Source organism: Pseudomonas migulae (assembly GCF_043225285.1).
GTDB lineage: Bacteria > Pseudomonadota > Gammaproteobacteria > Pseudomonadales > Pseudomonadaceae > Aquipseudomonas > Aquipseudomonas migulae_C.
The window spans coordinates 5463073-5515390 of sequence record NZ_CP171224.1; the positions used below are offsets into that span (position 1 = coordinate 5463073).

63 protein-coding genes and 2 tRNA genes (2 of these 65 running past the window's edge) are annotated in these 52318 nt (G+C 59.8%); 34 read left to right on the forward strand and 31 right to left on the reverse strand.

The window, feature by feature from the left end:
- The 6 genes in view from ACF6ZU_RS25115 to ACF6ZU_RS25140 are tightly spaced (at most 34 nt apart) and all read left to right on the forward strand, a layout consistent with a single transcriptional unit that may run on beyond the window.
- Positions 1-623 carry the 3' portion of an ABC transporter ATP-binding protein gene (locus tag ACF6ZU_RS25115; RefSeq protein ID WP_392888008.1) on the forward strand. It extends 154 nt beyond the left edge of the window, so the window shows 623 of its 777 coding nt (coding positions 155-777); the start codon falls outside the window, past its left edge; its stop codon occupies positions 621-623.
- Positions 623-1504 carry a branched-chain amino acid ABC transporter permease gene (locus ACF6ZU_RS25120; RefSeq protein ID WP_253427184.1) on the forward strand — a complete coding sequence of 294 codons (882 nt, stop codon included), beginning with the start codon at positions 623-625 and terminating at the stop codon, positions 1502-1504. The genes ACF6ZU_RS25115 and ACF6ZU_RS25120 overlap by 1 nt, the downstream gene beginning before the upstream one ends.
- Positions 1505-1508: 4 nt before the next feature.
- A complete protein-coding gene (locus ACF6ZU_RS25125) occupies positions 1509-2558 on the forward strand; it encodes a branched-chain amino acid ABC transporter permease (protein WP_392888011.1) in 1050 nt (349 codons plus the stop codon).
- 34 nt (positions 2559-2592) lie between these two features.
- Positions 2593-3933 (forward strand): ABC transporter substrate-binding protein, encoded by a 1341-nt coding sequence (locus tag ACF6ZU_RS25130; RefSeq protein WP_392888013.1) that lies wholly within the window; start codon positions 2593-2595, stop codon positions 3931-3933.
- Positions 3934-3936: 3 nt separating this feature from the next.
- Complete coding sequence (locus ACF6ZU_RS25135) at positions 3937-4704, forward strand: ABC transporter ATP-binding protein (RefSeq protein WP_392888015.1); 768 nt, start codon at positions 3937-3939, stop codon at positions 4702-4704.
- Between the two features lie 14 nt (positions 4705-4718).
- Positions 4719-6146: an FAD/NAD(P)-binding protein gene (locus tag ACF6ZU_RS25140; RefSeq protein ID WP_392888018.1), complete on the forward strand. Its 1428-nt coding sequence runs from the start codon at positions 4719-4721 to the stop codon at positions 6144-6146.
- Positions 6147-7655: 1509 nt separating this feature from the next.
- On the opposite strand, the gene ACF6ZU_RS25145 is transcribed toward ACF6ZU_RS25140, so the two are convergent.
- The 3 genes from ACF6ZU_RS25145 to ppnN form a co-directional block, all read right to left on the reverse strand.
- Positions 7656-7880 carry a hypothetical protein gene (locus ACF6ZU_RS25145; RefSeq protein ID WP_392888020.1) on the reverse strand — a complete coding sequence of 75 codons (225 nt, stop codon included), beginning with the start codon at positions 7878-7880 and terminating at the stop codon, positions 7656-7658.
- Between the two features lie 183 nt (positions 7881-8063).
- A complete protein-coding gene (locus tag ACF6ZU_RS25150) occupies positions 8064-8804 on the reverse strand; it encodes a response regulator (protein WP_392888022.1) in 741 nt (246 codons plus the stop codon).
- Between the two features lie 305 nt (positions 8805-9109).
- On the reverse strand, positions 9110-10483 hold the full coding sequence (ppnN, locus tag ACF6ZU_RS25155; protein WP_392888024.1) for a nucleotide 5'-monophosphate nucleosidase PpnN: 1374 nt from the start codon (positions 10481-10483) through the stop codon (positions 9110-9112).
- A gap of 211 nt (positions 10484-10694) precedes the next feature.
- Here ppnN and ACF6ZU_RS25160 point away from each other — a divergent pair, with 211 nt between their 5' ends.
- Together ACF6ZU_RS25160 and ACF6ZU_RS25165 are read left to right on the forward strand one after the other, a co-directional pair.
- Complete coding sequence (locus ACF6ZU_RS25160) at positions 10695-11222, forward strand: DUF3087 family protein (protein ID WP_392893921.1); 528 nt, start codon at positions 10695-10697, stop codon at positions 11220-11222.
- A gap of 56 nt (positions 11223-11278) precedes the next feature.
- Entirely contained in the window at positions 11279-12856 is a 1578-nt protein-coding gene (locus ACF6ZU_RS25165; protein ID WP_392888025.1) for a sensor domain-containing diguanylate cyclase, read from the forward strand.
- A gap of 10 nt (positions 12857-12866) precedes the next feature.
- Here ACF6ZU_RS25165 and ACF6ZU_RS25170 read toward each other — a convergent pair whose 3' ends face one another.
- From ACF6ZU_RS25170 to ACF6ZU_RS25180, 3 genes are all read right to left on the reverse strand, one after another.
- A complete protein-coding gene (locus tag ACF6ZU_RS25170; protein ID WP_392888027.1) occupies positions 12867-13784 on the reverse strand; it encodes a LysR family transcriptional regulator in 918 nt (305 codons plus the stop codon).
- A gap of 251 nt (positions 13785-14035) precedes the next feature.
- Positions 14036-14425, reverse strand: a complete 390-nt coding sequence (locus ACF6ZU_RS25175) for a DUF2784 domain-containing protein (protein ID WP_392888029.1) — start codon at positions 14423-14425, stop codon at positions 14036-14038.
- 36 nt (positions 14426-14461) lie between these two features.
- Positions 14462-15394: a diguanylate cyclase domain-containing protein gene (locus ACF6ZU_RS25180; RefSeq protein WP_392888030.1), complete on the reverse strand. Its 933-nt coding sequence runs from the start codon at positions 15392-15394 to the stop codon at positions 14462-14464.
- Between the two features lie 160 nt (positions 15395-15554).
- Between ACF6ZU_RS25180 and ACF6ZU_RS25185 the strand changes: the two genes are divergently transcribed.
- The 3 genes from ACF6ZU_RS25185 (at position 15555) to ACF6ZU_RS25195 (ending at position 16779) form a co-directional block, all read left to right on the forward strand.
- Positions 15555-16253 (forward strand): AzlC family ABC transporter permease, encoded by a 699-nt coding sequence (locus tag ACF6ZU_RS25185; protein WP_095056920.1) that lies wholly within the window; start codon positions 15555-15557, stop codon positions 16251-16253.
- Positions 16253-16564 carry an AzlD domain-containing protein gene (locus ACF6ZU_RS25190; RefSeq protein WP_392893923.1) on the forward strand — a complete coding sequence of 104 codons (312 nt, stop codon included), beginning with the start codon at positions 16253-16255 and terminating at the stop codon, positions 16562-16564. Before ACF6ZU_RS25185 ends, ACF6ZU_RS25190 begins: the two co-directional genes overlap by 1 nt.
- A gap of 65 nt (positions 16565-16629) precedes the next feature.
- Positions 16630-16779 (forward strand): hypothetical protein, encoded by a 150-nt coding sequence (locus ACF6ZU_RS25195; protein ID WP_008043229.1) that lies wholly within the window; start codon positions 16630-16632, stop codon positions 16777-16779.
- Positions 16780-16935: 156 nt separating this feature from the next.
- Here the strand turns inward: ACF6ZU_RS25195 and ACF6ZU_RS25200 are convergent, their stop codons facing one another.
- From ACF6ZU_RS25200 to ACF6ZU_RS25225, 6 genes are all read right to left on the reverse strand, one after another.
- A complete protein-coding gene (locus ACF6ZU_RS25200) occupies positions 16936-17163 on the reverse strand; it encodes a DUF6555 family protein (RefSeq protein ID WP_392888032.1) in 228 nt (75 codons plus the stop codon).
- Between the two features lie 192 nt (positions 17164-17355).
- The gene (locus tag ACF6ZU_RS25205) at positions 17356-17628 is read right to left on the reverse strand and encodes a hypothetical protein (RefSeq protein WP_392888033.1); all 273 of its coding nucleotides are present in this window, start codon (positions 17626-17628) and stop codon (positions 17356-17358) included.
- Positions 17629-17900: 272 nt separating this feature from the next.
- Positions 17901-18581, reverse strand: coding sequence for an SOS response-associated peptidase (locus tag ACF6ZU_RS25210; RefSeq protein ID WP_392888035.1), 681 nt, complete (start codon positions 18579-18581; stop codon positions 17901-17903).
- Between the two features lie 59 nt (positions 18582-18640).
- Entirely contained in the window at positions 18641-19354 is a 714-nt protein-coding gene (locus ACF6ZU_RS25215; protein ID WP_392888037.1) for an ABC transporter ATP-binding protein, read from the reverse strand.
- 3 nt (positions 19355-19357) lie between these two features.
- The gene (locus ACF6ZU_RS25220; protein WP_392888039.1) at positions 19358-20200 is read right to left on the reverse strand and encodes an ABC transporter permease; all 843 of its coding nucleotides are present in this window, start codon (positions 20198-20200) and stop codon (positions 19358-19360) included.
- Positions 20201-20264: 64 nt separating this feature from the next.
- Entirely contained in the window at positions 20265-21251 is a 987-nt protein-coding gene (locus tag ACF6ZU_RS25225; RefSeq protein WP_392888040.1) for an aliphatic sulfonate ABC transporter substrate-binding protein, read from the reverse strand.
- A gap of 295 nt (positions 21252-21546) precedes the next feature.
- On the opposite strand from ACF6ZU_RS25225, the gene ACF6ZU_RS25230 reads away from it, so the two are divergent.
- The 3 genes from ACF6ZU_RS25230 to ACF6ZU_RS25240 all read left to right on the forward strand — a co-directional run bounded on the left by ACF6ZU_RS25230 (position 21547) and on the right by ACF6ZU_RS25240 (position 23855).
- The gene (locus ACF6ZU_RS25230) at positions 21547-22494 is read left to right on the forward strand and encodes an ABC transporter substrate-binding protein (protein WP_392888043.1); all 948 of its coding nucleotides are present in this window, start codon (positions 21547-21549) and stop codon (positions 22492-22494) included.
- Positions 22495-22594: 100 nt separating this feature from the next.
- Positions 22595-23494, forward strand: a complete 900-nt coding sequence (locus ACF6ZU_RS25235) for a polysaccharide deacetylase family protein (RefSeq protein WP_392888045.1) — start codon at positions 22595-22597, stop codon at positions 23492-23494.
- A gap of 118 nt (positions 23495-23612) precedes the next feature.
- Positions 23613-23855 carry a DUF1652 domain-containing protein gene (locus ACF6ZU_RS25240; protein ID WP_392888047.1) on the forward strand — a complete coding sequence of 81 codons (243 nt, stop codon included), beginning with the start codon at positions 23613-23615 and terminating at the stop codon, positions 23853-23855.
- Between the two features lie 284 nt (positions 23856-24139).
- On the opposite strand, the gene ACF6ZU_RS25245 is transcribed toward ACF6ZU_RS25240, so the two are convergent.
- A complete protein-coding gene (locus tag ACF6ZU_RS25245) occupies positions 24140-25030 on the reverse strand; it encodes a LysR family transcriptional regulator (protein ID WP_392888050.1) in 891 nt (296 codons plus the stop codon).
- A 127-nt stretch (positions 25031-25157) separates the two neighbouring features.
- Between ACF6ZU_RS25245 and ACF6ZU_RS25250 the strand changes: the two genes are divergently transcribed.
- From ACF6ZU_RS25250 to ACF6ZU_RS25265, 4 genes are all read left to right on the forward strand, one after another.
- A complete protein-coding gene (locus ACF6ZU_RS25250) occupies positions 25158-26306 on the forward strand; it encodes a muconate cycloisomerase family protein (protein ID WP_392888052.1) in 1149 nt (382 codons plus the stop codon).
- A 10-nt stretch (positions 26307-26316) separates the two neighbouring features.
- Positions 26317-26607 carry a muconolactone Delta-isomerase gene (catC, locus tag ACF6ZU_RS25255; RefSeq protein ID WP_392888055.1) on the forward strand — a complete coding sequence of 97 codons (291 nt, stop codon included), beginning with the start codon at positions 26317-26319 and terminating at the stop codon, positions 26605-26607.
- 54 nt (positions 26608-26661) lie between these two features.
- Positions 26662-27591, forward strand: coding sequence for a catechol 1,2-dioxygenase (catA, locus tag ACF6ZU_RS25260; RefSeq protein ID WP_392888057.1), 930 nt, complete (start codon positions 26662-26664; stop codon positions 27589-27591).
- 214 nt (positions 27592-27805) lie between these two features.
- The gene (locus ACF6ZU_RS25265) at positions 27806-28765 is read left to right on the forward strand and encodes an AraC family transcriptional regulator (protein WP_392893925.1); all 960 of its coding nucleotides are present in this window, start codon (positions 27806-27808) and stop codon (positions 28763-28765) included.
- 32 nt (positions 28766-28797) lie between these two features.
- Here the strand turns inward: ACF6ZU_RS25265 and ACF6ZU_RS25270 are convergent, their stop codons facing one another.
- Genes ACF6ZU_RS25270 through ACF6ZU_RS25285 form a run of 4 tightly spaced genes read right to left on the reverse strand, consistent with a single transcriptional unit; the run spans position 28798 to position 31522 of the window.
- The gene (locus ACF6ZU_RS25270; protein ID WP_392888058.1) at positions 28798-29184 is read right to left on the reverse strand and encodes a hypothetical protein; all 387 of its coding nucleotides are present in this window, start codon (positions 29182-29184) and stop codon (positions 28798-28800) included.
- Positions 29185-29194: 10 nt separating this feature from the next.
- Entirely contained in the window at positions 29195-29578 is a 384-nt protein-coding gene (locus ACF6ZU_RS25275; RefSeq protein WP_392888060.1) for a hypothetical protein, read from the reverse strand.
- Positions 29565-31040: a hypothetical protein gene (locus ACF6ZU_RS25280; RefSeq protein ID WP_392888062.1), complete on the reverse strand. Its 1476-nt coding sequence runs from the start codon at positions 31038-31040 to the stop codon at positions 29565-29567. The genes ACF6ZU_RS25275 and ACF6ZU_RS25280 overlap by 14 nt, the downstream gene beginning before the upstream one ends.
- Positions 31037-31522, reverse strand: coding sequence for an Hcp family type VI secretion system effector (locus ACF6ZU_RS25285; RefSeq protein ID WP_392888064.1), 486 nt, complete (start codon positions 31520-31522; stop codon positions 31037-31039). Before ACF6ZU_RS25285 ends, ACF6ZU_RS25280 begins: the two co-directional genes overlap by 4 nt.
- 181 nt (positions 31523-31703) lie before the next feature.
- Here ACF6ZU_RS25285 and benA point away from each other — a divergent pair, with 181 nt between their 5' ends.
- From benA to ACF6ZU_RS25305, 4 genes are all read left to right on the forward strand, one after another.
- Positions 31704-33068 (forward strand): benzoate 1,2-dioxygenase large subunit, encoded by a 1365-nt coding sequence (gene benA / locus ACF6ZU_RS25290; RefSeq protein ID WP_392888066.1) that lies wholly within the window; start codon positions 31704-31706, stop codon positions 33066-33068.
- On the forward strand, positions 33065-33553 hold the full coding sequence (gene benB, locus ACF6ZU_RS25295) for a benzoate 1,2-dioxygenase small subunit (RefSeq protein WP_392888069.1): 489 nt from the start codon (positions 33065-33067) through the stop codon (positions 33551-33553). The genes benA and benB overlap by 4 nt, the downstream gene beginning before the upstream one ends.
- A gap of 10 nt (positions 33554-33563) precedes the next feature.
- On the forward strand, positions 33564-34577 hold the full coding sequence (benC, locus tag ACF6ZU_RS25300) for a benzoate 1,2-dioxygenase electron transfer component BenC (RefSeq protein WP_392888071.1): 1014 nt from the start codon (positions 33564-33566) through the stop codon (positions 34575-34577).
- Between the two features lie 160 nt (positions 34578-34737).
- Positions 34738-35511, forward strand: a complete 774-nt coding sequence (locus ACF6ZU_RS25305; protein WP_392888072.1) for a 1,6-dihydroxycyclohexa-2,4-diene-1-carboxylate dehydrogenase — start codon at positions 34738-34740, stop codon at positions 35509-35511.
- 13 nt (positions 35512-35524) lie between these two features.
- Here the strand turns inward: ACF6ZU_RS25305 and ACF6ZU_RS25310 are convergent, their stop codons facing one another.
- Entirely contained in the window at positions 35525-35887 is a 363-nt protein-coding gene (locus tag ACF6ZU_RS25310) for an NUDIX hydrolase (protein ID WP_392888073.1), read from the reverse strand.
- A gap of 222 nt (positions 35888-36109) precedes the next feature.
- Between ACF6ZU_RS25310 and ACF6ZU_RS25315 the strand changes: the two genes are divergently transcribed.
- Entirely contained in the window at positions 36110-36295 is a 186-nt protein-coding gene (locus ACF6ZU_RS25315) for an SPOR domain-containing protein (protein WP_392888074.1), read from the forward strand.
- A gap of 44 nt (positions 36296-36339) precedes the next feature.
- On the opposite strand, the gene osmE is transcribed toward ACF6ZU_RS25315, so the two are convergent.
- Positions 36340-36696: an osmotically-inducible lipoprotein OsmE gene (osmE, locus tag ACF6ZU_RS25320; protein WP_392888075.1), complete on the reverse strand. Its 357-nt coding sequence runs from the start codon at positions 36694-36696 to the stop codon at positions 36340-36342.
- A gap of 13 nt (positions 36697-36709) precedes the next feature.
- Positions 36710-36949: a hypothetical protein gene (locus ACF6ZU_RS25325; protein WP_392888077.1), complete on the reverse strand. Its 240-nt coding sequence runs from the start codon at positions 36947-36949 to the stop codon at positions 36710-36712.
- Positions 36950-37120: 171 nt separating this feature from the next.
- On the opposite strand from ACF6ZU_RS25325, the gene ACF6ZU_RS25330 reads away from it, so the two are divergent.
- Positions 37121-37339 carry a hypothetical protein gene (locus ACF6ZU_RS25330; protein ID WP_392888079.1) on the forward strand — a complete coding sequence of 73 codons (219 nt, stop codon included), beginning with the start codon at positions 37121-37123 and terminating at the stop codon, positions 37337-37339.
- Positions 37340-37393: 54 nt separating this feature from the next.
- Positions 37394-37729 (forward strand): hypothetical protein, encoded by a 336-nt coding sequence (locus ACF6ZU_RS25335; RefSeq protein ID WP_392888081.1) that lies wholly within the window; start codon positions 37394-37396, stop codon positions 37727-37729.
- Positions 37730-37732: 3 nt separating this feature from the next.
- Here the strand turns inward: ACF6ZU_RS25335 and ACF6ZU_RS25340 are convergent, their stop codons facing one another.
- Positions 37733-38296 carry an RrF2 family transcriptional regulator gene (locus ACF6ZU_RS25340; protein WP_392888082.1) on the reverse strand — a complete coding sequence of 188 codons (564 nt, stop codon included), beginning with the start codon at positions 38294-38296 and terminating at the stop codon, positions 37733-37735.
- Positions 38297-38558: 262 nt separating this feature from the next.
- On the opposite strand from ACF6ZU_RS25340, the gene ACF6ZU_RS25345 reads away from it, so the two are divergent.
- The 8 genes from ACF6ZU_RS25345 to ACF6ZU_RS25380 all read left to right on the forward strand — a co-directional run bounded on the left by ACF6ZU_RS25345 (position 38559) and on the right by ACF6ZU_RS25380 (position 44840).
- Entirely contained in the window at positions 38559-39761 is a 1203-nt protein-coding gene (locus ACF6ZU_RS25345; protein ID WP_392888084.1) for an NAD(P)/FAD-dependent oxidoreductase, read from the forward strand.
- Positions 39762-39943: 182 nt separating this feature from the next.
- On the forward strand, positions 39944-41233 hold the full coding sequence (locus ACF6ZU_RS25350; RefSeq protein WP_392888085.1) for an NAD(P)/FAD-dependent oxidoreductase: 1290 nt from the start codon (positions 39944-39946) through the stop codon (positions 41231-41233).
- 26 nt (positions 41234-41259) lie between these two features.
- The gene (locus tag ACF6ZU_RS25355) at positions 41260-41814 is read left to right on the forward strand and encodes a helix-turn-helix domain-containing protein (protein ID WP_392888086.1); all 555 of its coding nucleotides are present in this window, start codon (positions 41260-41262) and stop codon (positions 41812-41814) included.
- 23 nt (positions 41815-41837) lie between these two features.
- Positions 41838-43184, forward strand: coding sequence for a glutamine synthetase family protein (locus ACF6ZU_RS25360; RefSeq protein ID WP_392888087.1), 1347 nt, complete (start codon positions 41838-41840; stop codon positions 43182-43184).
- A gap of 417 nt (positions 43185-43601) precedes the next feature.
- Positions 43602-43675 (forward strand) — tRNA-Cys (locus ACF6ZU_RS25365).
- Between the two features lie 193 nt (positions 43676-43868).
- Positions 43869-43955: transfer RNA gene (locus ACF6ZU_RS25370), tRNA-Leu, on the forward strand.
- Positions 43956-44077: 122 nt separating this feature from the next.
- On the forward strand, positions 44078-44392 hold the full coding sequence (locus ACF6ZU_RS25375) for a hypothetical protein (RefSeq protein WP_392888089.1): 315 nt from the start codon (positions 44078-44080) through the stop codon (positions 44390-44392).
- A 43-nt stretch (positions 44393-44435) separates the two neighbouring features.
- Entirely contained in the window at positions 44436-44840 is a 405-nt protein-coding gene (locus ACF6ZU_RS25380; RefSeq protein ID WP_392888091.1) for a hypothetical protein, read from the forward strand.
- Between the two features lie 245 nt (positions 44841-45085).
- Here ACF6ZU_RS25380 and ACF6ZU_RS25385 read toward each other — a convergent pair whose 3' ends face one another.
- On the reverse strand, positions 45086-45289 hold the full coding sequence (locus tag ACF6ZU_RS25385) for a hypothetical protein (protein WP_392888093.1): 204 nt from the start codon (positions 45287-45289) through the stop codon (positions 45086-45088).
- Between the two features lie 102 nt (positions 45290-45391).
- Complete coding sequence (locus ACF6ZU_RS25390; protein WP_392893927.1) at positions 45392-46228, reverse strand: NAD(P)H-binding protein; 837 nt, start codon at positions 46226-46228, stop codon at positions 45392-45394.
- Positions 46229-46382: 154 nt separating this feature from the next.
- Here ACF6ZU_RS25390 and ACF6ZU_RS25395 point away from each other — a divergent pair, with 154 nt between their 5' ends.
- Complete coding sequence (locus tag ACF6ZU_RS25395) at positions 46383-47054, forward strand: TetR/AcrR family transcriptional regulator (RefSeq protein WP_392893928.1); 672 nt, start codon at positions 46383-46385, stop codon at positions 47052-47054.
- On the opposite strand, the gene ACF6ZU_RS25400 is transcribed toward ACF6ZU_RS25395, so the two are convergent.
- The 8 genes from ACF6ZU_RS25400 to ACF6ZU_RS25435 all read right to left on the reverse strand — a co-directional run.
- Entirely contained in the window at positions 47051-47335 is a 285-nt protein-coding gene (locus ACF6ZU_RS25400; protein ID WP_392888095.1) for a hypothetical protein, read from the reverse strand. The two genes, ACF6ZU_RS25395 and ACF6ZU_RS25400, sit on opposite strands and share 4 nt — an antisense overlap.
- A gap of 298 nt (positions 47336-47633) precedes the next feature.
- The gene (locus tag ACF6ZU_RS25405) at positions 47634-47864 is read right to left on the reverse strand and encodes a hypothetical protein (protein WP_140671772.1); all 231 of its coding nucleotides are present in this window, start codon (positions 47862-47864) and stop codon (positions 47634-47636) included.
- 114 nt (positions 47865-47978) lie between these two features.
- Entirely contained in the window at positions 47979-48200 is a 222-nt protein-coding gene (locus tag ACF6ZU_RS25410; protein WP_392888097.1) for a hypothetical protein, read from the reverse strand.
- Positions 48201-48270: 70 nt separating this feature from the next.
- Positions 48271-49311, reverse strand: a complete 1041-nt coding sequence (locus ACF6ZU_RS25415) for a DNA topoisomerase IB (protein ID WP_392888099.1) — start codon at positions 49309-49311, stop codon at positions 48271-48273.
- Between the two features lie 71 nt (positions 49312-49382).
- A complete protein-coding gene (gene modC, locus ACF6ZU_RS25420; protein WP_392888101.1) occupies positions 49383-50462 on the reverse strand; it encodes a molybdenum ABC transporter ATP-binding protein in 1080 nt (359 codons plus the stop codon).
- A 3-nt stretch (positions 50463-50465) separates the two neighbouring features.
- The gene (gene modB / locus ACF6ZU_RS25425) at positions 50466-51146 is read right to left on the reverse strand and encodes a molybdate ABC transporter permease subunit (RefSeq protein WP_392888103.1); all 681 of its coding nucleotides are present in this window, start codon (positions 51144-51146) and stop codon (positions 50466-50468) included.
- Positions 51147-51914, reverse strand: coding sequence for a molybdate ABC transporter substrate-binding protein (gene modA, locus ACF6ZU_RS25430; RefSeq protein ID WP_392888105.1), 768 nt, complete (start codon positions 51912-51914; stop codon positions 51147-51149).
- A gap of 154 nt (positions 51915-52068) precedes the next feature.
- On the reverse strand, positions 52069-52318 hold the final stretch of the coding sequence (locus ACF6ZU_RS25435; RefSeq protein WP_392888107.1) for an NAD(P)H-dependent flavin oxidoreductase. Its footprint extends 815 nt past the window's final position; the window shows 250 of its 1065 coding nt (coding positions 816-1065); the start codon falls outside the window, past its right edge; it ends in the stop codon at positions 52069-52071.

Sequence of the window (52318 nt, forward strand, 5' to 3'; positions counted from 1 at the left end):
TGCTGAACGGCGTGTACCGCTTCGATGCCGGTTCGATCGTCTTCGAACAGCAGCCGTTCAAACGCATCGACCCGTTGACCGCCGCGCGCCGGGGCATTGGCCGGACGTTCCAGAACAACGCGCTGTTCAAGAAGATGAGCGTGATCGACAACATCCTCACCGGCCTGTCGCGGCACCTGCGCAGCAGCTTCATCGAGCAGGCCCTCAACCTGCCGCGCGCCCGTCGCGAGGCCGAGGATTTCCGTCGGCAGGCCCAGGGCATTCTCGAATTCCTTGAACTGCAAGCGCACCGCGATGTGCCGGTGGGCAATCTCTCTTACGGCCTGCAAAAACGCGTGGAGCTGGGCCGCGCCTTGATCGCCGGTCCGCGCCTGTTGCTGCTGGATGAACCGATGGCCGGGATGAACGCGGAAGAGAAACAGGAAATGGCCCGTTTCATCGCCGACATCAACCGCGACCTCGGCACCACGGTGGTGTTGATCGAGCACGACATGAGCGTGGTGATGGGCCTGTCCGACCACGTTGTGGTGCTCGATTACGGGAGGAAGGTCGGCGACGGCACGCCGGCCGAAGTGCAGGCCGATCCCGAAGTGATCGCAGCGTATCTGGGAGTGGTGCACTGATGACGTTCTTCTTCGAAACCCTGCTCGGCGGCTTGCTCGCCGGCACCATGTATTCGCTGGTCGCCATCGGCTTCGTGCTGATCTACAAAGCCAGCGGCGTGTTCAATTTTGCCCAGGGCGCGATGCTGCTGTTCGCCGCGCTGACCTTCGTCAGCCTGCACGATCAGGGCGTGCCGTTTGCCCTGGCGCTGTTGCTGACGGTGGTGGTGATGATCATCGGCGCGCTGCTGATCGAACGGCTGGTGCTGCGGCCGCTGGTCAACCGCTCGCAGATCACCCTGTTCATGGCGACACTCGGGCTGTCGTTCATCATCGAAGGCCTGGCCCAGGGCCTGATGGGCTCGCAGGTGCGGGCGCTGGACTTAGGGATAGACGACGTGCCGGTGTTCATCGGCGGGATGATGGTCAGCCAGTTCGACCTGATTGCCGCCGCTGCCGCCATCGTCCTGGTGACGGTATTGGCGCTGCTGTTCAACAAGACCCGCATCGGCGTGTCGTTGCGCGCCGTGGCGGATGACACCACGGCGGCGCTGTCGATCGGCATCAACCTCAACCGCATCTGGCAGATCGTCTGGGCCGTGGCGGGCATTGTCGGCTTGGTCGCCGGGTTGCTCTGGGGCGCGCGCCAAGGGGTGCAATTTTCCTTGTCGCTGGTGGTGCTCAAGGCCTTGCCGGTATTGATCATCGGCGGTTTCACCTCGATTGGCGGGGCCATCGTCGGCGGCTTGATTGTCGGCGCGGCGGAGAACCTCGCCGAGGTCTACATCGGTCCGCTGATCGGTGGCGGCATCACACCGTGGTTCGCTTACGTCCTGGCCCTGGCCTTCCTGTACATCCGTCCCGCCGGCCTGTTCGGCGAGCGCGCCATCGAGCGAGTCTGAACCCATGTCGATTTCCCTTGCCCGCGAAACCGCGCCGTCGGTGTTGATCCAGCGTCGCGTACCGTTTGGATTGCTCGCCTTGTTGTTGATCGCTTTCGTAGTCGTGCCGCTGACCGGTAATGACTATTGGCTGAACGCGATCCTGATCCCGTTCCTGGTGCTGTCCCTGGCCGGGCTCGGCCTGAACCTGCTTACCGGTTACACCGGCCAGACCTCGGTTGGCGCGGCCGGTTTCATGGCAGTCGGCGCGTTTGCCACCTACGGATTTTTGCTGCGTTTGCCTGAGCTGGGCTTGCCGGTCGCGTTGCTCGGCGGCGGCCTGATCAGTGCGGTGGTGGGCTTTGTTTTCGGGCTGCCGAGTTCGCGGATCAAAGGCTTTTACCTGATGGTCACCACGCTGGCCGCGCAATTTTTCCTGGAGTGGTTGTTCGTCAAATTTCCCTGGTTCTACAACTACGGATCGTCCGGGACCATTTCCGCGCCGAAACTGGCGCTGTTCGGCCACGACCTGAACACGCCGCTGGGCCGTTACCTGCTGACCCTGACCACCGTGCTGCTGTTGACCTGGGTCGCGGTGAACCTGGTGAAAAGCCAGATCGGCCGCAACTGGATGGCAATCCGCGACATGGACACCGCGGCGGCCGTGATTGGCATTCCGGTGGTGCGCTACAAACACCTGGCGTTTGCCGTCAGCTCGTTCTACCTGGGCATCGCCGGCGCCCTGTGGGCCTTCGCCTACCTGGGCACCGCCAGCGCCAGCAGTTTCGATATCAACCGGTCGTTCCAGATCCTGTTCATCATCATTATCGGCGGCATGGGCAGCATCGCCGGCAACTTCGTCGGCGCGGCGTTCATCAGCCTGTTGCCGATCCTGCTCAGCCACGCCGGGCAAGCCTTGTTCGGCGGTTCGGTGGATGCCGGGCAATTGCAGAACCTGCAAAAAATCATCTTCGGCGTGCTGATCATCCTGTTCCTGATCAAGGAACCGGAAGGCTTGATCCGTCTGCTGGGCAACCTTCGTGAACGGCTGAGTCACTGGCCGCTGCGCTTCTGAATCCTTCCCCTTCCTAGAGAGTTAGAGAGACAACATGCGTGCATCCTTGAAACGTTCGTTGGTCGGCGCCGCGTTGACGCTGGCTGTTTTCAGCAGTGCGGTGCCGCTGGTCCAGGCCTCGGCGGACCAGCAGTTTTTCCCGTTGGCAACCTACCGCGTCGGCGCCTACGCCTCCAGCGGCGTGCAAGTCTGGGCCGGCATGCTCGATTACCTGAACTACATCAACGAGGTGGAGGGCGGGATCAACGGCGTCAAACTGGTCTGGCAGGAATGCGAAACCGAGTGGACGGCGGAGAAGGGCATCGAGTGCTACGAGCGCTTCAAGAAAGGTCTGGATGGCGCGCCGGTGGCGATCTATTCGCCCAACGGCGCACCGGCGGCGTATGCCCTGAGCGAGCGCGCGGAAGTCGACAAGATCCCGCTGATCACCCTCGGCTACGGGCGCACCGAAGCCACCGACGGCACGGTGTTCCCTTACAACTTCCCGGTGATGCTGACCTTCTACAGCGAGGCGTCGAGCCTGATCAATTACATCGCCCAGCGCGAGGGCGGTTTCGACAAACTCAAGGGCAAGAAAATCGCCACGGTCTACCACGACTCCGCGTATGGCCGGGAAACCCTGGGCCCGCTGAAACTGTTGGCGGAGAAGTACGGTTTCGAGAACATCCAGATTCCCGTCGCCGATCCGGGCAACGAACAGTCGGCGCAGTGGCGGCAGATTCGCCAGGTCAATCCGGACTGGGTGTTCCTGCGCACCTGGGGTGTGTCGACGCCGGTCGCGGTGAAGACCGCCGCACGCTTCGGCTTCCCGGTGGACCACATCGTCGGCGACATCTGGGCCAGTTCCAGCGAAGACGTATTGCCGGCCGGCGCAGCAGCCAAAGGTTATCTGGCGCTGACGCCTTACCCGGCGGGCGCTGATTTCGAGATCCACAAACGCCTCAAGCAATACATCCTCGACAAGGGCAAGAGCGACCTCAAGGACCTGAAGAATTTCGGCAGCGTCTATTACAACTCCGGGCTGGTGAACGCCGCGGTGATGGTGGAAGCGATCCGCACCGCACAAGGCAAATTCGGCAAGCGTCCGCTGAACGGCGAAGAAGGCCGTTGGGGCCTGGAACACCTGAACATCGACGACGCGCGGCTCAAGGACATGGGCTACTTCGGCCTGATGCAGAATCTCAAACTGTCGTGCAAGGATCACGAGGGCGGCGGTTCGGCGCGGGTGCAGCAGTGGGACGGCGCCAACTGGACGCTGATCAGCGACTGGATCGCCGCCGACCGTGCCTTGTTGCGGCCGTTGATCGATGAAAAATCCGCCGCGTTCGCCAAGGAAAAAGGCCTGACGCCACGCACCTGCACCGGGGACGAATAAGCCATGAGCCAAGCCGCCAGCGACATTGCCGCCAACGACCTGTTGCGAGTCAACGATATCGAGGTGATCTACGACGGCGCGATCCTGGCCGTGGCCGGGGTGTCGCTGACGGTGCCCAAGGGCGGCATCGTTGCGCTGCTCGGGGCCAACGGTGCCGGCAAAAGCACCACGCTCAAGGCAATTTCCGGGCTGGTGCGGGCCGAGCGGGCGGAGGTCAGTCGCGGCCGTATCGAGTTTCTTGGCCGTGATACGGCGGGTGTCGATCCCAGTGTGCGGGTGCGCCAGGGCATGGTGCATGTGCTGGAAGGCCGGCACGTGTTCCCGCAACTGACGGTCGAGGACAACCTGCGCAGCGGCGGTTTCGTGCGCGGCTTGAGCCGCCAGGACATGGCCCGCGATCTGGAGCGGATCTACGCCTGGTTCCCGCGCCTGAAAACCAAGCGCAAGACCCAGGCCGGGCTGACGTCCGGTGGCGAGCAGCAGATGGTCGCCATCGGCCGGGCGTTGATGACACGTCCTACTTTGGTACTGCTTGATGAACCTTCCATGGGTTTGGCGCCTATCATCGTCCAGGAGATTTTCGAGATCGTCGCCCAGCTCAATCGCGACGAGCAGGTGAGCTTCCTGATTGCCGAGCAAAACATTAATGTGGCGCTCAAATACGCCTCACAGGCCTACATCCTCGACACGGGCCGGGTGGTGTTGTCCGGCAGCAGCGAGACGTTGCTGGCGCGGGGCGATCTGCATGATTTTTATCTAGGTAAACACTGACCAGTGAGAATGGCATGAGCGAAATCCAAGGCGGACAGGCGACCGACGCCATCCGCGAAGCAGACATCCTGATCGTCGGCGGTGGCCTCAGCGGCACGATGCTGGCGGTGCAGTTGCTGCGTTTGCCGGGCAAGCGCTCGTTGCTGGTGGTCGAACCGCGCGCGGAGCTTGGCCGGGGCGAGGCCTACAGCGCGGTCGAGCTGGGCCATACGTTGAACGGTAACGCGGCGCGCATGAGCGTCGACCCGGACAACGCCGACGACCTGACCCAGTGGCTGACCGACTACATCGCCGCCGGTGGCTGGCCAGAGTCCGATGAACAGCATGTGCCGGTCAGCGAACTGTTTCCGCCACGGGGAATTTTCGGTTTGTACGTGCAGCAGCGTCTGGCTGAGGCGCAGGCGATTGGTGCGTTGAATGGCTCGACGGTCGAGCATGTGCGGGCCGAAGTGACAGACCTGGAAACCCTGGGTGATTCGGTGCGCTTGAGCTTGAGTGACGGGCAGCGGTTGCAGGGCGCTTATGCGGTGCTGGCGACCGGGATGTTCCCGGCGGCGCGCACGCCACAGACCGAGTCCAGCGGCTTGAACGCAGCGGCGCTGGATCCGTGGGATGTCGCGGCTATGCGTCAGCTCGATCCGCAATCGACGGTGTTGATCATCGGTTCCGGGCTGACCATGGTCGATGCCGTGGTGTCGCTGGAACAGGCCGGGCATCGCGGGCCGATCGAGGTCTTTTCCCGTCACGGGCTGTTGCCGCATGTCCGTCGGCAGCCGCCGGCCTGGGCGGATTTTCTCGCCGAGGATCACGGCATTCGTACGCCGCGACAGCTGGTGCGCGAACTGCGTCGGCATTGTCGGGAGGCCATTGCGCAAGGCATCGACTGGCAGGCCCCGCTGGACACGGTGCGAGCGCATATCGGACGGTTGTGGAGTCAGGCGACAGACGTGCAGCGTCGGCAGTTTGTGCGGCATGTGCGGCCGTGGTGGGAAAGCCATCACCATCGTTCGCCGCCGTTGAGCGCCGAGTTGGTGGCGCGGTTGCACGGGGAAGGGCGGTTGCGGATTCAGGCGGCTTCGTTCAAGGGGCTGGCGTCTGTTTCGGGCGGTGTCAGTATTCGCATTCGTCGGCGGGGGGAGGCTGACACGGTGGTGGTCAGTGGTGCGGCGTTGATCAATTCCAGTGGCATCGAATATGACTGGCGGCGCGTGGCGCGACCGTTACCGCAGCAGTTGCTGGCTCGCGGGTTGGTGCGGCCGGGGCCGTTGGCGTTGGGGATTGCGGCGGCTGGGGATGGCGCGGTGTTGGGGGGCGATGGGCAGGTGGCTGACAGGTTGTTTGCCATGGGGCCGCCGTTGCGGGGGATGTGGTGGGAGAGTACGGCGGTGACGGATGTGGCCAGTCAGGCCAAGGCCTTGGCTTTGCGCTTGGTTGGGGTTTGATTTTGATGGGGGGCATATCCGTTTTTTCGGTGATGGCGACTATTGGTTTCGCCCTTACGGCGAGTTACTTGCAAACACGGAACGCCGCCCGGCGGCAAGTAACCAAGCGCTTTTGCCCCTTTCGTTCGGTGCCTCGCTCCGGTCCTGCTCCGTGGGCCCGCCGCGATCGGCCATCCCTGGCCGTGCGCGGCTAACCCGGCATCCATGCCGGGTTGCCCACTGCGCAGAACCTCCACTCGGCCTCTCGAGGGGGCGACCACCGCCACCAGCCGCCGAGGCGGCCTTAAAGCCGACCTGGCTCTTTGGTGTCCGTGTTCACTCATTCCGGATCTGTACACCAATCCCCTGTAGGAGCCGGCTTGCTGGCGATGGACGTTAACGATGACGCGGGTTGTCTGGATGAGCGCGGTGTCCGGGCGTTTTTCGCGAGCAGGCTCGCTCCTACAGGGGATTGGGTTCACACGTTTTGAAATTGTAGGAGCCAGCTTGCTGGCGATGGACGTTAACGATGACGCGGGTTGTCTGGATGAGCGCGGTGTCCGGGCGTTTTTCGCGAGCAGGCTCGCTCCTACAGGGATTGGGTTCACACGGTCAAAATGTAGGAGCCGGCTTGCTGGCGATGGACGTTAACGATGACGCGGGCTGTCTGGATAAACGCGGTGTCCCGGCGTTTTTCGCGAGCAGGCTCGCTCCTACAGGGATTGGGTTCACACGGCCAAAATTGTAGGAGCCGGCTTGCTGGCGATGGACGTCAACGATGACGTGGGCGGTCTGGATGAACGCGTTGTCCGGGCGTTTTTCGCGAGCAGGCTCGCTCCTACAGGGATTGGGTTCACACGGTCAAAATTGTAGGAGCCGGCTTGCTGGCGATGGACGTCAACGATGACGTGGGCGGTCTGGATGAACGCGTTGTCCGGGCGTTTTTCGCGAGCAGGCTCGCTCCTACAGGGATTGGGTTCACACGGCCAAAATTGTAGGAGCCGGCTTGCTGGCGATGGACGTCAACGATGACGTGGGCGGTCTGGATGAACGCGTTGTCCGGGCGTTTTTCGCGAGCAGGCTCGCTCCTACAGGGATTGGGTTCACACGGTCAAAACTGTAGGAGCCAGCTTGCTGGCGATGGACGTTAACGATGACACAGGTTGTCTGGATAAGCGCGGTGGCTGGGCATTTTTCGCCAGCAAGCCGGCTCCTACAGAGAATCGCGTACGCTTTTGACCTTCACCACTCATCAGGCCGAGCGTTAGCTCGCCTTTCGCTTTTGATCTTGCGGTGCACGCCCCCTCGAGAGGCCCACGGAGCAGGACCGGAGCGAGGCACCGAACGAAAGGGGCAAAAGCGTTTGGTTACTTGGCGCCGGGCGGCGTTCCGTTTCTCCAAATAACTCGCCGTAAGGGCGAAACCGCCAGCTGCCATCACCTAAATAACGGATATGCCCCCAAACAAAGAAACCCCGGAAAGACCAAGTCTTCCCGGGGTTCCCCGTACACAGCCACACAATCCGGCAAATCAATAACGCTGATATTTCGAACCAAACTCAGGACGGTTATCAGCGACGTAGAGCTTGCTCGCCTGGGTGTCTTTTTGATCAACACCCACAGTGTTCACATTCAGGGTAGCCGGCTGGCTGACCTTCGCTGCAGCGACCACAGGCAAAGTAGCGTGAGGCGCAGCGATGGCCGATGTAGCGCCAAGAACCGAAAGGGCGAAACCAAGACCGATGATGCTTTTCATGATGTTGCTCCAGAAGAGTGGGGAGAAGATGGGTCCACTCTAGTGCCGGAGCTTCACGATGAGAAAACACCCTGAGGCATAGTCGTTATCGAGAACGTTGATCCTACGTCAGCACAGCGTACGGTCCACCCGTCAGCGCTGCTGATTACCCACAGGAGAAAAAATAGTTCTTCCCGGGAGCATCTATGAATTCGCGTCCAGCATCTCCACCGGGTAAGAGAACACATAGCCCTCGCTGCGCACGGTCTTGATGTAAGTCGAATCCCGGGAGTCGTCCATCAGACGCTGGCGCAGGCGGCTGACCAGCAAGTCGATGGAGCGGTCGAACAGGTCGGCGTCGCGGCCCTGGGTGAGGTTGAGCAACTGGTCACGGCTGAGCACCCGTTGAGGGTGATCGAGGAACACGCGCAACAGTCGGTATTCGGCGCCGCTAAGGGCGACCATGGTGCCGTCCTCGTCGAGCAGATGGCGGGCGGTGGTGTCCAGGCGCCAGCGACCGAACGCCAGCAAACGGCCGCTTTCGGTGATCAGCAAATTCGGCGGCAGCATCCGTGTACGCCGCAGCACGGCGTTGATGCGTGCCAGCAGTTCGCGGGCGGCGAAAGGTTTGGTCAGGTAGTCGTCGGCCCCCATTTCCAGGCCGAGGATGCGGTCGGTTTCGTCGTTGCGGGCGGTGAGCATGAGGATCGGCGTGGCTTTGTGCTTGCCCGAGCGCAATTCGCGGCACAGCAACAGGCCGTCATCGCCGGGCATCATGATGTCCAGCACGATCAGGTCGACGGTGTTGGCTTCCAGAAAGCTGCGCATCTGCCGGCCATCGGCAACCACGGTGGTGCGCAAGCCGTTTTTCTTCAGGTAATTGCCGACCAGCTCGCGGATCTCGCGGTCATCGTCGACGATCAGGATGTGGTTCACGTGTTCCATTGCTCAACCCTCTTGTTATTCGCTTGTTGCGCATTGTCGAGCGGGATCGCCCATGCACCACCGCGGGTCCTCCAAACGCACCATAACCATGTAGGAGCCGGCTTGCCGGCGATAGCGTCCGAGAGATCAATGCATGACTCAAGGACGAATCGCCAGCAAGCTGGCTCCTACACATATTGCGGCAGTCTTAGACCTTCAAACGCCCCATATCCCTGTAGGAGCCGGCTTGCTGGCGATGGCGTCCGAGAGTTCAATGCACGACTTCAGGACGAATCGCCGACAAGCCGGCTCCTACAGATTGGGGGTCAGGCCACCACGCGGTAGCACGGCACATACGCCGCGCCGCCCGGCAATTTCATCCGGTGTTGGGCAACGAACGCCTTGAGCAGTTGATCCAGTGGCTGCATCACCGCCGCATCGCCACGGATCTGGTATGGCCCGTGTTCTTCGATCAGGCGGATGCCCTTGTCCTTGACGTTGCCGGCGACGATGCCGGAGAACGCCCGACGCAGGTTGGCCGCCAGTTCGTGGGCCGGCAGGCTGCGGCTCAGTTGCAGGTTGGCCATGTTTTCGTGGGTCGGATCGAACGGACGCTGGAAACCTTCGTCGATCTTCAGCAGCCAGTTGAAATGGAACGCATCGTTGCGCTCGCGGCGGAACTGTTTCACCGCCTTTAGACCGGCTGTCATCTGCCGCGCGACCTGTGCCGGGTCGTCGATGATGATCTCGTAATGTTGCTTCGCCTCATCACCCAAAGTGGCGCCGACGAACGCGTCCAGTTGCTCGAGGTAGGGCGCGGCATGCTTCGGCCCGGTGAGAATGACGGGGAAGGGCAGGCCCTTGTTGTCCGGGTGCATCAGGATGCCGAGCAGGTACAGGAACTCTTCGGCCGTGCCCGCGCCGCCGGGGAAAATGATGATGCCGTGGCCGACGCGGACGAAGGCTTCCAGGCGTTTCTCGATGTCCGGCAGGATGACCAGCTCGTTGACGATCGGGTTCGGCGCTTCGGCGGCGATGATGCCGGGTTCGGTCAGGCCGAGGTAACGACCGCCGTGGATGCGCTGTTTGGCGTGGGCAATGGTCGCGCCTTTCATCGGGCCTTTCATCACGCCGGGGCCGCAGCCGGTGCAGATGTCGAGGCTGCGCAGGCCCAGTTCGTGGCCGACTTTCTTGGTGTATTTGTATTCTTCAGTGTTGATCGAATGGCCGCCCCAGCAGACCACGATCTTCGGCTCGACGCCGGGGCGCAGGGTGCGGGCGTTGCGCAGCAGGTGGAACACGTAGTCGCTGATGCCCTGGGAATTGCTCAGGTCGATGCGCTGGCTGTCGAGTTCGTTTTCGGTGTAGACGATGTCGCGCAGGGCGCTGAACAGCATTTCCCGGGTGCTGGCGATCATTTCGCCGTCGACGAAGGCGTCGGCCGGGGCGTTCAACAGCTCCAGGCGCACGCCGCGGTCCTGCTGGTGGATGCGGATTTCGAAGTCCTTGTAGGCTTCGAGAATGGTCTTGGCGTTATCGACATGGGCGCCGGTGTTGAGGATGGCCAGGGCGCACTGGCGGAAGAGGGTGTAGGTGCTGCCGGATCCGGCTTCGCTCAGTTGTTGCACTTCACGTTGAGAGAGAGTTTCCAGGCTGCCTTTCGGGCTGACCGAGGCGTTGATTACTTGACGTTGGGACATTCAATGATCCTTAAAACGATGTCACCCGCCGAGGACGCATGACATCCGAATAGTATGTATCCACGAAAGAAGATGGCACGAACTGCGCTGTCTCGCCACGTTCCCCTTTGACGATGAAAAGATGAAAAGGAGCCCCAGCATAGCTAAATCCTCCCCAGAGGCGATAATGCCCCGCAGTCTTTTTGCCCATGCCCCGAGGAAACCCGTCGCGATGTTCGAAATCCAGCCGCAGAACCCCGAGCTTTATCGAAGCCAGACGCGCCGCAGCACGATCATCATTGCCCTGATTTTCCTGGCCCTGGCGATGGTCTTGTCGACGGCGGCGGTGGCGATGTTCGGCGAGCCCGGTGGGGACAATCTACGCTTCAACGTCGGGGGCGTGTTTGTCGCGGTGCTGTTGATGGCGGCACTGATGCGCGGCACGTTCTGGAACCAGGCCTGGATGGCCTCCGCCGTCTACGGCTGGCAGCTCAAGCGCAGCCTGATGAGCATCACCAACGTCATGCATCAGGTGACGGCGGCGGTGGAAAAAGAGGATCCGGGCGCCATGAAGCTGCTGCGCTTCTATCATCTGGGGTTGAGCCAGATGCACCAACTGGACGGTAACTCCAGTGATCACGGGCAATTGATTCGGGAAATGGAGGCGCATAAAGAACGAATGGAAGCGTTGGGCATCGAAACCGAACAGACGCAATTGAATCCCGCCTGGCTTGAGGCGGTGAAGCACACAGCGCAGTAACCGTTACTCAAAGGCGATCGGGATCAATCGCCACCCAAGAACAATAAGGGAACCTCATGGGACACCCGTCCATCAAAGATCGCATCGAGACATCCCGGCACGCCGCGTCCTTTACCGCGGAGCATCCCGTGGCGAAGCTCAAGGTGCGCCATGTCGTGTCGCTGCTCGTTGCGGTGTGCCTGTCCATGACGGCCATCGTGGCCGGGGAGGCCTGGAACTCGCGCCAGTACCATCTGCATGACAAGGAAGTGGCGATGTCCAACCTTGCGCAGACCCTGGCTTCGCAGGCGCAGGCGTCGATCAAGCAGGCCGATACGCTGCTGCTGACCCTGGTCGACCGTCTCGAAAACGACGGTGTCGCGCAGGAACGCCTGCCACGATTGCAGCGTCTGCTCGCCACCCAGCGCGGTGAACTCAAGCAATTGCATGGCTTGTTCGTGTATGACGAGCACGGGCAGTGGGTCGCCAATTCCAATGGCGCCGACGTGCCCAACGCCAACAACGCCGACCGCGAATATTTCATCTTTCATCGCGATCATCCCGACCGCGGGCCGCACATCGGTCCGTCGATCAAGAGCCGTTCGAGCGGCGAGTGGATCATGACCGTGTCGCGGCGGGTCAATCATCCGGACGGCAGTTTTGCCGGGGTGGCGCTGGCGACGATTTACCTCAACCATTTCCTGTCCCTGTACGACAGCATCGACATGGGCAACAACGGCGTGATCAACCTGATTGCCGACGATGCCACCATCGTCGTGCGCCGACCGTTCAAGGACGCTGAAATCGGCACCAGCATTGCCAATGGCCCGCTGTTCTCCCAGTTGCTGCCCAAAGGCGACTCGGGCACGGCCACGGTCAAGTCAGTGATGGACGGGGTTGAACGGGTGGTCGGTTTTCGTCGGGTCGACGGTTATCCGCTGATCATCTTTGCCGCCCTGAACAAGGATGAAGTCCTGTCGGGCTGGCGGCAGGAGTCGGCGTTGAGTGCCGGTATCGTCGCCTTGCTGCTGGCGTTTCTGGGGGTGCTCGGGTATCGCCTGATCCGCCTGATGCGCCAGCAGAATCAGATTCAGACGGTGTTGCTAGACGCTCAGGACAAGCTCATCGAGGTCAACCGCGGCCTTGAGTTGCTGGCGCTGGAGGATGCGCTGACCGGGCTTTCCAACCGGCGTCAGTTCGACCTGTTCATCCTCGCGGAAATGGGCCGTGCCCGGCGTACCCAGACTCATCTTGCGCTGCTGATGATCGATGTCGATCACTTCAAGCGTTTCAACGACCTTTATGGCCATGTGGCGGGCGACGTGTGCTTGCGCAAGATCAGCGCGATCATCCACGACAACATCAAGCGTCCCGGCGACCTGGCTGCCCGCTACGGTGGTGAGGAGTTCACCGTGGTGCTGCCCGGCACCGATTATGTGGGGGCATTTCTGGTCGCGGAAAATATCCGCCGTGCGGTTCAGCAGGCCGATATCCGGCACAGCGAGGGGGTTGAGGGGGCGGTGACCGTCAGCGTGGGCGTTTGCGCGTACAACATCGCCTCACAGGACAGCCCCGATGATCTGGTCAGCGCGGCGGACAAGGCGCTGTACGTGGCCAAGGCCAGCGGTCGGAACATGAGCGTCATTGCCAACTGACCGCGCCGGTTCAGACGAACCGGTCACTGCCCTGGACCAGTTGGGTGGCCAGGTACGATTGCTTGAGCTTCTCCAGCCACCAGCCGAGGGCGCGACCGTCGTGGTCGCCCCGCCAGCCGACGTACAGGATGTTCGGCTCCCGCGGGTCGGCCATCTGTTTCTCGACCAGCGTGCCGTTTTTCAGTAGCGAGCCAACCCGATGCCGGGGCAGCCAGCCCACGCCCAGGCCATCACACTGCGCGAGGATTTTGGCGCGCATGGTCGGCACTGCGAGCACCGCTTGTCCGCCGGAGACACCGTAGGTGCTGCCTTCGGTGACTCTCGATGAGTCGGCCACCACAATCGCCCGGTGCTGGGTCACGGTTGCCCGTGATATCGGTTCTTTGACTTTGGCCAGCGGATGCTTCGGCGAGACCGCAAACACCCATTCCATTTCCCCCAGTTGCATCCAGCGCAGGGAAGGAATGGCCGGCGGCTCGTTGGTCGCGCCGATGATCAGGTCCGCCCGGCCTTCGCGCAGGGCTTCCCACACGCCTTTCAGGACTTCCTGGGTGATGCGCAGCGGGACGCCGGATTGCAGCGCGTCGAACTCGTGGATCACCGGGATCAAGGCTTCGAATTCCAGCAGTTCGTCGGTGACGATCCACAGCCGACTCTCCCAGCCGTTGGCCACTTGCTGCACCCGTTGGGTCAGGCGCGAGACGTCTTGCATCAGCCGCGATGCCTCGTTCACCAGCAGCTCCCCGGCGGGGGTGAGTTGCAAGCGGTGGCGACGCCGATCGAAGAGCAGCGCATCGAATCGCTCCTCCAGCTGCCGCGCCGCATAGGACACGGTCGACGGCGCCTTGCCAAGATGCGCCGCCGCCCGCGACAGGCTGCCGGTTTCGCGGATGGCTTCCAGCAACGTCAGGTCTTCCATCGACAGCATGTTGAATCCTCGAACGGGCGGGACAGGTATATCGCAACGCCGCAAAACCTGTAGGAGCCGGCTTGCCGGCGATTGGCCCTTGAATATTGCGTTGAATGTCAGGCCGTCATCGCCAGCAAGCCGGCTCCTACACAATCGGGGTTGCCTGAAGATCCCGGGTGAACACAACCCCCTGTAGGAGCCAGCTTGCTGGCGATTGGCCCTTGAATATTGCGTTGAATGTAAGGCCGCCATCGCCGGCAAGCCGGCTCCTACAGGGTGGGTGGTGGATTCGTCGGGTGTAACTTGCGTCGCCTGATCAAGCGCAGATAGACCAGCACATTGATCACCAGCACCACGCTGCCCAACGCCAGCTGAATGGTCGGGGTCAGTCCGGCCGGGTAAATCACCGGCCACACGTAATGCTCGATGAAACCGCCGCCATAACCGGTTTGCCCGGCGGCATGGCGCATGCGGTTTTCCCACTCCGTCAGCGGGCAGGTCAGGTGGAAGACTTCCACAGCGACGCCCCACGCGGCGGCCGGCAGGTGCCACCAGATCAAACGGTGCCATTTGAGCACCAGCAACCCGCCGAACAAAACGAACAGAATGAACAGCAGGTGAAACAAGACCAGCCCGTCGGCGGCGATTCGGTAAAGCATGTCGGCTCCCTGACACGTGATGCGAACCGCTTCATGTTACCCGTGCTCGGCAAACTCCGCTCGCATCCGGCCATTGCGCTTGGCTTGATAAAGCAGCCTGTCGGCGCGTTCGATAAACGCCAGTGCGGTGTCTGTCGACGAGGCGACGGTGGTGGCGACACCCAGGCTCAGGCTCAGCAGCGTAGAGACGGCAGAGGTTTCATGGGTGATTTGCTGCTGGCGAATCAGGTGCAGGCATTTGTTCGCCACCAGCCTTGCCGATTCACTGTCGGTTTCGGGCAATAGCCAGACGAACTCCTCACCCCCCATCCGCGCAATGAAATCCCGCGGCCGGTTGGCCGCCAGTGACAGCGTCTGCGCCACCTGGCGCAAGCATTCGTCGCCCTTGATGTGCCCGTAATGGTCGTTGTACTGCTTGAAGTAATCGATATCCAGGATGATCAGCGACATCGGCAACCCGGTGCGCTGGGCGTTGCCCCATTCGCGCTCGAGCACGGTGTCGAACATGCGTCGGTTGGCGATGCCCGTCAGGCCGTCCTGGAAGGAATATTCCTCGAGTTGCTTCTGCAGGCGCTGCAGGTGCTCTTCGGTTTTCTTGCGCTCGCTGATGTCGAACATGAAACCCACCAGCGCCTCGACGTCACCGTCCTTGCGCACCACATGCACCACGTCGCGGATCCACACGTACTCGCCGGTGTGGGTCAAAGCGCGATAATCCGCCTCGTGGTCCACGCCCGCGCGGGATTGCGAGACGCAGAAATCCACGACGTAGTCGCGATCGTCCGGGTGCATGCGTTCGACCCAATCGTTGACCGATACCCAACTGTCCTGCTTCCAGCCCAGCAGGCTTTCGATCTGCGGGCCGATGTAGCTGAAGGTCATGCTCTTCCAGTCGATTCGCCAGGGAATCGCCCGGGTCGATTCAAGCAGGGTTTTGTAGACGTCGCTGTCGGTCTCGATTGCACTCATGACGGGCCTGGTCTCGATGGGAAATGCTGCGCCATCATGTTGCTACTATTGTGGCGAAGCAAGCGGGCAGCCGATGAGCGGCACAAGTGCGCAAGATTGTTCAAGCCATCGGCGCTGACTGCTGGCACAGTCTGAGGTCTTTCCCAGGTTGTAGAGCGTTATGTCCAATTCACTTCTGCCGCGCAGCGCCTTTCTTCGCGGTGCCGCGGCGATCATGCCGTTGTCCCTGGCCACCGCGCCGTGGGGCCTGCTGGCCGGTTCCATGGCCATCGAAGCCAATCTTACGCCGCTGCAAGGGCAGGGCTTGTCGAGCATCGTGTTCGCCGGCGCGGCGCAGCTGGTGGCCATCGGCATGCTCAAGGGCGGTGCCGGGATCTTTTCGATCCTGCTGACCACCTTGCTGCTGACCTCCCAGCATTTGCTTTACGGGATGAGCATGCGTTCGGTGATCTCGCCGCTGCCGGGGCGCTGGCGTGTGGGGTTGGGCTTCTTGCTCACTGACGAGCTGTTCGCCCTGACCAGCCAGCATGACAAGCAGCAGTTCAACCGCTGGTACGCGCTGGGTGTCGGCCTGACGTTCTACATCGCCTGGAACCTGTTCACCCTCGCCGGCATTGTGCTCGGCAGCAGCATTCCGGGGCTGGAACACCTGGGCCTGGATTTCTCCATCGCCGCGACCTTCATCGCCCTGATTACCCCGGTGGTGCGCAACGTGCCGACGGTGGTTTGCGTGGCGGTGTCGCTGTTCTGTTCGGTGCTGTTCAGCTATTGGCAATGGGGCTCGGCGCTGGTGCTCTCGGGATTGGCGGGCATGACCGCGGGCTTTGTCTGCAACAAATTCTACGGTGGGCGCACATGATGGTCTGGGCAGTGATTATCGGCATGGGGATTCTGGTGTTCCTCAATCGCTACGTGTTCCTCGAACCGCGCCTGCCGGTGCGCCTGAGCAGTAACGCCCGGCAGTTTCTTGGTTTTGCCGTGCCGGGCATGCTGACCGCGATTTGCGGCCCGATTGTGTTCATGCCGGACAAGCAGCTGAACCTGCAATGGGACAACCCGTACCTGATCAGTTCGCTGGTGGCGGTGGGGTTGGTGCTCTACACCCGCAACACCTTGCTCAGCATGCTGTTGAGCATGGGGTTTTTCTTTTTGCTGCGCTGGTGGCTGTGAGCCGGGCACGCGGAACTGTTCTACGCTTAAAGTTGATGAGTGATCCCTTAGGAAGAGAGGTGAACATGGCAACTGAACAAAAACGTCCGGATCCGGAAGACGAAGACATGGATGAGCCGACGGAAGAAGAGATCGAGCGGCAGAAGCGTTCGACGCCGGACTGGAAGCATCCTGACGATGGGAAAGAACTGTCGGAGCCTGATAGAAAGTTCTAGCCAGCGCCGATCCCCTGTAGGAGCGAGCCTGGGTGGGAGCGAGCCTGCTCGCGATAAACGTATGGGCAACGCGTTCATCCAGGCAGTGCACGTAATCGTTGCAGTCCTTCGCGAGCAGGCTCGCTCCTACAGGTGGGCGTAGCTTCCGCCGTCGTATCAGATCGATATGTTCCAGCGAACCTGGGTAATGCCCAATCGCTGAGCGGCGAGGCGCGCCGCTTCCAGGGTGACGTGCACGCCGATCATTCGGGAGGATTTCGGGTAGGCATGCGCCGACGCCGAATGGATCGCCTCGACATCCGAAAAGTGCAGGGCCAATTTGAAAAAGTGTTTGCGCACACCGTCGAATACGTAATGCACGGCATAGGGAACGAGCTCAGTCATATATCTCTCGTGAAGCCAGCCAGGTCAGTGGCTTAGTCGTCGAATCGAAAATTCAGAGAGATCTGCGGTGAAAGCGTCATGCAGAAATAAGACTGCTGAAAAAGGAGGAGGCTCAGCGAGCCTCTACGGTTCAGAGTGTTGCGACGCCGGGTTCGTTCAGTTCTTTTGCCAAACGTCGACCCGGGCGTCGTTTCAAGCGTCGTCCAGCTGCAATTCGTCGGGATGTGAGGCCCGATAGCCCAGGGTCTTGTCGATCCAGGCATTCAGTTCGTTGACCATGACCGGAGCTCTGCCCGGGTAGTCTTCGAGGGTTGAACGCAGGACGCCGTCGATGCCTGGAACGGACTGCAGGTTACGGGTTTTCAGGTACTGCTCGATAAAACAGTTGAGTCGATAGTGTTCTGTCTTCGAAAGATAAACGCACTCCAGACCAACGACTTGATTGATTGCAAAATCGTCGCGCATTTAGTTCTCTGCAAGGCTTGTTGTAGTGGGATTTCCTTTGTTATTGACTCTTTGGTCAACTTGGCGGTGCCAATGGAAATGCGGCGCGCATGTTATTCGCAGTGATTCTAAATGTATGTAAGTCGATACGGATGTCAGACCAGCGGTTAAGCGGTCTAATCAGCGCATCGCACTAAGTGTTTCTTCGATGAAACAGTCTCTGTAACGTTTTAATCAAACGCTTGTTTATAGTTGTGTTAATTACGACTGCCTTTGTACCGTTATTGATACTTTCAAGGTGATTTATCAATAAGCGCGGCGCCCTGGTTTTTCACGTTGCCGACCGCTTTGTCCACCTTGTACCACTCGAAAACATCGCTGCCTTCGCCTTGTAACAAGGCCATCTGTTCGGCGCGCTCCCGAGGTGTGGCGGGGTCGAGCCATTCCCTCGCCAGTTCCGGTGACAGCACAACCGGCCGGCGGTCATGAATGTCGAGCATGCCACCGGCGCTGTCGGCGGTGATGATCACGAAACCGTCGTCGTCTCGCGGTTCTTCGCTGCCTGTAGGAAAGCGGCCAATCGCGGCGCAGAAAATCGGCGCGCGGTCCTGCCGGCGGATGAGCCAGGGCTGCCGGTTCGAGTCTCCCGCATCGACCCATTCGAACCAGTTGTCGATGGGTACGATTGCCCGGTGCGGCCAGATAGCGCGGAAGAACGGACCGTGGGCAACCTTTTCGATCCGCGCGTTGATCGGCGCCGCACGATCCTTCGCCCAGTGCGGCCGCCAGCCCCAGCGCACCTTGTCGGCCCTGAGGCCGTCGTTTTCCAGATGAAACAACGCCAATTGATTCGTAGGAGCCGCGTTGTAGCGGGCCAGCGGCGCTTCGCCGACGTGGTTGATCAGCGCATCGGGAATGCTCAGCACCGCGACAAAATCGTGGATACCGCGGTATTGCGACAGGCGTCCGCACATCGACCAAATCCTCCGGGCTGGAGATATCAGCTTAGATGCCCGGAGAACTGTAGGAGCCGTCAGATCACATGCGCCCGTTGCAACTCGGTCAATGACAACGCCTTCAGTTGCGCGAGCAGTGGATCGCGCCGGTCGCGGGGATGCGCCAGTTGCACGGCCAGTTCCTGGCGGATGCTGCTGGGGCGATTGTCCATGACCAGCACCCGGTCGCTGAGGTACAGCGCTTCATCGACGTCGTGGGTCACCAGCAACAGGGCGATGGCGTGACGTTCGGCCAGTTGCAGCAGCAGGTCCTGCAACTTCATCCGGGTGAAGGCGTCCACGGCGCTGAAGGGCTCGTCGAGCAGCAGCACGTCGGGTCGCGAATAAAGCCCCCGGGCAATCGCGACCCGTTGGGCCATGCCGCCGGACAGCGCCTTGGGCAACGCCTGGGCAAAACCCGTCAGGCCGACTTCATCTATAAGTTGCGTGACCCAGGCCTTGTCATAATCGCGGTCGGCGCTGAAACCGATGTTTTGCTCGACCGTCAGCCACGGCATCAATCGTGGCTCCTGGAACACGAATGCGACTTTCCCGGCGCTGCTAGCGAGTTCTCCCTGAAAGTCCTTTTCCAGTCCGGCAACGATCCGCAGCAGGGTGCTTTTACCGCAACCGCTGGGGCCCAGCAGGCTGACGGTTTCCCGAGGTTTTAATTGCAGGTGGATATTCTGCAGCACGGTAGTCGTGGCGAAGGTCTTGCGCTCGACGCGAATGTCCAGCAAGTGATCGGTCATGGCTCAATCCTCTGCACGTTGGCCGTTGAAAGTGTCGCGCCAGGCGAGGAAACGTTTCTCCAGGCCCGCGAGGATGCCGTCGCTGAGTTTGCCCAGCAGCGCCAACACGATGATTGCCGCCAGCACGATGTCCGGGCGTGACGTTTCGCGACCGTCACTGAGCAGATAACCCAACCCTTTGGTCGCGGCGATCAGCTCGGCGGCCACCAGAAACATCCACGCCAGGCTCATGCCGCTGCGCAGTCCGGTGAACAGGCCGGGCAGGGCGGCGGGCAGCAGAATGCGTCGGACCAGACGCAGGCGACTGAAGCCATACATCTGCCCGACTTCCACCAGTTTGCGGTCAATGTCACGGATCGCGGCGACGCCGTTGAGGTACACCGGGAAGAATGCGCCGATGGCAATCAGGACGATTTTCGAGGTTTCGTCGATGCCCAGCCACAGCAGCAACAACGGCACCCAGGCCAGGCTCGGGATCGAGCGCAGGCCAGCGAACGTCGGTTCCAGCCAGGCCTCGGCTTCGCGGCTCAAACCGACCCACGCGGCAAACACCAGCGCAAGGCTGGCGCCAATGGCGAAGCCGATCAGCACCCGCAGCAGGCTGGCGCTGATGTGTTTCCACAGCGCACCCTCGGCGAGGTCGCGCAGGGTCAGGGCGATTTCGCTGGGGGCCGGCATCTGGTAGGAAGGTAGCCAGCCAATGCGTACGACACATTCCAGCACCAGAAGAATCAGCACCGGCAGGGCCAGTCCCTTGAGGCGCAGGCGCCAGGCGTTGCTGAAGGACAGCGTGGCGCGACGCGGCGCTGGCAAATCGAGGGGCAGGGTTTTGCTTTTGCTGGTCATGGGGTTCTCCAGTCACGACGAATCCGCGACAGGCGCGGATTCGTGCTGACCCGATGGCGGTGATTTACTGACGGGCGACGGTCTCTTTGAAACCGGTGTCGATCAGTTGATCGATGACCTGATCCACATTCACCCCACGACGAACCAGTTCCTCGGACACCAGGATTGGCGCGGCGGCCTTCGAGGCGATCACATCCTTGGCGGTCAGTTGCGGATTGTTCAGGTCGGTGCGCGACAGTTGCAGCTTGGCCACTTCCAGCGGCAGGCCGGATTCGGTGGCGAGCAGCTTCGCCAGTTCGTCAGGATTTTTCACCGCCCACTCGCGTGCTTCTTCGTACGCCTTGAGTACGGTTTCGATGGCTTGCGGGTGCTCTTTCGCATAGCTGTCGGTCACGCTGACCACGCCATAGCTGTTGAAGTTGGTGTTGCGATACAGCAGGCGTGAACCGGCTTGCACCTGGCTGGCGGCCATGTGCGGATCGAGGCCGGCCCAGGCGTCGACGTCACCCTTTTCCAGCGCGGTGCGACCGTCCGGGTGCTGCAAGTGCACCAGTTCCACGTCGTCCTTGCTCAGGCCGGCCTGTTGCAGGCTGCGCAGGGTGAACAGGTACGGGTCGGTGCCTTTGGTGGCGGCGATTTTCTTGCCTTTCAGGTCGGCGACGGTCTTGTAGGGCGAATCCTTGCGCACCACCAGCGCGGTCCATTCGGCACGGCTGTAGACGTAAACCGATTTGATCGGGCTGCCATTGGCGCGGCTGAGCACGGCGGCGAGGCTGGCGGAGGAAGCGAAGTCGACGCCGCCGCTGTTGAGGTATTCCAGCGAACGGTTGCTGCCCTGGCTCAACACCCAGCTGACTTTGGTCTGCGGCAGGGCTTTTTCGAGGAAACCAAAATGTTTAAGCACCAGGCTGACGGGTGAGTAGTAGGCGTAATCCAGGTGCACCTCGGCCGGCGGTGCCTCAGCGGCCTGCGCGACGGGTTGCAGGCTCAGGGCCAGGGCGCAGGCGCTGAGCAGATACCTGAATGGCGGAAAACGGAAGGTAGGCTTCATGGGGTCAGCTCCGGCAAGGCGTTGGGTTTCTTATGTCTTAAAACTCATTTTTTATAAATGAGTCCTGCGTAAAAGGAATATTGCAGGCTCTGTGCCATGTTGCGCGGACCGGGCTTTTTCGAGGCTTTTGGGCGGGAAGAAGAGGGGGGGGTGTTGCTGGGAAAACAGTGTGTCGGGTCGCTGTTGCTCAGCAAACAGTGGTGTGGGGCAGTCATTAGCTTATGCGCAAATAGAATTTAAAATCCTTGCTGTAAGAGCGTTATGGTCTATGAAAACCACGCTCAAGGAGCCCCCGATGAACCTGTCCCGATTTGTGCGCAGTCTGCTGACCAGCGCGCTGTTTGCCGCGCCAATGGCCTACGCCGCCGAACCCGTCGTCCTGCACGTCGGTGATCAGAATTACTACAACGTGCGCGCATCGGTAGAGGCATCAGGGGTCCTGAAGGACGCGCCCTACACGGTCGACTGGAAACATTTCCAGGCCGCGGCACCGCTGGCCGAGGCGTTGAACACCGGCGCGCTGGACCTGGGTTTCCTGGGGGATTCGGGCTTTCTGTTCCTCGCCGCCAAACAGGCGCCGGTGAAGCTGATCGGCGTTTCGCGGCAGAACCCGGACACCATCGCGTTGCTGGTGCCGAAGGACTCACCGGTCAAGACCATCACCGACCTCAAGGGCAAGAAAGTCGCCTACTGGCCCGGTGCCTGGAGCCAGCAGTTGACCCTGCGTGCCTTGCAGCAGGCTGATCTGCCGGAAGATTACGTCGACTTCATCAAGCTGATGCCGATCGATGCCGCGGCCGCATTACCTCAGGGCAGCATTGATGCCTTCCCGGTCTGGGAACCCTATATTTCCCAGCAGATCCTGTTCTCCGGCGCGCGACCGATTCTGACGGCCAAGAACCTGATGCCAGGCCTCAGCGCCATCGCGGCCTCGACACCGTCCATCGACAGCAAGCACGAAGCCATCGCCGACTTTCTGGGACGCCTGAAAAAGGCTCGGGCCTGGGTCGATAACAACACCGACGAATACGCCGATCTGTGGGCGAAGAAAGCCAATCTCGACCAGAACGTTTCGCGCCACTGGCTGCGCCAGGCGCACATGACCGTGGGCCCGGTAGACGCGCAGGCGGCCAAGGATCTGCAGAGCACCGCGGACTTCCTGTTCAAGGTCAAGGCACTGCCGGCGGAACTGGCAACTGCGCCGATCATCGACCACTCGTTCCAGCAGGCGCTCAACCAGTAATCGGCGATGCACGGCGGCATCGGAACCAAACACTGTGTACCCTGATCCAATCCGCGCCCGCACTCCTGTGCGGGTTCAACGGTCTGGCCCAGGGCACTACATGAAACAGCTGTTCAAGATTTTCTGCGCATTTTCCATTGCCGTCGGGCTGGTGGGGTGTATCGCGGCGCCAGTCGAAATGACCCCGCAGACCGAGCAGCGGCTGCGTACGCAAGCGCCAATCCGTTTTCTGCTGACCTTTGATGACGGTCCCAGCGCTTCGAGCTTCTGGAACCCGACCATGACGGTGCTCGACAGCCTGGCGACGAACCCGGTGCAACCGAATCTCAAGGCCGTGTTCTTCGTGCAGACCGGCGCGCCGCGTGCAGGCGACAGCGACATCGGTCGCGAGGTCATGCGCCGCGAACAGGTCGACGGACAGATCCTGGGTTTCCACACGGCCACTCACTGGCACACCAATCACCGCTCCCTGAGCCCGGAAGAGCTGGAACAGTCGCTGAGCAAGGGCAGTGCGGACATCGCCGCGATCACCGGCGCACCGCCGACCCTGGTGCGTCCGCCATTCTGGAACTACGACAAACGGGTGTTCGCGGCCTATCAGAAGCACGGCATGCACGTGTTGCTGACCGACCTGAGTGCCAACGACGGCAAGATCTGGGGCTTTAATGCCAGTCCCCGGCGGCGGGCCAATATGCTGTTGCAGATGTCGCAAGTGCGCGAGCGCATTGCCCTCGGCGAACTGCCGACCGTGGACGGAGTGATCCCGGTGGTGGTGACCTTCCACGACCTCAATCGCTACACCGCGCGGCACGCCCGCGAGTACCTGCAGATCCTGCTCGACAGTGCTCAGGCGACTGGGGTGAAAACCGCGCAGAAGCCGTTTTATGACGATCAGGCCGAACTGCAGCGGGCGGCCATGGCGCGTACGGTTCGCGACAGTTCGCAACCGGTGAAATTGCCGGGGGTCTGGAATTGGATCTGGGATGGCGATGCCCATTGAGTCGCGTCAAAGTGAGACGCAGTCGACATTTTTTGTAGGTCTGGACTGGCGCGAGATCGGGAAAGCGCAGCTATCCTCAATGCGTTGAATCCGATCAGCCGCCTCGGAGGCGTCCGTCATGGTGTCAGTTCCAGAGCTTTGCCGCATTGTGGAGTCCGGTTTTCAGCCGCTTTCCTGTGCCTGCACGGTGAATCCCGACGGGTCGCTGCGGATCAAGGTTTTCGAACGGGCCACCGGCCGAATCGACCTGCTGATCACCGGCGTGTCACCCGCGCAACTGACCAGCGTGCGCGCCATCTCCAACCTCATCGGCGAACTGCGCACCGAAATGCGCGCCGGCCGCCGGGCGTTTGCCGGCTAGTAGGAGCCGGCTTGCCGGCGATGGCGCCCGTGAAATCGCCATCGCCAGCAAGCTGGGCTCCTACAGGTTTTGCGTGAACCCCCAATCCCCGAACACACCCACGATTGTGTAGGAGCCGGCTTGCCGGCGATGGCGCCCGTGAAATCGCCATCGCCAGCAAGCTGGGCTCCTACAGGTTTTGCGTGAATCCCCAATCCCCGAACACACCCACGATTGTGTAGGAGCCGGCTTGCTGGCGATGGCGTCCGTGAGATCGCCATCACCAGCAAGCCGGGCTCCTGCAATCAGGCTCGCTGCCGCGGCAATAACTCGTCAATCATCCGCAAACAATGATTCAACCCCGGCGACACATCACCCACACGCCGGCTGAGGATGATCGGTGAGGTCGCGTTGTCTTCCAGCAGGGGCGTGAAGCCGATGTCGTCGCGGTGCAGCAATTGCACCGAGGCCGGCACCAGGGTCACGCCGATCCCCGCACCCACCAGGCCTATGGCCGTTTGCAGTTCGTTGGTCCACTGCGCCACGTGGATGCTCACGCCATACGACTCGAACAACGCAATCACATGGTCGGCGTAGCTGGGGCGCGGGTTGCCGGGGTACAGCACGAAAGGTTCCTTCGCCAGGTCGCGCAGGCTGATCGGTCCGGCCAGCAGCGGGTGCCCGGCGGGCAGGGCGGCAACCAGCCGGTCTTCGGTCAGCACGGTCTGAATGATGGCCGGGTCGTCAATGCGGATCCGCCCGAAACCGATATCAATGCGTCCAGCCTTCAGCGCCTGCACCTGTTGCAGCGTGGTCATTTCCGAAAGCCCCAACTCAAGCTCCAGGGGTTCGCCGCTGCGCAAGCGCCGGATCAGTTCCGGCAGCACGCCATAGAGCGTGGAGGGCGCAAAACCAATTCCCAGCCAGGTCTTTTCCCCCAGGCCGATCCGGCGTGTGTTGTCGCACACCTTGCCCAGTTGTTCGAGCAGGGCGGTGGAGTGTTCATGGAAAAACCGTCCGGCGTCGGTCAGCTTCAGCGGCCGGCCGCGCTCCAGCAACAACACCCCGAGTTCGTCCTCCAGTTGCTGGATCTGCCGGCTCAACGGCGGCTGGGCAATGTGCAGAAGCTCGGCAGCGCGAGTGAAGTTGAGGGTTTGAGCCAACACCTGAAAATACCGCAGGTGACGCAGTTCCATGGGGCCTCCACAAACGAATCGGTTGCATACCTTATAGGTATCAAGTCAGACCAATTCTATATTGGCCTCAAGAAAAAAGCCGTACCAGAATCGGTTCCAGAACTTTAAGAACCTGACGGGTATCACCATGCTTGCTACAGCCATTGAATCGATCGAGACGATCATCGTCGATCTGCCGACCATCCGCCCGCACAAGCTGGCGATGCACACCATGCAGAACCAGACTTTGGTGATCATCCGTGTGCGCTGCGCCGATGGCATCGAAGGCATTGGCGAATCCACCACCATCGGTGGCCTGGCGTACGGCAACGAAAGCCCGGACAGCATCAAGACCAACATCGACCAGCACTTCGCGCCGCTGCTGGTTGGCCAGGACAGTGCCAACGTGAACGCCGCGATGCTGCGCCTGGAACGCAGTATCCGTGGCAATACGTTCGCCAAGTCCGGGATCGAAACCGCCTTGCTCGACGCCCAGGGCAAACGCCTCGGCCTGCCGGTCAGCGAATTGCTGGGCGGCCGGGTTCGCGATGCGCTGCCGGTGGCGTGGACCCTGGCCAGCGGCGATACCGAAAAGGACATCGCCGAAGCGGAAAAAATGCTCGACCTGCGCCGCCATCGCATCTTCAAACTGAAAATCGGCGCTGGCGAAGTCAATCGCGACCTGGCCCACGTCATTGCGATCAAAAAAGCCCTTGGCGACCGCGCCAGCGTACGGGTCGACGTCAATCAGGCCTGGGACGAAGCGGTGGCGTTGCGCGCCTGCCGGATCCTGGGCAGCAACGGCATCGACCTGATCGAACAGCCGATTTCCCGCAACAACCGCGCCGGCATGGCGCGCCTGAACGCGATGAGCCCGGCGCCGATCATGGCCGACGAATCCATCGAGTGCGTGGAAGATGCGTTCAACCTGGCCCGCGAGGGCGCGGCGTCGGTGTTTGCCCTGAAGATCGCCAAGAACGGCGGCCCGCGTGCCGTGTTGCGCACCGCCGCGATTGCCGAAGCGGCCGGTATCGCCCTGTACGGCGGCACCATGCTCGAAGGCGGCATCGGCACGCTGGCTTCGGCCCATGCCTTCGTCACCCTGAACAAACTGGCGTGGGACACCGAACTGTTCGGCCCGCTGCTGCTGACCGAAGACATTCTCAGCGAACCACTGATCTATCGCGATTTCGAGTTGCACGTGCCGAATACCCCCGGCCTGGGCTTGAACCTGGATGAAGAGCGCCTGGCGTTCTTCCGTCGCGACAAAACCTCTACCGTCCTACATTCAGCCTGAGGAGAGCATTATGCTGTTCCACGTAAAAATGACCGTGAACCTGCCGGTCGATATGAATCCCGAGGCGGCCGCCAAGCTCAAGGCTGACGAAAAAGCCCTGGCCCAGCGTCTGCAAGACCAGGGCAAGTGGCGTCACCTGTGGCGCATCGCCGGGCTCTATGCCAATTACAGCGTGTTCGATGTCGACAGCGTTCAAGAGCTGCACGACCTGCTCATGCAGCTGCCGCTGTACCCGTACATGGCGATCGAAGTCACTGCAATGTGCCGGCATCCGTCTTCCATCCGCGAGGATGACCGCTGAACCCAGCCTGTTCAGTTCGCCACGCTAATAATTACAAGATGAGGAACCCCTGACATGAACGTAAAAATTTCCCACACTGCCAACGCCCAGAAGTTTCTCGAAGAGGCCAGCGGCCTGCACAACGAAGCCGGTAATCCACGCACCAAAGCGCTGATCTACCGCATCCTGCGCGACTCGGTGAACATCATCGAAGACCTCGCCGTGACCCCGGAAGAGTTCTGGAAAGCCGTCAATTACCTCAACGTGCTGGGCGCGCGCCAGGAAGCGGGGCTGGTGGTGGCCGGGTTGGGCCTGGAACACTACCTCGACTTGCTGATGGATGCCGAAGACGAGCAGGCCGGCAAGTCGGGCGGCACGCCGCGGACCATCGAAGGCCCGCTGTACGTCGCGGGTGCGCCGTTGTCCGAGGGCGAAGCGCGTCTGGATGACGGTGTCGATCCGGGTGTGACGCTGTTCATGCAAGGCCGGGTGTTCAACACCGCCGGCGAACCGTTGGCCGGCGCGGTGGTGGATGTCTGGCACGCGAATACCGGTGGCACTTATTCCTACTTCGATACCACGCAGTCGGAGTTCAACCTGCGTCGCCGCATCGTCACCGACGCCGAAGGCCGTTACCGTTTCCGCAGCATCGTGCCGTCGGGCTACGGTTGCCCGCCGGACGGTCCGACCCAGCAACTGCTCGATCAACTGGGCCGTCACGGCCAGCGCCCGGCGCATGTGCACTTCTTCATCTCCGCGCCGGATCATCGTCACCTGACCACCCAGATCAACCTCGATGGCGATCAATACCTGCACGACGATTTTGCCTACGCCACCCGTGACGAGTTGATCGCCAAGATCACCTTCAGCGACGACCAACAGCGCGCGGCGGCCCACGGTGTCAGCGGCCGGTTCGCCGAAATCGAATTCGATTTCACCCTGCAGTCGTCCGCCCAGCCGGAAGAGCAGCAGCGTCACGAGCGGGTTCGTGCACTCGAAGACTGATCGCACAACCCTGTAGGAGCGAGCTTGCTCGCGATGGACGTTAACGATAACGCGGGGTGCCTGATTCCCCGCGGTGTCCTTGAGTCCATCGCGAGCAAGCTCGCTCCTACAGGTTTCATTGCGAAAGGTCCGCATGTCGGTCCACTGACACACCGCTGCAAGCACTGCCTTAGAATCACCCGACGCACCCCATAAGAACAAAGAGAGTGACCCGATCATGCAAGCGCAACTGTTAAGTCAGCGCAGCTCTGTATTCGACCACGCCGACCCGTACGCGGTGTCGGGCTACGTCAATCAGCATGTCGGCAATCACTGCATCCTGATGCCAAGGACCGGGCGGCCGCTGGCCAGTCTCAATCACCGCAAGTTCGCCAGCCTCGACCTGTGCCGCATCAGCTACGGCGGCAGCGTGCGTGTTACGTCCGGTGCGCTGGAAACCGTCTATCACCTGCAAGTGCTGCTGCGCGGCAACTGCCTGTGGCGCGGCCACGGCCAGGAACATTACTTCGCTCCCGGAGAATTGCTGCTGATCAACCCCGACGACCCGGTGGACCTGACGTACTCCGACGATTGCGAAAAATTCATACTCAAGGTCCCGACGTCGTTGCTGGAATCGGTCTGCAACGAGCAGCGCTGGCAGTATCCGGGGCAGGGCGTGCGGTTTCTGGAGAACCGTTACCAGCTCGATCAGCTGGAAGGATTTGTCGGCCTGCTGGCGATGATTTGCCAGGAGTCTGAAGCCACCGAACAGATGCCCAAGGTGCAGGAGCACTACGCACAGATCATCGTCAGCAAGATGCTCAGCCTGATGCAGAACAACGTCAGCCGCATCAGCCTTTGCTCACAGACGGCCACCTTCGAGGTCATTGCCGACTACATCGCCCGCCACCTCAAGCAAGACATCGACAGTGAAGAGCTGGCGCGCCAGGCGCGGATGAGCCTGCGTTCGTTGTACGGCCTGTTCGAGCGCAACGCGGGCACCACGCCGAAAAACTACATTCGCCAGAAACGCCTGGAGCGTATCAATGCTTGCCTGAGTGATCCGACCTGTAATGTGCGCAATGTTACGGAAGTGGCGATGGATTATGGGTTTCTGCATTTGGGGAGGTTTTCGGAGAACTATCGCAAGCAGTTTGGGGAATTGCCTTCGGATACGTTGAGGCGGCGGGATTGAGTTGTTTTTAACGGTTCGCTCATAAAAAATTTTCAAACAAGTTCTAATTCGGCAACGGCGGCCAGGCCGAACATCACAAGTAAAAGTCCCCAGCCGGTCCACTGCAGAATTATCAGCTTTCGTTTTAGATCGGCAGGAAAATTTTTCAGGTCTTCGGCGCACGCACCTCCATCGCGTAAATAGAGGCGAGGTGTAGTCATTACACCCATTATGGCGCCCAGTAAAAACATGTTTCCCCATGGCCCACCGTTTCTGAAAGGCGCTCGGATCATAACGGCGGGGCAGTTTTTCAGGTGGTTCAACATCACGTCCATTTTTGTATAGGCGAGGTGAAGTGATATTCCAATTGATATAAATGCGCCAATAAAGTCGATTAAGCCAATAGCGAGATATACGGTCTCAGCAGTACTCAGGGACATAACGGATTCTCTAATAAAACAGTCCCGATCTTCCGATCAGAACCAGAAGAGTCAATGCAGCCATCAGCCCAAGTGCACTCCAGTGCATGATGATTAACTTACGTTTAAGTGGGTTTGGAAAAAATTTTAAGTCGTCTGAACTTAGTTCGCCCCTTTTAAGATAAAACCCAGGAAAAGTAATAATTCCGGAAATACCCCCTATGAGCATGAGTTTTCCCCAAGGACCACTGTGCCTGAGCGGCACGCGAGTTCTGATGGCTGAGCTATTCTTCAAATGTTCCAAAATAAAATCCATCTTGGTGTATGCCGCATGCAGCATTACAACGATCCATATAAACATCGCGATAAGCACTGCCCCGGATGAATAGCCGATAACTGTTTCAATTCTGTTCATTTGTATTCTCATATATCAATTCCCCTACTGCTTCCCCTGCATCTCCCCCTAAAAACCCTCCAGCAAAAGATCCAGTTCCGACTACTATCAAGCCACATGCAAGTGCAGCCGTTCCTCCAGTCGGGATTGCCAAGCCCGCACATATCCAACCCACTGTTGGGCCGGTCAATATTGCTGATGCGAAAGCTCCGCCTATGATTCCTCCGGCAAACCCCCCAGCTTCGGTAAATTTCACCTTCTCACAAGCCTCCACACTCCCTTCAGCACAAACACCCTGAACCTTGATTGCTGACGCACCACCACCCACCGCTGTACCAACCCAACCACCATATTTGACGTACTTCGCCGCTTTAGAGACGGCATCAATGTGCGTGGCATAACCAGGAATCTGCCCGATAGCCCCTGCTTTTCTCCAGCGATGAACAAGGCTTTTAGTCGATATCCCCAACACGCTTTTCAGATTGGGATGATCCGGAAAACCAATGCTCTTTTTCGTAAGTTTGGTGAGCTGAGTATCCAATTGAGTCAACAAGCGTTTGCGTTCTGCGTAAAACTCAGGGGAATTCAGATGACCATTGGCTTGAAAAGTCCGGGTGTGCAAGCCATCGATGTCTCGCAGAATGTCCCTCACGTCATCCAGATTTTTGGAAAACATGGCTAGTCCGACGCTAGCCCCGAGTGACCCTTTGGAAATAAGAAACGCAATCTCGTCATAGTGCCGCGCCATGAAATCTGCCTCTTCCGAACTGAGCGGCTCCAGGGCTCTATTCACATTGCCCGCTGCTTCCATCAGCAACGCTTCTTCGAAAGTGCATAGATGATTATTCGGGTCGCTGAGAACAATCATCGTCCCGGCTTTTACCTGATCCAGATTCGGGTTCAGCGCCTTGAATTTGGCGATGACGGCGGGGGAGGCCGAGGTGAAAAGCCGGGATTGCAGTTTGTCAGCCGTCGTACTTCTGGGGACGACGTAAAAACCCGGCTCTTCTTGTGGGACTTCCGCGGGCCATTGCTCTTGAGGGAAAAACTTCAGGTCCGGAACGGGATGTGGCGAAGCGGCTGCCGCCAATGTGCGGGACGAGTTCGTGTCAGTGGACTTGAGGTTTTGCGCATGAACGAAGCGCAATAAGCGTTGCGGGTCAGGTTTTAATGACGGTTGTGTGAGCGTTGATGCCGGGATTCTTTTGACCCATTCAGTGACCGCGTCCTGAGTTGTTCGCGTAACGGTTTGCGATTGAACAAGCAGGTTGTGCTGTTCTTGCGCAAGCGCCTGCAAGCCTTGCCCTGGTGTTTGTTTGCCCTGCGCAACATCGTCGGCAATGCGCTTGGCATAAAAGGCAACTTCCCGATTGAACCGCTCACGCATCAGACCTTGAGCAAGATGGCGAGCGGCGAGCGTGCGGGCCTGTCCCATCAATTTGGTCGCCGCACTGTTAACGTCCCAATGCTCGCGAGGAATCATTCCTCTTCGCCCCAGGAGCTGTAACCGGCGGTTTTTGCCAAGTGGTGGGTCCACGTGATGTCACGGTAACGAATGGCTACCTGTTCCTGTGGCTCGGCATCGTTCTGGAAAATGGCATGAGGCACTTCAAGCGTCAGGTCGGCAATGACTCCGCCGTTGATCGAGACGGTATAAAACTTTTCCTGCATGCCAAACGGCGACACACGATAGAAGCTGATCGTGCAGTTGATTTCTTCCCGGTTTGACAGCGCTTGAGCCAGTAGTGGTGATGACTTGTCGACGGCTTTGGTAATGATGATCGGGCTGTGAGTCGATCTATTGATATTGCCGATATTGGTCATGTTGTGGCTGTAGGACAGCACCATGATCTCGTCTTTGTGTGCCGCCTGGTACTTGTTGCCAATAGAGTCCTGGGTTGAACAACCCGCTGAAATCATTCCTTGAGCTTTGCCGTTTATGGTCATGTAACCGTGATTAGCCATACAAACCACTCCTTGTAGTCAGGCCGGCAGTCTATGGCAGAAGTTGTAAGCAGTTATGTAGTCCGATTCCGAAAATGCGTTCTGCACTAAACGGATAAAGGTCTGCAGCCAGCGGATAGTCCACCCCATCCCCGCGTCCTAGCATGGTCCTGCCTGAATAAAAACAATGGAGGCGGCGGCCATGTCCCTGCGACCCGAATACCTTCACTCCCTGCTTGAAGATGACAAAGAACAGGGCATCTACCGCTGCAAGCGCGAGATGTTCACCGACCCTCGGCTGTTCGATCTCGAGATGGAACACATCTTCGAAGGCAACTGGCTGTATCTGGCGCACGAAAGCCAGATCCCCAACAAGAACGATTTCTACACCACCACCATGGGGCGCCAGTCGATCTTCATCGCGCGCAACAAGGACGGTGAACTCAACGCCTTTATCAACGCCTGCAGTCACCGTGGCGCGATGCTCTGCCGGCACAAGTCCGGCAACAAAAGTTCGTACACCTGCCCGTTCCACGGCTGGACCTTCAACAACTCCGGCAAACTGCTGAAAGTCAAAGACCCGGCAGCGGCCGGCTACCCGGCGAGCTTCAACTGCGAAGGCTCCCACGACCTGACCAAAGTCGCGCGCTTCGAATCCTATCGCGGCTTCCTGTTCGGCAGCCTCAAGGCCGATGTGGTGCCATTGGTCGAGCATTTGGGCGAGTCGGCGAAGATCATCGACATGATCGTCGACCAGTCCGCCGATGGCCTGGAAGTGCTGCGCGGTTCGTCCAGCTACATCTACGAAGGCAACTGGAAACTCACCGCCGAAAACGGCGCCGACGGTTATCACGTCAGCTCGGTGCACTGGAACTACGCCGCCACCCAGAACCAGCGCAAACAGCGCGAGGCCGGTGACAGCAACCCGACCATGAGCGCCGGCAGCTGGGCCAAGCAGGGCGGTGGTTTCTACTCGTTCGACAAGGGCCACATGCTGCTCTGGACCCGTTGGGCCAACCCCGAGGACCGTCCGCTGTACGAGCGACGCGACGAACTGGCCGAGGACTTCGGCAAGGCCCGCGCCGACTGGATGATCGAGAACTCGCGCAACCTGTGCCTGTACCCGAACGTGTACCTGATGGACCAGTTCAGCTCGCAGATCCGCATCGCCCGGCCGATCTCGGTCAACCGCACGGAAATCACCATTTACTGCATCGCCCCCAAAGGTGAGAGCGACCACGCCCGTTCGAGCCGGATTCGTCAGTACGAGGATTTCTTCAACGTCAGCGGCATGGCCACGCCGGACGATCTGGAAGAATTCCGCTCGTGCCAGACCGGTTATCAAGGCAGCGTGACCGCGTGGAACGACATGTCCCGTGGCGCCGAACACTGGATCGAAGGCGCCGACGACGCCGCGAAAGAAATCGACCTGCACCCGTTGCTCAGCGGTGTGCGCACCGAGGACGAAGGCCTGTTCGTGCTGCAACACAAGTATTGGCAGCAGACGATGCTCAAGGCGCTGGCCGTTGAGCAATCCGGCCTGATTGCTGTGGAGGCCGTGCAATGACTATCACTTATGACGGTGTGCGCGACTTTCTCTACCGCGAAGCACGCTACCTCGATGATCGCCAGTGGGATGAATGGCTGGAGTTGTATGCGCCGGACGCGACGTTCTGGATGCCGTCCTGGGACGACAACGACGAGCTGACCGAAGACCCGCAGCGGGAAATCTCGCTGATCTGGTACGGCAACCGCACCGGCCTCGAAGACCGCATCTTCCGGATCAAGACCGAACGTTCCAGCGCCACCGTGCCGGACACCCGCACCTCCCACAACCTCAGCAACATCGAGCTGCTGGAACAGGCGGACGGCCTGTGCAAGGTGCGCTTCAACTGGCACACCCTGAGCTTTCGCTACAAGACCGTCGACAGCTATTTCGGCAGCAGTTTCTACACCCTCGATGTGCGCGGTGAAAACCCGTTGATCAAGGCCAAGAAAGTGATCCTGAAGAACGACTACGTTCGTCAGGTCATCGATGTTTACCACCTCTGAGGCGGCCGTCATGACCCATTCCATTGCGTTCAATTTCGAAGACGGCGTCACCCGGTTCATCGACGCCAATGCCGGCGAAACCGTGGCCGATGCCGCGTATCGCCAAGGCATCAACATCCCGCTGGATTGCCGCGACGGCGCCTGCGGCACCTGCAAGTGTTTCGCCGAAGCGGGCCGTTATGACCTCGGCGAGGACTACATCGAAGACGCCCTGAGCGCCGACGAAGCCGAGCAGGGTTTTGTCCTGACTTGCCAGATGCGCGCCCAGAGCGATTGCGTGGTGCGCGTGCCGGCCTCTTCCCAGGTGTGCCGCACGCAGCAGGCCAGTTTTGAGGCGACCATCAGCGAGGTGCGCCAGTTGTCCGACAGCACCATCGCGCTGTCGATCAGGGGCGAATCCCTGAGCAGGCTGGCGTTCCTGCCGGGGCAATACGTGAACCTCGGGATCCCCGGCAGTGAGCAGACCCGCGCCTATTCGTTCAGCTCGCTGCAGCGGGACGGCGAGGTCAGCTTCCTGATCCGCAACGTACCGGGTGGCCTGATGAGCAGCTTCCTCACCGGCATGGCCAAGGCCGGGGACAGCATGAGCCTGGCCGGGCCTTTGGGCAGTTTCTATTTGCGCGAGATTCGTCGGCCGCTATTGTTGCTGGCCGGTGGCACGGGGCTGGCGCCGTTCACGGCGATGCTGGAGAAAATCGCCGAGCAGGGCAGTGAATATCCGCTGCATCTGATCTACGGCGTGACCCATGATTTGGACCTGGTGGAAATGGACCGGCTCGAAGCCTTTGCCGCGCGCATCCCGAATTTCAGCTTCAGCGCCTGCGTCGCCAGCCCCGACAGCCAGCACCCGCTCAAGGGCTACGTGACCCAGCACATCGAGCCCAAGCATTTGAACGAGGGCGACGTCGACGTCTACCTGTGCGGCCCGCCGCCGATGGTCGAGGCAGTGAGCCAGTTCATTCGCGAGCAGGGCATCAGCCCGGCGAACTTCTACTACGAAAAATTCGCTGCCAGCGCGGCGTGAACCTGTGAATACGCACTCCCTGTAGGAGCTGGCTTGCCGGCGATGGTCGTCAACGATAACGCATGCTTACAGAATGAGCGCGGCGCCTTTGAGTCCATCGCCGGCAAGCCGGCTCCTACAAGGTTGCGAGGGTGTGACAGCGATTTTCAATGAGGTACATATGAACAGATTTCACGAAAAAGTCGCGTTGATCACCGGCGCCGCCCAAGGCATCGGCCGGCGTGTCGCTGAGCGCATGGCAGCGGAAGGGGCGCGGTTGATTCTGGTCGATCGCTCGGATCTGGTATTTGAAGTGCAGCAGCAATTGGCTCAACACAGCCAGGTCCTGGCGCTGACTGCCGACCTTGAGCAATACGACGAATGCGCCCGCGTCATGCAAACCGCAGCCGAGCGGTTCGGACGTCTGGACATTCTGATCAACAATGTCGGCGGGACGATCTGGGCCAAGCCATTCGAGCATTACCAAGCGCAGCAGATCGAGGCGGAAGTCCGCCGTTCACTGTTCCCGACGCTATGGTGCTGCCATGCGGCGCTGCCCATCATGCTGGAGCAGGGCAGTGGTGCGATCGTCAACGTGTCGTCCATCGCAACGCGCAGCATCAATCGCGTGCCGTACGGTGCGGCGAAGGGCGGGGTGAATGCGTTGACTGCATGCCTGGCCTTCGAAACCGCCGGCCGTGGTGTACGGGTCAATGCGACGGCGCCCGGTGGCACTGAAGCGCCGCCGCGTGTAATCCCGCGCAACAGTGCCAATCAAAGCGCCGAGGAAAAGGTGTGGTATCAGCAGATCGTCGACCAGACCCTCGACAGCAGCCTGATGAAACGCTACGGCACGCTGGATGAGCAAGCCGGCGCCATCCTGTTCCTGGCGAGCGACGAAGCGTCCTACATCACGGGCATGATCATGCCGGTAGGTGGTGGCGATCAGGGCTGACAAACGTTGAAGATTACAGGCGACGCTGAAACGCCCTGACGATTCTGACTGTGGCGTCGCTGGTGTTCAGGTTGTGCACCGACTCCAGCGGAAACCACATGCAATCGAAGATTTCATTTTGTGGTCGGGGCTCGTTGGAGTTCAGAACTGATGCCTCGTAGACGTGGTGCCGGGTTCCGCCCGACTCCAGCTCCATCAAGTACAGCAAATCGTCGGCGCCCAGTCCCGTCTCTTCCCACAATTCGCGCTGGGCCGCGGCCGCGATGGTTTCACCGCGCTCGACCTTTCCGCCGGGCAGCGTCCAGCGACACTTGGGCTTACGCACCAGGAGAACGTGGCGGTCCTGCTCGCAAATAACGGTTGCGCGTACTTTCATGTGTTACCTGATTGCTCGATGTCATAAAACAGTAACAAAAATGCAATATTCAGGCCGCAGCCCGGTTTTGCGGGCTTATGGGTGATTGGAGGCATCCGGAGGGCAGAAAGTGCAACCGAATGGCGGAATCCTGTCGCGACGTCTGGTCGGCACCTTGGCGAAGGGTGGGTGTAAGGTAGGCGAGTCAATCCTGGATATCCGTACCGAAAATGGAGGTAGCTTATGAGCGTTCCGATGCTGAATAAGATGCACATGAACGGTTATGACGTACTCAGCGTGAACAACGGCCCCTGGCGTGTGTGCACCAAAGGTGACCGGCTTGGGGCTTTTGACAGCAGGGAAGAGGCACTGGCGTTCGCGGCGTCTCTCCCCGGCTTCAGATCCCGGGCGAAAAGGCCGGATAAATAAGACGCGCTTGAAGCCCCGGTTTTTCCGGGGCTTTTCATTGGGGCTCAGTAACCGCCGCCCCCGCCCGAGGAGTGTGAAGTTTCCCTGGATTTTTGTTGTGCGCGGCTCCATTCCGCGCAGGTCAGGAAGCTTGTGTGGTCGACCTTGCCCTTGTCATCGAAACTGACGTTGTAAGGCTGTTGGTGACCGGCTTTCGTCAGTTTGTAGTCAAAGCACGTGCCGGGCACTACGGTACGGTCGCTGATTGACAGAGGCTGACCTCCAATCTGCTGGACCTGATCCTTGGTCATGCCCGTCTCCACCTTCGCGACTAACGGCAGGTCGCCATAGAGACGTGATTCAGTGCTGCAGCCGCCCGTCGCTGCCAGTACGACAACCAGCGCGCATAAAGGCTTGTTCATGGCCGCGCTCCCGTCAGTGAGCCTTGTTTCGACTGATCGCCTTGGCCTTCACTTCCTCGGCATAGCCCGCGAGCCGTTGTTCATCGCCCTGAAACAGATCGCACAACCGCAGCACGGCCTGTGCATCCACATCATTGCCAGCCTGGCGTAATTGTTCGGCCAGGCGCAGAAGCTCCACGGCTGACCATCTCAGGTCCGACGCAACGCTTTGCAGGTCCCGCCGAAGTTCATTTTCAGATTCGTTAAGCCACATGACGACCTCCTGAACATTCTCCGCCAAGAAATTTTAGTCCCGATTCCTGATACACGGCGTTTAGTTCGTCCGAACAGCCGGCCAAGCCTTTTGTCGGGAAGTTTCGTGCGAATGAGCAGATCTGATGTCGTAGTGAGGTGGTGAATTTTCGCTAGGGCGAGGCAACTTGAAATGACGACGACCGATGACTTTCGATTTCACGCGCATGAGCTGATCGTCGATCTGGACGCGGCGACGGCGGAAATGATGAAGCTGATTTCTGCGCATCAGTTGAATGGGCCGGAATGGGAGCGGGTCACTCAATGGCAGCATGCGGCCTATGAAAGATGGACGACTTATCTGAACGAGCGGTCCTACCCGGACCCTGGCGAAAACAACCCCAATCCCTGAAGCAATCTGTATGACCTCGGGCTACATTTCTATTTTTCAAATCAAGGATGCGTCATGCGGACATTGGTCGCAGGAGTCGTGGTGATGTTACTGGCGGGTTGTTCATTGCCCGCGTCGCTGGTGCCGGGTGAACCGAATGTCAGCAAATACAGTGAAAAGCCGCCGAAAGAGTATGCCGCGTGCGTGCTGCCGGCCTGGCAGCAACAGGTTTCCGGCACGACTCAGACGGGGATCTCCAATGGCTACAGGATCACCGCACCCAGCATCATCACGGCCGATGAAATCCTCGATATCGTGAAATCCAAGGACGGCAGCCGGGTATCGCTTTATCAGGGGCCGCCGTGGGCCAAATCCGGTGCTTTGCGCGAGGCCGTGCGGGACTGCCTGTAAGGCTTAGTCAGTGATGTCGGTGACCGGGATAGTCTGCTCTTCAGAGGCGATGGCAGCACTTTTCTTTTCCCGACGATCATTCATCCAGCTGTCCACCTGTGCACTGAACTCGGCCGGCGCCTTGCGGCCCACTCGCCTGGCAAGATCAAGAATGGTCTGTTGGGCGAGTGCCTCTTCCATGCGTTTTTGCGCAGTCATCATCACGGCGTGCACCGAGCAATAACCTGACAGCGCCCAGTCAGGCGCTTCGCCTTCGAACAGGGCGCAGCGCCCGCGAATATCACGGCAATCGAAAATCAGCTTCTGTCCATCGATGGCATTGACGATATCGAGCACGCTGATTTCGTCGGAAGGTCGCGCCAGTTTGAACCCGCCGCGCACGCCCTCAGTGGCCACCACCAGTTTCGCCTTGGCCAGTTTGGTGAAAATCTTCGCCAGGTAGTCTTGCGGTACGCCTTGCAGCTCCGCCAGGTCGCGCACGCTCGCTTCGCGGGTGTCGCCGCAATTGCCTACCAGGAAAATCAGGCAATGAATGCCGTACTCAACGCCTGCGCTGTAAAGAGACATTGTTATCTCCGACTAATGTTGTCGTAAATCTTAGCAGCTAGGCGTCAGTCAGACAACGCGCCCCGTCGGCGCGATTCGGCCCTTGCTCGCCGCATTAGCAGGGTGGTGCCGCAGGGTGGAATCGAATGTGTCGATAGCAGCCATCGGTAAAAACCTGTTGCGCCGATTAACTAGGATCAATATAGTCGTAGTTGTTCGGTCGGCGCTGACAAGCGCACGGCCCCTGACGAATTCATTGATCGGCCTTCTCGTGGAGTTAAAAATGAAACAGCACATCCTGGTAATCGGCGCAGGTTTCGGTGGCATGTGGACGGCTCTGAGCGCCACGCGCCTGTTTGACATTCATGGTCACAGCAACGTCGAAGTCACCGTCCTGGCCCCACAGGCCGAGCTGCGCGTACGCCCACGCTTCTATGAGCCGAACGCACATCAACTGGCCGCCCCGATTGGTGAGCTGTTCGAAGCCGTCGGCGTGAACTTCATCAAGGGCGCTGCGGAAACCATCGACGTCGAACAAAAAACTGTCGGCTACATTGATGCGTCGGGCGCCAAACAAGTGTGCAGCTACGACAAACTCGTTCTGGCTACGGGTAGCCGTCTCGCCATTCCAGCCACTGCCGGCGTGGTTGAGCATGCCTTCGATGTCGACCAGATCGAGCAGGCCGTACGTTTGGAAAACCACCTCAAATCCTTGGTGAACCTGCCTGAAAGCAAGGCGCGTAACACCGTGGTCGTAGCGGGCGGCGGCTTCACCGGGATTGAAACGGCGACCGAGATGACCGCACGTCTGCATGCCATCCTCGGCGACGACGCTGAAGTCGAGGTCATCATCGTGGACCGTGGTGACAAAATCGGCGGGTCGATGGGGGCGGAAATCGCCAAGTCGATCGAAGAAGCCAGTATCGCGACCGGCGTGAAATGGCATTTGAAGGCTTCCGTGCTTTCCGTTGATGCCGACGGCGTCACCCTGAGCGACGGCCAGCGTATCGAGGCGAAAACCGTGGTCTGGACCACCGGTGTGCGCGCCAGCTCGCTGACCGAACAGATCCCGGCCGAACGCGATCACCTTGGCCGCCTGCACGTGGACAGCCACCTGAAAGTCATCGGTCAGGACGATATCTTCGCCACCGGCGATGTGGCCTACGCCGCGTCCGACGACATCGGCAACTACGCATTGATGACCTGCCAGCACGCCATCATGTTGGGTCGTTACGCCGGCAACAACGTGGCCGCGCAGATCCTCGGCGTGGACCCGACGCCCTACAGCCAACCCAAATACGTGACCTGCCTTGACCTGGGTGCCTGGGGCGCGGTGTACACCGAAGGTTGGGATCGTCAGGTCAAGCTGGTGAAACAGGAAGGCAAGAACCTGAAGACACAGATCAACACCGTGTGGATCTACCCGCCGGCAGCTGACCGTGCAACCGCTTGGGCTGCCGCTGATCCGCTGATCCCTATCGCCTGATTACGATCAGCACATCACCTGAACCCCTGTAGGAGCGAGCCGGCTCGCGATGGAGTGTCAGCCGTAAAGGGTTGGCTGACACACCATCGCGAGCAAGCTCGCTCCTACGGGGTTCTTGCGTTGGTGAAATAATGTGTGTATTTTTTCATGAAATTTTAATAATAAAATTTCATGAGGCCCGCATGTTCCAGCAATCCACTCGACACGTCGCCAGCTACTACGCCCACAGCTGTGCTGATCGCCTGGTAGATCGTGCCGCCCTTGAAGGCGAGCAGGACACGGATGTCGTGATCATCGGCGCGGGCTTCAGTGGCTTGCACACCGCGTTGCGCCTGGCCTTGGCCGGCAAGCGTGTGATGTTGCTGGAAGCCAGTCGGGTGGCATGGGCCGCATCCGGGCGCAACGGCGGTCAAGCCATTCTCGGTTGGTCATGCGACATGCCGCCGCTGGAGGCGGCGCTGGGTTACGAACGCGCTCGGCGGATGTGGGACGGCATGCGCTGGGCTGCACAGGAATTGCGCGCGTTACCCGGTCGCCATGATTTCGATTGCGACTATCGGGCCGGTCATCTCTGGACCTCGGTGCTGCCGCGTCGCGTCGGTCTGCTGACCGAATGGCAACACGAAGCCAGTCACAAATGGGGCCACGACGCTCTGCAATTCATTCCTCGCGAGCAGTTGCCACAGTGGGTCGCCAGTGATCGCTATCAGGCCGGCCTGTTCGATCCGGAAGGCGGGCACCTCAATCCGCTGAAACTGGCCCTCGGCCTGGCCGCCGCCATCGAGCGCGCCGGCGGGCGTATCCATGAACAGAGCAAGGCGCTGAGCTATCGCGAAGAGGGCGGCCGCTACGTGGTCACCACCGAACGCGGGCGTATCCGTGCCGATGTGCTGGTACTGGCGTGCAACGCTTATCTGGATCGGCTCGACCCAAAACTGTCGAGCTGTGTGTTGCCGGTCGGCACCTATCAGGTCGCCACCGCGCCGCTGTCGGAAGAGCAGGCCACTGCGTTGCTGCCGAGCAATGTCTGCGTCACCGACAATCAATTCGTTCTCGATTACTTCCGCCGCACCCCGGATAACCGGCTGCTGTTCGGCGGTGGGTGCACCTACCTGGGGGGCATGCCGAAGGACATCGCCGCCGCGACCCGACCGTTTCTTCAGCGGGTGTTCCCTCAGCTCAAGGGCGTTGAGCTGGAATTCGCCTGGGGCGGGCACATCGACCTTACTCTCAAGCGCACGCCGGACATCGGTCGGCGCGGCGATCTCTACTGGCTGCAGGGCTATTCCGGCCACGGCGTCTTGCCGACCCTCGCCGGGGCTCGCGCGGTGTCCGATGCGATACTCGGTCAGCCGGATGAACTGGGCTTGTACCAAGGGTTGGTCAACGGCACTTTTCCCGGCGGCAAATACATGGCAGCGCCCCTGGAAGCCATCGGCAAGGCCTGGTATCGGTTGCGCGACAGCCTTTGAATCGCACATTTTCTGGAAGCTTTCAGATGGACATGCAAGAAGAAATCACCGCGTTGGCGATCCTGATTCAGGACCTGCGCAAGCACAAGAAATACACCCTCAAGGAGCTGGCGGACAAAATCGGTCGCTCGGTCGGTTTTCTCTCGCAAGTCGAACGCGGACTGTCGCGCCCGACGGTAGCCGACCTGACCGCCATCAGCGAAACCCTCGGCGTGCCGACCACCTACTTCTATAGCCTGCCCAAGCCGATGGCCCTGCCATGGGTGACCCGGCCGGACGAGCGCCGCACGCTGTATTACGCCGACGGCATCACCGACATCCTCGTCTCGCCAAAAATGCGCGCGTCGTTCTCGATGCTTGAAAGCCAGCTCGAACCCGGCGCCAGCAGCGGCGACCGGCACATGAACGACAGCTCGGAGCAGGGCGGTTATGTGCTGGAAGGGCAACTGACACTTTGGCTGGACGACGATCAACCGGTCACCCTCGGGCCCGGTGACAGCTTTCAGCTCGCCAGCCATACCCATTGCCGCTACGGCAATCTCTCCGATCAACTCACCCGGGTGCTCTGGGTCTACACCTGATAAAAACAACAAGGAACAACATGATGGATGCTGTCTGCTCTGATCTGGTTGCTGAAGTCCGCGCGTTTCGCCAGCGCTTCCCGGATGTGCGTTACGTCGACCTGATTTCCCTGGATATTCCGGGGCATTTCTACGGCAAGCGCTATCCGATCGAGATGCTGGAAAAAGTCGCTGCGGGCAGCGCGCTCAAGTTGCCGCAGAACTGTGTATTGCTCGGCACTCAAGGCGGACTGTTCAAAATCGGCGACTACTGCTTCAACGACGGCGACCCGGATGCGCCGCGCCGCCTGGTGCCGGGCACGCTGAAAATCGTCAATTGGGAAAAACAGCCCTTGGGCCAGATGCTCATCACCTCCGACGGCACTGAAAAGCCGATTGTCTTCGAGCCTCGCGAAGTGCTGGTGCAGGTGCTGAAACGACTCGCCGGCAAAGGGATTTTTCCGGTGGTGGCCTTCGAGCTGGAGTTCTATCTGTTCGATCGCCAGTTGCGCGATGGCTTGCCGCAGTTCGCGCGGGATTCGCTGACCGACGATGCGGATGATCAGCCGAACATGCACATCGAGCGGCTGTCACGCTTCTCGCCGGTACTGGATGACATGGTCGAGACCGCGCGGGCGCAAGGCATCGACACCACGGTGATTACCGCCGAGCTGGGTCCTGGCCAGTTCGAGATCAACTTCGGCCACCTCGATGACGGCCTGCGAGCCGCCGACTGGGCCGCCCTGTTTTGCCGCAGCACCCGTGGCGTCGCCATGAAGCACAACTACCGCGCCAGTTTCATGGCCAAGCCTTACCTGCAACATCCTGGCAGCGGCATGCATGTGCACGTCAGCCTGTATGACGAGGCGGGCAACAACCTGCTGGCCGCCAACGGGCAGCAGCCGCTGCGTCATGCGGTGGCGGGTTGCCTTGAGTTGTTGCCGCACTGCATGCCGATCTTTGCGCCAAACCACAACGCCATGCGGCGCCTGAGCGGCACCGTGAACGTCGCGACGCGCGCCAGTTGGGGTTTCGAAGATCGCGACGCCTGCCTGCGAGTGCCGGAGTCGGACGCGAAAAACCTGCGGATCGAACATCGCCTGGCCGGCGCCGACGCCAACCCGTATCTGGTGTTGGCGGCCATTCTGGTAGGGCTGGAACAAGGGCTGGAAGCGGGGCGCGAACCGATTGCGCCGCTCAACGAAGATCGCAACAGCGGCATCGACTTTCCATTGGAAATGCTCGAGGCCGTGCGCTCGATGCAAAGCCACGAGCAACTACGCGAAGGATTGGGCGACGAGTTCGTGAATGTCTATTGCGAAAACAAGCGTCAGGACCATCTTGCGTTTCTGAACGATATCAATGCGCGTGAGTACCGCTGGTATCTGTAGCTGACCGTCTATCGCTGTCAGTCCTTAAAAAATGTGTGGATATTTAAAGGCTTAGAAAATTTATTAACCGGATGGTGAATCAAAATATCTTGTTACACGGAGAAATATTCCGTAATATCCGCGCCGCGTTCACCACCACGGTTTATGCATTTTTAAGTCCCGGGCGTCCATCAGCTGCCCGGGATTTTTTTTTGCCGGGTGTTGGGGGCAACAGGGGAGCGCCTGTAAACGGTCAAAGCGGCGAGCAGAATTTTTTTTGAAATCAAGGGGTTGTCAGCCTCGGGAAATCAGTACATAATTCACGCCATCGAAAGCACTGACCGCCGAAAAAGCTCAATGTTTTCAAGGAGTTAGATCTAGTATCTATTCCAAGTTTGTACGCGTCGGGTGTTGTGCTACATGACATCAGATGTTTGAGGCCGAGTAGCAAAATGGTTATGCAGTGGATTGCAAATCCACCTACGCCGGTTCGATTCCGACCTCGGCCTCCACTTTAAAACAGCTCCGTAGATCGATGATTTACGGAGCTTTTTTATTTGCGCTGCCCTGCAAGATTTAGTCTTGAAATGGGCATTCGCAAACTTGCTTCACCGGGATGGGATGTATATATTTCGTCCTCTGCTGCACAGCCGTCAAAACTGACAGATCCACATTTGTCACGCTCAGACGACTTACCGCGCTACCGCCCGAATGGCGAAACTGGTAGACGCATGGGACTTAAAATCCCCCGCTCGTAAGGGCGTGCCGGTTCGATTCCGGCTTCGGGCACCATCTTAAATCAAGGGTTTGCGGGCGAAAGCTGATGCAAACCCTTGTTTGTTTCCGGATCGCAATTATTGAGTTGGGTCGCAATTCAGCCTTGTCTGTACCAGCTTTAGCGCAAAGATCCGCATTTGAAACGCGGCTATATCGGCTTTCAATTTCATATTGGAGAGAGTTATCGTGCCGCCAACAATAGGCGGAGGTGCGATATGGTCGTACGCGGAGTTGAATACCGGTTCTATCGTGCCTCAAGCGTTGTTGAAGGTCGCGATGGCCTGGCGCTGGAATGCTGGCGAGGTGACAAGGGGCCGGTGTTTGAGATATTTCGGAACGATGAAACGTTGCGTTTCGAGGTGACTCTGTTCGAGCAGGATGTTCCGCTTGAATTGCTTGAGTATGTAATTGTGGATGCCCGCGAGCAGCTCGGCGATTTTGATCCGCTATAGCGGCTGACTTTGACGGGGGAAGGAAGTTACTGCGGTTTTTAACATGGAATTGTCTGTCGGGATGGAAAACAGCTACATGGATTTTTTAGTACGGCACCGGTATTGGATATTGGTATTGATGGTTGCTGCCTCACTCGTGAATGCGTTTTCTCGCTTCTCCGGGGATTGGAGCAACTTCTGGCAGGCGCTGCTGCTGCAAGCTTGGTTTGGCCAAGCTGTGTTCAATTACCTTCGTGGTGGCTGGGTTGCAATTGGGCCTGGCGGTCTACCCAAAGACGCCAGTCCGACATCGAGAGCAGTATTGGCTGGCGTTGCTTTTGCCATTTACCTGATCGGCTTCTGCTTCGATGGCTATCCGAAAAATGAGTCGATTCATGACAGGCGCCCCTCAGACTGGACCATGCCTACTCGAGAAGAAATCGGGCGATCTCCTGATAAAATCAGATAGTCCGGCGACATCAGCTGAGTCGAACATTCCTAATGTTGATTGCGCCGATCCCTGTTTCGGATGAGTTCGGCGCAAAAGCTGATGGGGTTATCAGGGAATAGCTGATATACGAGAAAGCCTCACTCGAATAGAGTTCGGACGTTCGCCCTGCCAGCTGTTTCAGAGAAATGCTGAGTGGCCGCAACTGGTCAGGGTGGGCTTACTTCTTTAGCTGCGGCCTTTTGGGGGCGTTCATTTCTACCCCACTATTCCCGACGATCACTGTCCCCCGCATTACGCCGCTCAACCCCTGAAGGACTGCCGACGTCCACCAGCCGTCTCTCCAGCAGAATGTTCTGCAACGCCTCACGGGCAGCAGGTTCCAGTTGATGCTCTCGCTCTTTCAGCTCCAGCAAGATGGGGCTGGACCAGGCGCGGTAGGTTTGTTCCGCCAGACGAATCGGTGTCATTTATTCCTCCTTGATCAAGTGCTCACACAACAGCGGGCGCTCTTTCGATGCGATAGAAACCCTAGTTGAAGAAGAGAGTGGTCGCCAAAAAATCCGACGGCGTCACTGTTCAACATCCCAGGCACCCGATGCCGCAGTACGTCGAACATAATCGGTAAAGTCCCGCGCCGGGCGCCCCAGCGCACGCTGCACGCCATCAGCCACCGGGGTATTGCGGCCATCGAGTACGGTGGTGAAGAGATAAAGCACCAGGTCGATCAACTCGGCAGGCAGCTGCGCCTGTTCCAGCGCCTGGCGATAGGCGTCCGGCGGCACTGCGACGAAATCAATCGGCCGTTTTGTCTCGCGGGCAATCTCGGCGACGGCCTCGGCGAAGGTCAATGCGCGCGGCCCGGTCAATTCATACAGTTGGTTTGCGTGCCCGGGCTGGGTCAGCGCGGCGACCGTGATTTCGGCGATGTCTTCCACGTCGACGAAGGGCTCGGCGATGTTGCCGACGGGGAGGGCAAGTTGTCCTTCCAGGATCGGCTCGAGAAAGTGCGCTTCGCTGAAGTTCTGGCAAAACCAGCTGGCCCGCAAGATGGTCCAGTCGACGCCGCTGTTCTGGACGACGCGCTCGGCGTGTTCCGCTTCAACTTCACCTCGCCCCGACAACAACACCACTTTACGGATGCCGCTTCTGACCGCCAGATCGGTGAAGGCTTGCACCGTTTCGACTGCACCGGGCACCGCGAGGTCTGGCTGAAACGAAATGTAGACGGCATGAACGCCATCGAGCGCGGCGGCCCAGGTGGATTGATCTTCCCAATCGAACGCCGGGGTGGCCCCGCGAGAACCCAGACGTACGGGCACCCCGGCCGCTTGCAATCGTTGAGCGATTCGCCGTCCGGTTTTGCCCGTTGCGCCGAGAATCAGGATGGTTTCTTGGCTGGTTTTCATCGCGTTCATCTCCATCGGTTTAATGTGAGTGATGCTCATGTTTAAAAGATGATAGATCCTCACGTTTTGCCGTCAACCGAAGGAAGCGATGAAACCGACGTACGGGCAGTGCTAAGGTGAGCCTATGTCATGTTATTGAGTGGAGACCGCGCCCATGCCCAGGAAAACTCCCGAAGTCGTCGTTGAGCCAGTCCGGCGCAATCCTACGCAGCAAAGAAGCCGCGAGCGTCAGGAGCGAATTCTGGCGGTGGCGACGCAGTTGATTGCGAGCAAGGGCAGCGACCAACTCAAGATGAGTGAAATCGCCGAACGCTGCGAGATTTCGATCGGGTCGCTTTATCAGTATTTCCCTGACAAGAGCTCGGTCATCCAGACCTTGGCCGAGCGTTACAACGCCGAAAGCCGGCACTGTATCGAGGAGGCGCTGGCGGCGGTTGAAGACGCGCCAGGTTTGAACGCAGCCTTTTCCGCGCTGCTCGATGAGTATTACGAGATTGTTCTGGCGTCACCGGCGATGCGCGATATCTGGTCTGGCATGCAGGCCGACAAACAGCTCATGGCGCTGGAACTTCAGGAAAGCCGGATTGCCGGCGGGCTGTTGGCCGATGTGATGATGAGGGTGTATCCGGGTCGTGCTGCCGGGGAGGTTCAGGCTTCGGCTTTTTTGATCTGGCACCTGGGTGAAGCGACCATGCGCCTGGCCATCTCTTGCGCACCGGAAGAAGGGCGCAGCCTGGTCGAGGCATTCAAGCGGATGTCCTTGCGTGAAATCATGGGGCTGGCGGCTGAGAAAAAGGGCTTCGCAACCGCCGATCCCGTCAGTTAAACAAAGGGTTGGCCGGTAAAGCCACGTGGCAATCGTTGCAACCCGGCCATTGCGGTCAGTCGCTCGACCCATGCGGCGCGCCAGTCATTGGCGGTGTGCGTGGCTTTGGCTTTGCGTGCGGCGCGTCGGGCAGCGTTACGCTGATCCTTGCGTGCATCCTTGAATGCATCGGTGTTACGGCAGCTTCTGCATTTCACCCGGGCCAGTTCGGTGGTCGAGGTGAGCGTTTTGCCTTTGTGGCCGCAGGCCAGGTGCCCGCTAACTTTGAAGTGAGTAACCATCAGACGCCTCCTTCGTGACGTGTAATCGTTCGACCTCACGCAGGCGGTGACGTTCGGTGCCCGGCTGGCAGGCAAAAAGAGGCCCGCATGCGGGCGGGCCAAGGGATTCATAAAAAGGAGTGGGTCCACAGTACGGCCTGGGTTGTGAACAGCGCGTGAAATGGCCGGAAAAAAAATCCCGGCGTCAGGCCGGGTCGGTGTTGCGCAATGGATCATCAGGCAAGGACGCACCCGGTGACGAAAACGTCGCCGTTCATGCGTCCTGAATCAGACCGTGTTGCCGTGTCCGTTGTCCGGATCATCTGAACCGTGGCAGTGGCCGGTCGACCGGTTTGAGCGAGGACAGCGTGTTGCGGATCAGGGGCGTGTCCTTTTCGATGTCGTTCAGGCGATCACGAATTCTCAGGGCGGTCGGGTGTCCGCCTTGGTGATCGACCCAGTCGGCGATTTCCTTGCACGCCGCAGCCAGACGGGCCTGGCGGGAATCAAGCAGGGTCAGCAGGGTGGTGATGGACTCTTTTTCGGACATGGCGGACACCTCCGTTGAAGAAACCTGGCAAATGGCAACAAAAAGCCCGCATGGAGCGAGCTTTCTGCCGATGGGGTCGCTGGTCCTTCAGCCATTTCAGTATAGACCCGGACTTCAACCTTGTCGGGCCGTCACTTGTGATCGGGCATTGAGTTGATGACAGACGCTCCTGGCGTCTTCCTCACGATCAAAACCGTCGCCGATAAAACCGTGGGTGCGCGTGTCGGCGATGCGATACCAGACGGCGGCGTCCGGTGGTTGATGACCGCTTTCCCCGGCACGGCGGCCATGAATGATGATCTTGTTGCAGCGCTTCACAACGAAAATGTCTTCCATGGCTTCACCGGGCTAATTTCTGTCACAACAACTATAGAAGCCCTTGCTGATCATGCAAAAAATGGGCGGGTCAGTTCGTCGGTTGAGCGGCTTCGATCATCCGTTCCAGATACATCGCCAGCGCGACTTCCTCGGCCCTGAGGCCTTTGCGGGTTCTGGGGCGAGGCAGTTCGGCCAGGGCCCCCAGCAGAAAACCTTCGAGCACCGCCGGGTGGATGTAGCACTTGCGACAGACCGCCGGGGTATTGCCGAGCTGCCGCGCGACGTCCTTGACCATTTCCACCACATGGCGCTTGGCGTCCGATTCGGGCTCCCACTGCAATTTGCGCAACACCGCCAGCGCCAGTGCGCTGCCGGCCCAGGTGCGGTAATCCTTGGCGGTAAAGTCGGCGCCGGTGAGGGTTTGCAGGTAAGCGTTCACGTCGGAGGAGCTGACGGTGTGCCGCTCACCGTTTTCATCCAGGTACTGAAACAGGTTCTGCCCGGGAATCTCCTGGCAGCGTTTGATGATCCGCGCCAGGCGCCGGTCCTTCACGGTGATCTGGTGTTCGACGCCGCTCTTGCCACGGAACTGGAATTTGATCGCACTGCCGTTGATCTCGACGTGACGGTTGCGCAGGGTGGTCAGCCCATAGGAGCGGTTGTCCCGCGCATATTGAGTGTTGCCGACACGAATCAGGGTCGCGTCGAGCAAGGTAATTACCGTCGCCATGACCTTGTCGCGGCTGAACCCCGGCGCCGCCAGCAGGGCTTCAAGCTGTCTGCGCAGTTTCGGCAAAGCCATTCCGAAGTCGCGCAGGCGCGAGTATTTATCGGCATCGCGGACCTCCCGCCAGCGCGTGTGATAACGGTATTGTTTGCGCCCCCGGGCATCACGGCCGGTGGCTTGCAGATGGCCGCGCGGGTCGGCGCAGATCCAGACATCGATGTAGGCCGGGGGTACGGCGAGGGCGTTGATACGCTTGATTTCGTCCAGATCCGTGATGCGCTGACCCGTGGAGTCGAAGTAGCAGAACTTGCCGCGCAGTTTTTTGCGGGTGATGCCGGGCTGGGTGTCGTCGACATAGTGCAGGTCGGGCGGCAGCACATCGGGCAATGCGATATCGGACATGGCGGTAATCCTTGGCGATCAGGGGCCGTTACAGCCATTGACCGCGTGCCGTTGCAGACGTGCCGGCGGATTTACGCCAGCACCGCCACCGCCTTGATCTGCGCCCAGAGTTGCTGGCCGGGGTGCACGTTCAACTGATCCCGGGAGTAGCGGGTGATCCGCGCCAACAGTGGCGTGCCTGCTGCGTCCAGGCGGATCAGCACATGGGCGGCGTTGTCCGCGCCCATTTCACTGATCACGGTAACCGGCAGACGATTGAGGATGCTGCTTTGCTCGGCGCTGTGCAGGCTCAGGCTGACATCCCGCGCCTGAACCTTGCAGCGAAGGGCCTGGCCGGTTTCCATTGGCGTGTGCGTCACGCGAATATTCAGCGCGCTCGCCGGCAGTTGCAGGGTCAGAAGCTGATAGTCGGCGTCATAGGCGCTGACATTGCCCTCGATCACCACGCCGGCGTCATCGCCCAAGGCCAACGGCAAATCGAGACGCGCGAGTGTTTCGCCGATAGGGCCGCTGGCCAGCGCCTTGCCATTGCTGAGCAGGACGATGTGATCGGCCAGTCGCGCCACTTCATCCTGGGAATGACTGACGTACAGCACCGGAATGTCCAGCTCATCGTGCAGCCGTTGCAGGTACGGCAGGATTTCACCTTTACGTTGCGCATCCAGCGCGGCCAATGGTTCGTCCATCAGCAACAGCTTCGGGCTGGTGAGCAGGGCGCGGGCGATGCCGATGCGCTGGCGTTCGCCGCCGGAAAGGTTCTGCGGATGGCGATCGAGCAAATGGCCGATGCCCAGCAGTTCAGTCGCATGGGCCATGTCGACCCGGCGCTGTGGCTTGGGAATTCGCTTAAGCCCGAACTGCAGGTTCGCCAGCACCGACAGGTGCGGAAACAAACTGGCTTCCTGAAAAACATAACCGAGCGCGCGTTTGTGCGGTGCGACGAAAATGTTCCTGTCGCTGTCCTGCCAGACTTCATCATTGACCTGAATAAAGCCCTGTTCAGCCCGTTCCAGACCGGCGATGCAGCGCAGGCAGGTGGTCTTGCCCGAGCCGGAATGGCCATACAGAGCGGTGACGCCACGCCCCGGCAATTGCAGCTCGACGTCGAGGGCAAACCCCGAATAGCTCAATTTCAAACGCGCATGAATCATCGATCAGCTCCAGCCCGCTTTGGTTTTTCGGCTGGAGTAGAGCGCCAGCAACACGGCAAACGAGAACACCAGCATCGCCCCGGCCAGCCAGTGGGCCTGGGCGTACTCCATGGCTTCGACGTGATCGTAGATTTGCACCGAGACCACGCGGGTCTTGTCGGGAATGTTGCCGCCGATCATCAGCACCACGCCGAACTCACCGACGGTGTGGGCGAAGCCGAGAATCGCGGCGGTGATGAAACCCGGTCGGGCCAGTGGCAGGATCACGCTGAAAAAAGTGTCCCAGGGATTGGCGCGCAAGGTCGCGGCCACTTCCAGTGGGCGGATGCCAATTGCGGAAAAAGCGTTTTGCAGCGGCTGGACCACGAACGGCATCGAGTAAAGCACCGACCCGATCACCAACCCGGCAAAACTGAAGGTCAGGGTGCCGAGCCCCAATGACTGGGTGAAGTGGCCGATAAAGCCGTTGGGACCAAGCGCCAGCAACAGATAAAAACCAATCACCGTGGGCGGCAGCACCAGGGGCAGGGCGACGATCGCCCCGACCGGGCCGCGCAACCAGGACTGGGTGCGCGACAGCCATAACGCAATCGGAGTGCCGATGATCAGCAGGATGACGGTCGTCAGGGACGCCAGTTTCAGGGTCAGCCAGATCGCGGAAAAGTCGGCACTCGATAGCGTCATTTAGAGTTGGTAACCGTAGGATTTGATGACAGCGGCAGCTTTTGGCCCCTTGAGGTAGTCAACCAGCGCCTTGGCGGCCGGGTTGTCCTTGCCTTTGTTGAGGATCACCGCGTCTTGTTTGATCGGGTCATGCATCTCGGCGGGAACGATCCACGCCGAACCGCTGGTGACTTTGCCGTCTTTGTAGATCTGCGACAAGGCGACGAAGCCCAGTTCTGCGTTGCCGGTGGAAACGAATTGGTAAGCCTGAGTGATGTTCTGGCCTTCGACGATCTTTTCTTTGACCTTGTCGGTCAAGCCCAGCTTGGCCAGTACCTGGGTGGCGGCGAGGCCATAAGGTGCGGCTTTCGGGTTGGCGATCGACAGGTGCTGATACTGGTTGTCGCTCAGCACTTTGCCCTTGCCGTCGACGTAACCGTCCTTGGCCGACCACAGCGCCAGGGTGCCCACAGCGTAGGTGAAGCGCGAGCCTTTGACGGTGTCGCCTTCGGTTTCGAGTTTTTGCGGGGTGGCGTCGTCTGCCGAGAGGAACACTTCGAACGGCGCGCCATTCTTGATCTGCGTGTAGAACTGGCCGGTTGCACCAAAGGAGGTGACCAGTTTGTGTCCGGTGTCTTTCTCGAAATCAGCGGCGATGGCCTGGATCGGCGCGGTGAAGTTGGCCGCGACGGCGACCTGGACTTCGTCTGCCTGGGCAGCGCCGATGGCAAACACAGCGAGCAGGCTCGCCAGACAGGAGGGGGCAAAACGTGAGGCACGAATGGTCATGAAACGGCTCCGTGGAAGGCAGGTACAGCGAGGGGGTGAAAACGCTATATAGCGGAATATATAGCGAATTGCCTGCAAACGGAATGTGCGGGATGTGCGTTGTTGCGGTTGCCCCTCCTGCAGCAGCCGTTGCCGACTGCTACAGGGGTGTTTTTTAGCGACGAAGCAGTTTGGCCAACCCTTCTTCAGCCAGGCTTCGGGTCAACTCAGCCGTACTCATCTCAACCCCCAGCGTAAACGCCTGACCGGCCCAGAGGTTGCTGAAATCCGCTTCGCCTTTCGCTCGCAGCGGCATCAACGCGCCACCGGCCAACGGGAAAGCAGGGGCCTTGTCGCTCATCGGCCCCAGTTCTCGCATCACCCGATTCAAAATGCCCCGCGCCGGGCGGCCGGTGAACAGGTTA

Excerpts from the sequence above, each read along its gene's own strand:
- ACF6ZU_RS25350 (WP_392888085.1), top strand. The coding sequence starts at position 39,944 with ATGTTCCAGCAATCCACTCGACACGTCGCCAGCTACTACGCCCACAGC.
- ACF6ZU_RS25270 (WP_392888058.1), bottom strand. The coding sequence starts at position 29,184 with ATGTCCCTGAGTACTGCTGAGACCGTATATCTCGCTATTGGCTTAATC.
- ACF6ZU_RS25335 (WP_392888081.1), top strand. The coding sequence starts at position 37,394 with ATGCGGACATTGGTCGCAGGAGTCGTGGTGATGTTACTGGCGGGTTGT.
- ACF6ZU_RS25315 (WP_392888074.1), top strand. The coding sequence starts at position 36,110 with ATGAGCGTTCCGATGCTGAATAAGATGCACATGAACGGTTATGACGTA.
- ACF6ZU_RS25280 (WP_392888062.1), bottom strand. The coding sequence starts at position 31,040 with ATGATTCCTCGCGAGCATTGGGACGTTAACAGTGCGGCGACCAAATTG.
- ACF6ZU_RS25340 (WP_392888082.1), bottom strand. The coding sequence starts at position 38,296 with ATGTCTCTTTACAGCGCAGGCGTTGAGTACGGCATTCATTGCCTGATT.
- ACF6ZU_RS25130 (WP_392888013.1), top strand. The coding sequence starts at position 2,593 with ATGCGTGCATCCTTGAAACGTTCGTTGGTCGGCGCCGCGTTGACGCTG.
- ACF6ZU_RS25135 (WP_392888015.1), top strand. The coding sequence starts at position 3,937 with ATGAGCCAAGCCGCCAGCGACATTGCCGCCAACGACCTGTTGCGAGTC.
- ACF6ZU_RS25285 (WP_392888064.1), bottom strand. The coding sequence starts at position 31,522 with ATGGCTAATCACGGTTACATGACCATAAACGGCAAAGCTCAAGGAATG.
- ACF6ZU_RS25225 (WP_392888040.1), bottom strand. The coding sequence starts at position 21,251 with ATGAAGCCTACCTTCCGTTTTCCGCCATTCAGGTATCTGCTCAGCGCC.
- ACF6ZU_RS25140 (WP_392888018.1), top strand. The coding sequence starts at position 4,719 with ATGAGCGAAATCCAAGGCGGACAGGCGACCGACGCCATCCGCGAAGCA.
- ACF6ZU_RS25240 (WP_392888047.1), top strand. The coding sequence starts at position 23,613 with ATGGTGTCAGTTCCAGAGCTTTGCCGCATTGTGGAGTCCGGTTTTCAG.
- ACF6ZU_RS25305 (WP_392888072.1), top strand. The coding sequence starts at position 34,738 with ATGAACAGATTTCACGAAAAAGTCGCGTTGATCACCGGCGCCGCCCAA.
- ACF6ZU_RS25145 (WP_392888020.1), bottom strand. The coding sequence starts at position 7,880 with ATGAAAAGCATCATCGGTCTTGGTTTCGCCCTTTCGGTTCTTGGCGCT.
- ppnN (WP_392888024.1), bottom strand. The coding sequence starts at position 10,483 with ATGTCCCAACGTCAAGTAATCAACGCCTCGGTCAGCCCGAAAGGCAGC.
- catC (WP_392888055.1), top strand. The coding sequence starts at position 26,317 with ATGCTGTTCCACGTAAAAATGACCGTGAACCTGCCGGTCGATATGAAT.
- ACF6ZU_RS25170 (WP_392888027.1), bottom strand. The coding sequence starts at position 13,784 with ATGCTGTCGATGGAAGACCTGACGTTGCTGGAAGCCATCCGCGAAACC.
- modA (WP_392888105.1), bottom strand. The coding sequence starts at position 51,914 with ATGACCATTCGTGCCTCACGTTTTGCCCCCTCCTGTCTGGCGAGCCTG.
- ACF6ZU_RS25150 (WP_392888022.1), bottom strand. The coding sequence starts at position 8,804 with ATGGAACACGTGAACCACATCCTGATCGTCGACGATGACCGCGAGATC.
- ACF6ZU_RS25245 (WP_392888050.1), bottom strand. The coding sequence starts at position 25,030 with ATGGAACTGCGTCACCTGCGGTATTTTCAGGTGTTGGCTCAAACCCTC.
- benC (WP_392888071.1), top strand. The coding sequence starts at position 33,564 with ATGACCCATTCCATTGCGTTCAATTTCGAAGACGGCGTCACCCGGTTC.
- ACF6ZU_RS25380 (WP_392888091.1), top strand. The coding sequence starts at position 44,436 with ATGGAATTGTCTGTCGGGATGGAAAACAGCTACATGGATTTTTTAGTA.
- ACF6ZU_RS25195 (WP_008043229.1), top strand. The coding sequence starts at position 16,630 with ATGGCAACTGAACAAAAACGTCCGGATCCGGAAGACGAAGACATGGAT.
- ACF6ZU_RS25180 (WP_392888030.1), bottom strand. The coding sequence starts at position 15,394 with ATGAGTGCAATCGAGACCGACAGCGACGTCTACAAAACCCTGCTTGAA.
- ACF6ZU_RS25220 (WP_392888039.1), bottom strand. The coding sequence starts at position 20,200 with ATGACCAGCAAAAGCAAAACCCTGCCCCTCGATTTGCCAGCGCCGCGT.
- ACF6ZU_RS25205 (WP_392888033.1), bottom strand. The coding sequence starts at position 17,628 with ATGCGCGACGATTTTGCAATCAATCAAGTCGTTGGTCTGGAGTGCGTT.
- catA (WP_392888057.1), top strand. The coding sequence starts at position 26,662 with ATGAACGTAAAAATTTCCCACACTGCCAACGCCCAGAAGTTTCTCGAA.
- osmE (WP_392888075.1), bottom strand. The coding sequence starts at position 36,696 with ATGAACAAGCCTTTATGCGCGCTGGTTGTCGTACTGGCAGCGACGGGC.
- ACF6ZU_RS25410 (WP_392888097.1), bottom strand. The coding sequence starts at position 48,200 with ATGGAAGACATTTTCGTTGTGAAGCGCTGCAACAAGATCATCATTCAT.
- ACF6ZU_RS25415 (WP_392888099.1), bottom strand. The coding sequence starts at position 49,311 with ATGTCCGATATCGCATTGCCCGATGTGCTGCCGCCCGACCTGCACTAT.
- benA (WP_392888066.1), top strand. The coding sequence starts at position 31,704 with ATGTCCCTGCGACCCGAATACCTTCACTCCCTGCTTGAAGATGACAAA.
- ACF6ZU_RS25390 (WP_392893927.1), bottom strand. The coding sequence starts at position 46,228 with ATGAAAACCAGCCAAGAAACCATCCTGATTCTCGGCGCAACGGGCAAA.
- ACF6ZU_RS25360 (WP_392888087.1), top strand. The coding sequence starts at position 41,838 with ATGGATGCTGTCTGCTCTGATCTGGTTGCTGAAGTCCGCGCGTTTCGC.
- ACF6ZU_RS25185 (WP_095056920.1), top strand. The coding sequence starts at position 15,555 with ATGTCCAATTCACTTCTGCCGCGCAGCGCCTTTCTTCGCGGTGCCGCG.
- ACF6ZU_RS25250 (WP_392888052.1), top strand. The coding sequence starts at position 25,158 with ATGCTTGCTACAGCCATTGAATCGATCGAGACGATCATCGTCGATCTG.
- ACF6ZU_RS25275 (WP_392888060.1), bottom strand. The coding sequence starts at position 29,578 with ATGAACAGAATTGAAACAGTTATCGGCTATTCATCCGGGGCAGTGCTT.
- ACF6ZU_RS25125 (WP_392888011.1), top strand. The coding sequence starts at position 1,509 with ATGTCGATTTCCCTTGCCCGCGAAACCGCGCCGTCGGTGTTGATCCAG.
- ACF6ZU_RS25210 (WP_392888035.1), bottom strand. The coding sequence starts at position 18,581 with ATGTGCGGACGCCTGTCGCAATACCGCGGTATCCACGATTTTGTCGCG.
- ACF6ZU_RS25400 (WP_392888095.1), bottom strand. The coding sequence starts at position 47,335 with ATGGTTACTCACTTCAAAGTTAGCGGGCACCTGGCCTGCGGCCACAAA.
- ACF6ZU_RS25160 (WP_392893921.1), top strand. The coding sequence starts at position 10,695 with ATGTTCGAAATCCAGCCGCAGAACCCCGAGCTTTATCGAAGCCAGACG.
- ACF6ZU_RS25230 (WP_392888043.1), top strand. The coding sequence starts at position 21,547 with ATGAACCTGTCCCGATTTGTGCGCAGTCTGCTGACCAGCGCGCTGTTT.
- ACF6ZU_RS25330 (WP_392888079.1), top strand. The coding sequence starts at position 37,121 with ATGACGACGACCGATGACTTTCGATTTCACGCGCATGAGCTGATCGTC.
- ACF6ZU_RS25355 (WP_392888086.1), top strand. The coding sequence starts at position 41,260 with ATGGACATGCAAGAAGAAATCACCGCGTTGGCGATCCTGATTCAGGAC.
- ACF6ZU_RS25345 (WP_392888084.1), top strand. The coding sequence starts at position 38,559 with ATGAAACAGCACATCCTGGTAATCGGCGCAGGTTTCGGTGGCATGTGG.
- benB (WP_392888069.1), top strand. The coding sequence starts at position 33,065 with ATGACTATCACTTATGACGGTGTGCGCGACTTTCTCTACCGCGAAGCA.
- ACF6ZU_RS25395 (WP_392893928.1), top strand. The coding sequence starts at position 46,383 with ATGCCCAGGAAAACTCCCGAAGTCGTCGTTGAGCCAGTCCGGCGCAAT.
- ACF6ZU_RS25200 (WP_392888032.1), bottom strand. The coding sequence starts at position 17,163 with ATGACTGAGCTCGTTCCCTATGCCGTGCATTACGTATTCGACGGTGTG.
- ACF6ZU_RS25190 (WP_392893923.1), top strand. The coding sequence starts at position 16,253 with ATGGTCTGGGCAGTGATTATCGGCATGGGGATTCTGGTGTTCCTCAAT.
- ACF6ZU_RS25405 (WP_140671772.1), bottom strand. The coding sequence starts at position 47,864 with ATGTCCGAAAAAGAGTCCATCACCACCCTGCTGACCCTGCTTGATTCC.
- ACF6ZU_RS25325 (WP_392888077.1), bottom strand. The coding sequence starts at position 36,949 with ATGTGGCTTAACGAATCTGAAAATGAACTTCGGCGGGACCTGCAAAGC.
- ACF6ZU_RS25165 (WP_392888025.1), top strand. The coding sequence starts at position 11,279 with ATGGGACACCCGTCCATCAAAGATCGCATCGAGACATCCCGGCACGCC.
- ACF6ZU_RS25235 (WP_392888045.1), top strand. The coding sequence starts at position 22,595 with ATGAAACAGCTGTTCAAGATTTTCTGCGCATTTTCCATTGCCGTCGGG.
- modB (WP_392888103.1), bottom strand. The coding sequence starts at position 51,146 with ATGACGCTATCGAGTGCCGACTTTTCCGCGATCTGGCTGACCCTGAAA.
- ACF6ZU_RS25310 (WP_392888073.1), bottom strand. The coding sequence starts at position 35,887 with ATGAAAGTACGCGCAACCGTTATTTGCGAGCAGGACCGCCACGTTCTC.
- ACF6ZU_RS25385 (WP_392888093.1), bottom strand. The coding sequence starts at position 45,289 with ATGACACCGATTCGTCTGGCGGAACAAACCTACCGCGCCTGGTCCAGC.
- ACF6ZU_RS25175 (WP_392888029.1), bottom strand. The coding sequence starts at position 14,425 with ATGCTTTACCGAATCGCCGCCGACGGGCTGGTCTTGTTTCACCTGCTG.
- ACF6ZU_RS25120 (WP_253427184.1), top strand. The coding sequence starts at position 623 with ATGACGTTCTTCTTCGAAACCCTGCTCGGCGGCTTGCTCGCCGGCACC.
- modC (WP_392888101.1), bottom strand. The coding sequence starts at position 50,462 with ATGATTCATGCGCGTTTGAAATTGAGCTATTCGGGGTTTGCCCTCGAC.
- ACF6ZU_RS25215 (WP_392888037.1), bottom strand. The coding sequence starts at position 19,354 with ATGACCGATCACTTGCTGGACATTCGCGTCGAGCGCAAGACCTTCGCC.